Below are 48,574 nucleotides of genomic sequence, written 5' to 3'. Positions count from 1 at the left end.
GACAGTGGAAAATATGGCTCAATCCGCCGCATCTGCGCCGGCGACAACCAAAACAAATCACTCATAGCAACGCCTCCTGACGTCGCCATTGAATCAACTCACCACTCGTCATGCAACCAATTTAATAGGTCCTGAGCCTAGGTACCGCCCCGCTTGTTGTGTCAGCCTCATCGAACTCATGCTGCGCACGCTCAAGGGCGGCGGCAACCTCGTCTTCGTCAGCCGCAACGATATGCTGGGTCCGGGGATCACGCAGCCTAGCCCCATCAAGGAGTCCTAGCCGCTTGAGCACATAGAACAGCATGGCGTAGCGAACTGTCAGCACAGCGCGCCCGTCCGCCATGTTGTAATCCTTTGCGACCACCGCCTGCTGACCGACCGACAGATCAGGATGCGGCACAAGGGTGATATCGAAGGTTTCCTGCCACAGCCGGTCCTGTGCCGCAGCAGCACCTGGCTCGCCGAACTCGCCGAATCCAAGGACACGCGAGAGCAGGAAATCCTTGAAGCGCTCCGTCTCATGGCACCAGGCCCGCACATGCCAGCGCAGGCCATCAAAGCCGAAGGCATGCGGGGTAATCCGCCGCCATGCCGGATCGGGCCGATCGCGGTTCATGGATTGGTAGTGAAGGTCCAGCGACCTTTCCTCCCGCACCGCCGCCAGAACTGAACGCAGAACGTCGGTATCGACCTTACGGCGCAAAGTCAGAGCGATATCCATGTCAGGCGGGGCAGCGAGCCAGTTCGCCCCCGCGTCGGCGAAACCTTCCGCCATCGATCGGAGCCTCATGAGATAGGCGTCCGGGTCCGGGTCTAGAAACACCGGCTGAAATTCCGGGCCGGCTACGTAGCGGCGAGCGCTTTTGTCATAGACCGCATTCTGCGGCGCACGCTCCTGATAATGGGTCAAGTCCTTTGACGCCTGCGGAACGGAGACGCCAAACGTATCGATCAGGTCAGAGCGATTGACACCCCCCTCCCAGAACAGGCGGAATTCGATGAACTCCAGCCGCCTCTCGACACCCCATTTCAACATTGTTCGTCCCGTCGCACTTGAGAGGATAAAAAGTATATGGGACACCTTGCGATGTCCGTATATTTTCTATTCTAACAAACCTCAAGCTGTCAAGCTCGAGGAAGGCCGGATGCGCACCCTGTCACCGTGCACAAACACGGCGGGGCAAAAGCGCTATCGAAGTCGGCAGGGTTGACGTGAGCAAGGCCACGGCATCTTCGATACCAACACGGTCGATGCCGATTGCAGCCAATGCTCAGACGTGATCGTACAGTGCCGTCAAACCCTATTTTCGCCGGGCCAGCCCTGTCAGCGATTTGATCGGTTCGAAATAGGCTTGCGGAGGCGGCACCTGCACATAGTCGAGCGACGGCATATAGAAGGCGCGATTGCCGCCAATACGGAAGTCAATGCCGGTGGCCCGGATCAGCGCCTCGACCCGAGGTTCGATCAGGCCCGGCGGCGGTGGCGGCGCGACTGCCGTGATGTCATCGGGTAGGCCATCGCATTGCGCGGCGTTAAAGACCGTGAACCGCTTCAGGAACGGAATGGCATGCGCATCCTCACCCGTTTCGCGGGCACGGCGCTTTTCGTCCTCGGGGGTGAAACGGTCGGCATAAACGACAGTCGTGCCACGCTCGCCCTTCCTGACATTGCCGCCAAGCGACAGCGCCTGGCGGAACGTCAGCCACGCCTGAGCGGGGAAACCATGCTGGATGACAGCGCCCCAGAGGATAAGAATATTGATGCCGGAATAGGACCGGCCGGTTGAAGCATTTCTCGGCAGGCCCAGCGGGGCGGTATCAGGCGACGCACCCCAGGGCTGGATCCAGGGGAGCCGGCCTTGCTCCAGCTCGGCGATGATCTTGTTGGTGATGTCGTCGTAAAGGTTGCTGCGCGCGCCGCCTTCCGCGAGGTTACGACCCTGTCTGGCCATCGGGATGATCTCCGCGACGGGCGCCGGAAGCCTCTCCTCCAGCTCTTAACCCGTCACGGAAAATCCGTCCGCACTCTCACTCTGAAGGGGGCGTTGCGGGGTCTCCCCGCAGAAGGGGTAGGCAGAGACCAAGGCTCGGCCGCAGGGGAAGGCTTTCCCCATATCTAGCCTCTGTGCGAGCGCGGAGCCCTCACAAAGACGGACTATGGCTGACGTCTTCCTCCAGCTTTCAATCGAAGATCACACGAGGCGTTGGAGTCGTCGCTGACCGTTCGGGTCGCCCTACCCATATTCTCGAAATGGTGGCGACCCTTTGCGCCGCTTGGGAATCATCGGGCGACCACGGCCCATCTGTTAGGGACAATGCGAAAGCTTGCCGTGAGGAAAAGCGGCGGTCCAGCAAGATCCACCGGTGGCTACTGGCCTGGCTTACAGAGGCGTGCAGCCCATAATCGCGAACACGATGGCTGCCGAGACGCTCGCCTGAGATCAAGGCAGAGCAGAATCAGGTCCAAGATATTGTTATAGAAAGATAAATGAGCATCCATGCTTACGTGGATTTGCCGCGTAAGCAACATCTCTCAAAAAGAGGGAATTGATAATGTTTTGATTTTTATGCGAAAAATGGCGCACCCGAGAGGATTCGAACCTCTGGCCTCCGCCTTCGGAGGGCGGCGCTCTATCCAGCTGAGCTACGGGTGCATACCGTTCGCGAGGTGCTTACGTCATGCTTACGCGAGTTTTTTGGCTTCTTGAAGAGCAAACCCGATATTCGCTCAAGCCACTGTTAAATCAGTACCTTTTCCCAACACATTCAGCCTTCGCTGGACTTGACTACCGCCTTCGGAGGGCAGCACTCTATCCAGCTGAGCTACGGGTGCATAGCGCGCTATAACATTCAGCAAACAAGAAAGCTTCTAACCGATGCTTTACGTTGCATCAATGGGGTAAAACAGAATTTGTTGCAGTTTATGTGCATAATCTGCTTCAAACGGTGATAACAAAACATGAGAGCGGTACTTCAGGCGAAAAGCCCCAATAGTTGGATTGTATTTTTATCATGTACCTTCAGGTTGATTTGAAATGATATAATACACGACATCTGAAAAAGGTGAACAGGAAGTACATTTTTGTGATAATGATTATCCGGCAAATACGAGCGCAAAATAGATAATTGTCAGATCATGTAGAAACTGCACATAATGCCCCATATCACCGCATGTGTTGACATATCGGTTGTGTAAACTTATTTTCCCGATAAGCAGATGGAAAACCGCGATCTGCTGATTTTTTCTCCCTTTATGAGTGCCGGGGCGTGCCGGCTCGCAAGTTAGATTTCCTGGAGCGGTTTACGTTCAGGTTGCATCACAATATATGTGCGCGTTTTTGAGGCCTGTATTGCATAAGCACCGGCCTGCATTACAGCGCCAAAAGTGATTCAATATGATCGTGAAAAGCTCCGGCTACGGAGCTGACAATGTTTGTTCTTTCGCCGACCAAACGGCGTATTCTTTATGTTTCTGTTTTTGAAATTATCGCCATTATTGCTTCAACATTCCTGCTGATGCTGCTTAGCGGCGGCAGTGCAGAAAATTCTCTGCCGATTGCGGTGCTGATCTCCCTGATTGCGGTAACATGGAACTACACCTACAATTTTCTGTTTGAAAAATGGGAAGCAAGACGTAAAGCCGCGGAGCGCAGTCTTATTGTACGGATGTGCCATGCATTTGGTTTTGAGTTCGGCCTTTGTGTGATGATTATTCCGCTCTATATGGTCTGGTATGCTGTCGGCTTTTGGAAGGCTTTCGAAATGGAGGCAGTTCTGCTGCTGTTTTTTCTGATTTATACGTTTGTTTTTACGTATATTTTTGACATGATTTTTGCATTGCCCAACAGCGTTGTTGGTAAAGAAAAAGTATTGCAGGCATAAGGCTCTGCAGGCGCTGATGGCTGTGCTGATCCGCATGCCTGTAAAGGCGGTGACAAATATAAGAATATAAATCAAATAAATAAAGAAAGCGGTTCCAGTATTTTATGTTAGCCGGAACCGCTTTTTTGGGCGCGATATCTTAATTTGCCAGATGGGTCACAAATTTTGTAATCATATAGGCATTGATCGCTTCTGAGCCGCCTTCTGTGCCATAGCCTGAATCTTTAATGCCGCCAAAGGGCACTTCCGGCAGTGCAAGACCAAGATGGTTGATGGTTGTCATGCCGGCCTGAATGCGCATGCCCAGTTCATGGGCATTTTCTGCCGAGCGGGTGAAAGCATAGGATGCCAGACCAAATGGCAGGCGGTTTGCCTCATCAATCACTTCATCCAGTGTTTTGAAAGAAGAGAAAACAGCCACAGGGCCGAATGGTTCCTCATTCATGATGCGTGCAGTTTTGGGCACATCGGCAAGCACTGTGGGCTCAAAGAAATTTCCTTTATTGCCGATACGGCGGCCACCGGTTGTAAGCCTTGCACCATGGTCAACCGCGTCCTGAATCAGCGCCTCAAGGGCAGGGATGCGGCGTTCATTGGCAAGCGGCCCCATTTGCACACCTTCTTCTAAGCCATTGCCGACTTTAACCGCTTTGGCTTTTTTAGTGAATGAGGCAACTGCCTGTTCATAAACACTTTCCTGCACCAGAAAACGTGTGGGCGATACACAAACCTGACCGGCATTGCGGAATTTGGACATGGCCAGTGTCTTGACGGCATTTTCCACATCGGCATCTTCAAAAATGATAGCCGGTGCGTGGCCGCCAAGTTCCATGGTGGAGAGTTTCATATGCTGGCTGGCAAGGCTTGCCAGCATTTTGCCGACCGGTGTGGAACCGGTGAAGGAAATTTTGCGGATAACCGGATGCGGAATGAGATATTCAGAAATTTCTGAAGGGATACCATAGACCAGATTGACTACACCGGCCGGGATACCGGCATCAACAAAAGCGCGGATCAATGCCGCAGGGGCTGCGGGTGTTTCTTCCGGTGCTTTGACAATGATTGAACAGCCGGCGGCAATAGCGGCGGAGAGTTTGCGCACCACCTGATTGATCGGGAAATTCCACGGAGTAAAGGCTGCAACAGGGCCGACAGGCAGTTTGAATGCCATTTGCGAAACACCAGCCGCACGCGCCGGAATGATCTGTCCGTAGGTGCGGCGCGCTTCTTCTGCAAACCATTCAATAGTATCGGCGCCGGCCATAATTTCTATTTTTGCTTCCGGCAAGGGCTTGCCTTGCTCCAGCGTCATTATTGGCGCAATCATATCTGCACGCTCACGCAGCAATTCGGCAGCGCGGCGCATCAGCTTGGAGCGGTCATAAGGCGAGGTTGCGCTCCAGATTTTGAAGCCCTTGTCTGCCGCATCAAGCGCTGCATCAAGATCGGCTTTTTCCGCATGGGCAACCGTGCCGATAATTTCATCATTTGCCGGGTTGATAACATTGATGGTACGGCCGCTTAGGCTGTTGCGCCATTCGCCGTTAATCAGCAGCAGAGTATCGGGATAGCGCGGTGCAGTCTGTGACATGGTTCCTCCGGTATGTCCTGTCATGCGGTATGTAACCGCATTCTGTAGACATCACTATAAAAACCATATCAGTGGCTTTGCAAGGTATAAATATTCGTAATTACAGGTTGAGATGCTTTGCCGGAACATCATGCGCAAAATAAAAAGGGCGGGGACAGCCCGCCCTTTCAAAATTTGTGTGTTAATCTTTTACAGATCAGCGCAGACGCCCCGATGCATGTGCCAGCATGGTGTAAACCTTGCCTGTATCAGAGGTCAGATAGGTTTGTGTCACCATATTATCGCGGTCATTGCGCGCCACATCTTCCAGCAGACGCTGGAAATCATCCATGTAACGGTCTACTGCACGGCGGAAATCCCCGTCTGTCTGATATTTGCGCTTGATTTCTTCAAAAGTCTGCTGCCCTTTGAGCGTATAGAGCCGGCGGGTAAACACATTGCGCTCACCACGGCGATACCGGTCCCACAGCTCGATTGAAGCTTCATGATCAATGGCACGCGCAATATCAACAGACAGCGAGTTCAGACTATCAACCACATGGGCGGCTGAACGCTGCGGGGTAACATTATTTTGACTGCGCGGGGCGGGTGCTGATATTTCTTCATCGGCTGAGGCGCGCGCCAGAAGATTGGAAACCCAGCCGCCGCCGCGTTGTGTCTGTTGTGGTTGTATTTGCTGCGGCTGTACTTGCTGAGGTTGCGGGGCTGCAGCCGGTGCCGGTGTATTATAGGCAGGGGCAAAGCTCTGCATCGGCTGCGGAGCCTGTGGCTGCGGTGCTGCAGCCTGTGTTGCATAGGCCTGCGCCTGAGCCTGTTGCGGCCGGGCAGTGGTGCGGTCTGGACGACTGTCCCCCACATCCACCAAACGGCCGGATTTATTGACGATTGAGGCCAGTTCCTTAAGAGCATTGATCTGCTCGGAAACAGCCTTGCGCATGGCCGTGGTTGATTCTTTGGCTTCTGCAGGCATATCCAGCACGCCACGTTTCAGCTCGCCGCGGGTTGCATCCAGCTCACCGCGAATTTCTGCTGCAGAGCGGCGGATTTCATCTGTCGCACTGGCAAATTTCTGTGCAGCCTGTTCCACAGCCTCGGAAATGGCAGCACGCAGCTGCTCGGTGGAATTGCGGGTGCGGCCTTCCGTGCGCTCCAATGCGGAGGCAACAAGATGTTCAAAGCCCTGCATCACCTTTTCAATATTTTCAGACTTGGCAACCAGACCTGCAGAGAGGCGCTCCAGAGCCTCATGGCGATCAGCCAGCGTATCGGTCAGGCCGTTCTGCGCCGAATTGATGAGATCAGAAGCGCGGGAGAGCACCAGGCTGTGATCTTCAAACCGTTTGGCAATATCAGCAATCTGTGCCAGCGTATTGCCGGAAAGGCTGTTTAATGTATTGATATTATTATCAATCACCGCGCTTGAACTGGAGAATATCTGTGCGGCTTTATTGGTGCTTTCAGCAAAGTTTGAGGTGGTTTCAACAAGGCGGCTGTCAATATTATTAAGGTTGAGTGTTGCCTTATCAATCAGCTGGCCAAGCTCTGCATTGGAATTGGCAAGACGCTCAATCAGGCTGCTTACACCATCAGAGAGACTGGATTTTGCTTCCTGCACAGCCGTAATAGTTTCAGCCGTGCGGCTGGCAAGGGCGTTGACCAGAGCCGCATTTTCAGAGCGCAGACGATCCGTTGCCGCAAGGGTAGCCTGTTCAAGCTGGCTGGCAAGCCCCTGGCCGCTATCGGCAAGACGCTGCACCAATGGCTCGGCTGTATCTGCCAGAATACGGGTAATTTCCTGCGAGCGGGCGGCAAGCACCGCATTCAGTTCACGGGTGCGCTCTTCCAGTGTTGAGGATGTATTATGGGTGGCATCGGCAATGCGGGCTTCAATAACGCCAAGCTCGCCGGTAATGCGCGAGCCGATTTCACCAAGCCCCATGGCAATTGCATCAGCGCGTTCTGTAAGACGGGCTTCAGTGCCGGAGAGATTTTCCAGAACACGGGCGCTGAAAGCTTCGCTGTGCTCGCCCAATACGTTGCTGGTGCGGGCTGCGGTTTCCGCAATGCGGGTTTCAATGTTACCAAGCTCGCCGGTGAGGCGGGTCTCGATGGCCTCAAGGCCGCTTGCAATCTGGCCTGCACGCTCATTCAGGCGGGCTTCGGTACCGGCAAGATTTTCAATCAAACGATCGTTGAAATTTTCACCAAAGCCATGCAGCGCATCGCCGGCCTTAGCTGCTTCCGCCGTGAGGGAGGCAGCTGCTTCGGTGATTTTCTCACGCAGGGTGCCGGCCACAACCGTGGCGCTTTGCTCAAGCGATCTGCGCACATTATCCACACCGATGCTCAATGCGCGTTCCATTGTGGCGGTGCGTTCTTCAATAATGCCGGTCTGGCTGTCAAATGTGCTTTGCAGGGCGCCGGTTGTATTGGCGATGGCATCTTGCAGGGCAGTGGTGCGCTGCGCGAGCATGTCATTATGCTGGCGCAAATTGGCATCCAGTGCCTGCGATGAGCTGTGCATTGTTGCCTGCAATTCAGCCGTGCGACTGCTGACTGTGCTGACATGCTCGTCAAGCAGGTTGCCGACAACAGAGCTGTTCTTATTCAGGGTTTCAGCAAATTGGCGGTTACGCTCATCCAGAACGCCGGCATATTCGGCATGTTGCTGATCAAGCGTTGTCTTAAGCACGGATGTGCGTTCTTCAAAGCGGCCTTCCTGCTCGGTGAATATATCATTGAGTTTGGCATTATGCGCTGCCATGGCTTCACGCATATCATTGGTGCGCTGTTCCAGAATAGCCGCATGCTGGCTGGCCGTTTGCTCAAGGCTGGAGGCATTGCCGCTGATGGCGCGCTCAATATCTGCACCACGCTCGGCAATGGTCTGGCTGTGCTGCTGCATGGCGGCGGCTATGCGCTCTGCCTCGCCGGTGAGGGCAGAGGACAGCGCCTCACGGCTGTCAGCAATCTGGGAAATAAACTGGCCGGCACGGTCATTGAGCAGGCCGGCTACAGAATCAGTCATGCCTGCCAGCTCGCCGCCAAGTTTTTCCTTGGTTTCATCAACAACAGAGCTGATGGAAGAGCGTACATCTGAGAAAGTTTCGGCAATTTCGCGGGTGCGGGCAATAAGATTTTCGTTAATCTGGCGTGAGCGGACTTCCAGAGCTGCATTGAGTTTTTCAGTGCTGCTGTCAATGGCCTGTGCCCGACCTTCAAACTCGGTGAGCAGGGAATGGCCGCGGGCTGCCAGTGTGGCATTGAGATTGGCAAGACGCTGATCAAACTCTGTCACCATATTCATGGTTGCATCACCAAGCAGGGAAGCAATATTGGATGTGCGTGCATCCAGCGCCTCTGCCAGTGTTTCAGAAAGATTGCGCGAGCGTTCTTCCAGCGTGGCGATACGTGTATCGAGAATATTGACGAAATCACCGCCTGAAGCATTGATGCGTGCAGAAATATCCGTGCTGCGGCTGTCAATCGCTTCAGAAATGGCTGAGCCGCTTTCATTAAGGCGGCTGATCATGGTTTCACCGGCATGGGACAGCGAGGAGGTGAGCTCGCTGGAAACGGTGAGAACATTATCACGGATAATTTCGCTCGCAGAGGACAGTTCTGTCTTAAGATGCTCATGCGCGCCTGAAATTGATGAACGTACACGCTCGGCATGGCTGATAACAGCCTCACGCTCATTGCTCAGCTCTGCAATCAGGGCGCGGATGCGCACTTCATTATCGCTATAGGCGCGCTCAAGCTGGTGCACTTCTGTCTGCACGAGGGTTTCCAGCTCAACAGCGCGGGCGAGCGTGCGTTCAATGCCTTCATTCATGGCTGCAACTTCACGGCGCACAGCCTGACCAAGCATGGAAACACGATCCCCTGCAGCGGCTTCAGGCGCGGCAAGGCGCAGTGCAGCCGCAGTCATCTGACGCGCTGCAGATTGCAGTTCCTGTGCGCGGCGCACCATTTGTGCAAAACCCCAGAACATAACCACCGGAATGGTAATGCCGGCAGCAATGCCCACACCGGTTGGTGTGGTGAAGAAATCTTTTGCAGCTTGCAGCGATGTAAGCCCCTGCGGGCTCAATGCATGGCCAAGCGCAAGCCCGCCCGCAGCCCAGAGGGCGCTGACAGCGGTTGTTGTCCAGAAAATGCCGGCAGAGCGGCTGCCGGTGCGGCGCAATAACAAATTTTCATTGCGCAGATCATCATTGGCAGGTTTGAAAGCGGGTGTGGCTGGTATGGCCGCTGCGGCCTGCGGGGCGGCAGGGCGGGAAATTGCGGCCTGAGAGGCGACAGTGTCTGAAGTGGCGGTGTCTTGTTCTGTTGCTGATGTATCTTCCGGAAGCGCATCAATATTGAGCGCGGCGGAAGCTGCTTCCGGCTGATTGGCGGCTTGCAGAACCGTTACATTGCCCTGTTCGTCAGCTTCAAGGTTGTTTTTGGAGGCAACGGCTGCGGCTGCAGACGGGGTAACTGCAGGCGGCGGGGCAGGGGTAACCGGTGTGGCAGGCAGTTCAATCTTTGCTGGGGATGATTTTTTCTGCATGTTGTTTTTCTCAAGCGGTGCAGCTGTTGCAGCCGCTGCCGTTTGTTCTTGTGCCAGCTCTTCGGCTGCGCGGGAAATCTGGTTTTCCAGATCATCCAGCGAAAATTCAGCCTCCGGTGCATCAAAATTCAAATCCAGCTCAAAATCATCACTGAAATCCAGATCCAGTCCGTCAGACAGGGCCTGTTCCATATCAAGCTCAAGCTTTTGTGCTTTTGTATTTTGTGCCATAGCCGTTTTACCCCGTACTCATACAATAACGCAGATTATCATATTTTGCGGCCGACAGCTTTATTCAGCCGGCAGCCAACTGATATGTTGCGCAGTCTATAAGTTAAAACTTCCGGAGCGATATGGGAACTACGGAAATTGCAGTTGCTGAAATGTTTAAAGATAAGGTTAACGCAAGGCTTTATAAAGTTAACGAAACCAAGCAAATGCGCGGTTTTTTGAGGTTCACCTAGTTGTGGAAATCTTTCCTGATGCAATTTACAGGCGTGTAATATGACAATTTTGTGGCGAAGGAGAGGTGTTTTTGTTCTCCTTTTCAACTGTATTTATGTTCTGTGCCCGCACCAATCTCAGCTTGCGGATTCAAAATAACAATATGAAATATTATGCATAGCCTCTTATTGCCGCACTCTGCCTGTGCAGCATGATTTGGTGCTTGAACTCACAATATTTAGCACGTATCTGCCATGCAGAACATAACATGCAGCATATCACCTTTTCTTGTCGGCGTAATCAGTTTTGCAGTGCGGCAGACAGGGGAATAATGCGGGTTTTACAGGCTGGTTTTATCGGCCGACTCTTATCGGCCATTTTTATCGGCCATTTTTATCGGGATGAATAGATGACTAAAATTACATTTGTTTCGGCAGACGGAGCGATCCGCAATGAAGTGGAGGCCGAAAACGGCTCCACAGTCATGGAAAATGCCATACGTAACGGTATTCCCGGTATTGATGCCGAATGCGGCGGTTCCTGCGCCTGTGCAACCTGTCATGTTTATGTTGATGAGGACTGGGTTGATATTGTGGGCGCGCCGGAGCCGATGGAAGAAGATATGCTTGATTTTGCCTATGATGTGCGCGCCAATTCGCGCCTTTCCTGCCAGATTGTGGTGCGTGATGCGCTGGATGGTCTGGTTGTGCAGGTGCCGGAACGTCAAAGCTGAACCGGAACGTCAAAGCCTGAATTCCTGCCTTGAAGCATATTGGCGGCGATTCCGCATAAGCCGGAAAAGGCGATTCCGCATAAGCCGGAAAAATTGCAATTTTATATCTGCAATTATGCACTGAATTGAACCGCATTGAGTAAGAAGGGCGGATTGTGAAAAGCAAACCGCCTTTTATTTGATCCGGCGCAATATCATTCTCATATATATGGGGTAATCGCAGTTTTGTGTTTGTATTTTTTCATTTATATCGGGCATATAAAATCTGCGGTGCTGTATTTCAGCCTGTGACAGGTGATTATTGGCGCAGTATCTGTAAAAGCTATAGGCATTGATACCAAATTTGACTATAGACACTTATCGAATTTTATCCGGTGCTGTCTGACTGGGCTTCAGGGAGTAACGGGATCAGCCGGTTTCCGGCCATTTACGCTGCCTGATTATCCCGATGGCAGTGCGCAGAGCATGTTCTGTGTGACAGCTGGCAGAGCATAAGATTAATGTGACAGATCGTAATGGCTGGCGCAGCTGTTATGATTCAGCGAGATTGAAGATATGAGCGAAGTTATCCGCACAGATGTTGTCATTGTCGGTGCAGGCCCGGTCGGGCTGTTTGCTGTGTTTGAGCTTGGGCTTTATGACCTCAAATGTCATCTGATTGATATTCTGGATCGTCCGGGCGGTCAGTGTGCCGAGCTTTATCCTGAAAAGCCGATTTATGATATTCCGGCATGGCCGGAAATTTCCGGCCAGATGCTGACTGATAAACTGATGGAGCAGATCAAGCCTTTTTCGCCGCAATTTCATTTTAATCGCATGGTTACCGGCCTCAGGCGTCTTGAGGACGGCTCTTTCCGTGTGGAAACAGATGAGGGCGAAATTTTTGAAACCAAGGTTGTGGTGATTGCCGCCGGTGGCGGTTCTTTCCAGCCGAAGCGCCCGCCAGTGCCCGGCATTGAAAATTATGAAGGCAAAAGCGTCTTTTATGCAGTGCGCCGCGTGGAGGCTTTCCGCGATCAGGATGTGGTGATTGTTGGCGGCGGTGACAGTGCGCTTGACTGGGCGCTGAATCTGCAGCCGATCGTAAAAAGCATGACCGTTGTGCATCGCCGTCCGGAGTTTCGTGCAGCGCCTGATAGTGTGAAGAAGATGTTCGAACTGGTTGATGCCGGCAAGATCCGCTTCGAAGTAGGGCAGGTTGCGGCTCTGGAAGGTGAGAATGGTGATCTTACCGCCGTGAAGATCAAGGGGGCGGAAGGTGAAACTTTGCTGCCCGCCACGCGTATGCTGCCATTTTTCGGACTTACCATGAAGCTGGGGCCGATTGCCGATTGGGGGCTGAACCTGCATGAAAATCTTATCACGGTTGATACTGAAAAATTTGAGACATCTGAACCCGGCATTTTTGCAATCGGTGATATCAACTGGTATCCGGGCAAGCTGAAGCTTATTCTTTCCGGTTTCCATGAGGCTGCATTGATGACACAGGCTGCAAAGCGCATTGTAAGCCCGGGGGAACGTGTTGTGTTTCAATACACAACATCTTCCACCAGCCTGCAGAAAAAGCTGGGCGTTAACGCATAAAACGGCGTTGATTTTACAGGGTGCGGTTTATTCTCTTGCCTGTGCGGCAGTGAGGGTGGCCGCATCATATTTTGCGCTAAAGCTTTTTCAGTTTCAAAAGCCTGTAGCCAGAAGGGATACGAAAACAAAAGACACGATGAAAAGTTTCCTTTTCACCGTGTCTTCCGAACGTGGCGCTGTCTTATTAGTTTTTCGAGGACTGGAGGTCAGAATAACTATTCAACAGCCACGTTTTTAAGGAGATCGGTTTGGGGGATAATCTCCTTAATTTATGAATTAGAAAGAGCGCTGGAAGCGTACCACACCGGCAACGGCATCTTTCTCGCCGCTGATAATGCGTGCCGGATGGTCTTTTTTCCAGGTCGTGTAGTTAAATTCAGGCGTAATTGTAAATCCGGGAACCAGCTCATAAGCCACATTGGCGGCGATTGCGGTTTTGCCCCAATCTTCATAAGCTGCCTGCAGGTTAAATGTGGCGCTATCGGTTGCTTTCAGTTTTGCACCGCCCCAGACAGCCCATCTGCCGCCCCAGCTGCCATACATGCCTTCATTTTCTTCATAGGAAGCATAGCCGCCCTGTACCCACACCGATAAAGCATCGGTCATATTGATATCAAGACGCACTTTGGCTGCCCACTCTCTCAGGTTGGAATCATAGGCTGCGGAACCGGCAATGCCACCCCATCCCTGTTCAAATTTAAGCCCTGCAACAATATGCGGCATATAGCTGTTTATACGATTATCAATATCGCGCCACATCCATCTGCGGGCTGCCTCATTATAATAATTGCTTTGCCCTCTGTCGCCGCCTTGTTCGAGAGACAGGATGGCAGAAAAACCGCTGCTTGCAGCAAAAGTATAGCTGATAAGATTTGTGCGGTAAAAGCCGGCGGAAACCACATCATCATTGATGACATCGCCCAGATAGCCGGTAAAAGTGTGAAATGCAGATTCATCAAGCCCGATGCGCAAGCCGCCAAGCTGCATATAGGCAAAATTCAATGTATGGGCAGCCTGCACGCCATTAGAAAAATTAAAACGGTTTTCAGTAAAGGTTTTGAGTGTGCCGAGTTCCGTTTCTGAAGCGGTATAGGTGCGCAGGGTAAAACGGGCGAGCTTATCCCAGGTTTTTCTGAATTCGCCGTCATCATCTGTAAAGCCCAGTCTTTCACCCGTATAGGGATCATCGCCGATTGCAATTTGATAGCGAACATAACCACCAATGCGCAAACAGGTCTCCGTGCCCGGAATATAATAATAACCGGCTCCATAGGCATCGCAAACACGGACATATTCAACAGCTTCCGGCTCCGGCATAATAACCGTATCAGCCGCATAGGAGCATGTCGTTGCAGCGAGTATTATAGCGCAGCTATGAAAAATGCCTTTAATGGTCATGATTGTTCTTTCGCTTTGGCTACCTTGCAGCAAAATATTGCCAGCAAGACAGATCGCGTTAAAATTGGTTAATAAAAATAATTTTTGATATTTATAATATTGATATTATTATATTTTTATCATCATCTGGCTTATGTTTTATAATATTGCCGGTATTTTAAATTTATACTGTTGAATCTTTCAGGTTCTTTTACTTTTTGTTTATTTTTAATGTACGGTTTTAAAAAATATAAAAAAATCCCCGTATATGATTATACGGGGCTTAAAAATTATCAGGATTTTTTCTGCTGTTGTTGCCAGCGTTTTTCAAGGTTGAGCGTGAGCAGCCGTTCAAAGCGCTTTTCAAAATTAATCGTTTCCACGCGGTCAAAACGTTGTTGTTCTCTGTCATGGCTGGCAAAGATATCGCTGGTTATTTTATCGACATTGGCGCGTAATGCGGTGCAATTGCGCTCATAGCGCATATTGCGGATCTGCCGCTCCAGCTCAGAGGCATGGGCGCGGGCAATAACAATATGGCTTTCCTCATGACGGCGGATATCTTTAACAAGTGTTTCCCAGACAAGAATTGTATCTGCCGATGCGTGGCGGCGGTTTCTCCAGCTTGGAAGGTTGATGGTGGCGCGCACATGTGCGCGCACATCGGAAATACGGCAATATTTGCCATCGGATTTGTATTTAACGCTGGCGCTGAAAGCAATTCTTGCCGAGCCTGGGTGGCTCTCGCCGCTGTTTTCAAGTTTTGGGCCGTTTTGTGCCAGTGACTTATCAAGTTGTTCTGCAGTTTTGCCATAGACAGGAAAATAGCGGTAGCTGCGGGAAACAGAGGCGGCATTCGCCCCGCTGACAGATAACAGAAACAGGCCGGCGAGGGTGAGGCTGAATATTCTACCGGGCATTTGCTGTTCCTTTACTGGCATTTTTGTCAAGCAATTAAATATGATCTGCCATATAGGGTTGTAATGCAAAATACGGCAGAAATGTCCTGGCGGTGCTGATTTGCACAAAATCATTTAATCAGGGGTGTTTCCCGTTTTGAGTGAAATGTGAAAATGCTGTTCATATCAATGTGCAAGTTGTTATCCAAACCGCTTCACAGTTTTCATATTGGGCTATAACAGTCTTTGAAATGTGTAAAGAATAGGTAGCCTTTCTATAAAAGAATATGGTTTTGAAAAGTTACTTATAAATATGATTAAGAGAAACCGCATGACGAGACAATGGCAGCTTGCACATGGAAGAAAGCTGGAAATTGGCGCAAAGGCGCTGATTATGGGGATTTTGAATATTACACCGGATTCTTTTTCTGATGGCGGTGCATATCTGGCATTGGATAAGGCGGTGGCTTCTGCCCGTAATATGCTGGCTGATGGTGCGGTGATTATTGATGTTGGCGGAGAGTCAACCCGCCCCGATGCCGTGCCGGTGAGTGCTGCCGAGGAGCAGGATCGCGTTCTGCCGGTGATTGAGGCACTGGCAAAAGAAACGGGCTGTCTGATCTCGATCGATACTTACCGTGCGCAGACTGCAGCACTGGCGGTTGCGACCGGTGCCCATATTGTCAATGATGTGTGGGGTTTGCAGCGTGAACCTGATATTGCTGATCTGGCGGCTTCAAGCGGTGCCGGATTGGTGATCATGCATACTGGGCGCGAGCGCGATATTTTGCCCGATGTGATTGAGGATCAATATGCGTTTTTGCAGCATTCCCTGAAGATTGCCCGCAATGCCGGTGTAAAACAGGAACAGATTGTGCTTGATCCGGGGTTTGGCTTTGCCAAAAATACTGACGATAATCTGCAATTAATGGCGCGTTTTGGCGAGTTGAAAAAAATGGGGCTGCCATGGTTGGCCGGCACATCACGCAAACGCTTTACCGGTGCGGTGTCAGGACGGGAGAATGCAGCAGAACGTGATGCGGCAACCGCGGCCACCAGTGTTATCCTGCGCTTGAAAGGGGCAGATATATTCAGGGTGCATAATGTTGCGCTTAACCGTGATGCCTTGCTGATGGCAGATGCTGTAATGGCGCAATCAGCATAAAGGATACAGTCACATGCTCTGTTTAGCGGGTGATTGTTGCGCCGCGGATTTTTAACGCGAGGCTGTTGACAGCGGCCTTTGGCTGTTTGCAAATACTATAAAGATGGAAAATATTGTGATTTTCTGTTGAATCTTTTCCGGCTACGGAAGAAATGAGGGCTTTTGTACACGATCCGTATGAAAAACTGCGCATTTTTTGCGCATCACGGTGTTTTTGAAGAGGAAACAAAGCTCGGTCAGCGCTTCTATGTAGATGCGGTGCTGACTGTTGAGCCGGGAAATTCTCTTGAAAATGACGATATTGATGGCACCGTGCATTACGGTATTGTTTTTTCCGTGATTGAAAAAATCATTACCGGCACGCGCCGTTATTTGATTGAGGCGCTGGCACAGGATGTGGCAAGGGCGCTATGCGCTGAATTTCCGCAAATTTACAGGGCGGAAATTACTGTGCGCAAGCCGAATGCGCCGGTGGCCGGTGTTTTGGATTATGTTGAAGTAACAGTTGCGTGGCCTGATCGATGAAGGCGGCAGAGGTTCGTAAAGCCTGGCTGTGCCTTGGCGGCAATGTGGGCAATGTGGTGCAAACCATGGCGCAGTCACTGCAATTGCTGGATGAGCGGCAGGATATACGGGTGATTGCGGTATCGCCGGTTTTCAGAACGCCGCCCTGGGGCAAGACTGATCAGGATTGGTTTTATAATGCCTGTGCGGAAATCTCGACGCTGCTCACCCCGCCAGACTTGCTGGAAGTGACACAGAAAATCGAAAAACGCCTGCAGCGTGTGCGCAGTGAACGCTGGGGGCCGCGCACGATTGATATTGATATGCTGGCTTATGAGAAAGTTTTGGCGCTGGATACGCCCGAGCTGATTTTGCCGCATCCGCGCATTGAGGAGCGCGCCTTTGTGCTGGTGCCGCTGGCAACCATTGCACCGCAACTGAATATTCGCGGACAAACTGTTGCCAATCTGCTGGAAAAGACTGATCATACAGGCATTCAGCAATTGAGCTATGGCCATCGCTGGTGGCAGGCGCGCAGTTTCTAGAGCATTTTCAGCAAAATTTGCAAAGAGCTTTTTGCGGCAGGATAATGCGTTAAGCAGAAATTGAAGCAATCTGAAAATTGCGGATTTCTCCTTGCAGGCACATTATGCGGTTGCCGGCAGCCGGTTGTTGCGGGCAGGCTGCGCAGGACACCATCAGTTGCGGGCAATATTGCTGAGCGCGCCGCCATCCACACGCTTCAGATTCATGCCAACAACCGGCACCATTGTATCTTCCACCTTAACCGATACGGTTACATTCATGGTGTTTTGATCCATAACACGGGCAAGCATGGCGCCATTGAGCTGTTTGCGGCTTAAGGCAAAAACAACACGGTTGCCGCTTACCGAACCGGAGGTAACATTGAGGCCTTTGCCTTCGGCGCCATCATTGAATGTGCCGCTATAGCTTTTGCCGGTGCGAACAACCGTTGCCTTCATCGGTTGTGAAAACACGCCGACACGGCAGGTGCCGTCAAGCGTCATGCCAACGGCTGCATCAGGTGTTGATCCGGACAGGTTGCAGACAAATTTTGTACCTTTATATTTGCCGGCTACCACTTCACCCGGGCCACTCCACTGGCCTTCAACATTACGGAAGAAGAGTTCGTCCTTATCTGCTGCCAATGCAGAAATTGCGCCGGCTACAGGAGCAAGCAGAAATAAGCAAGCGGCGGTGGCAGATTTGATCATGGCGAACCTGAATTTGCAAAAGTGACAGGATAAATTGAATAATGGCACTAATCATCTCACGCCATTTTGCTGAGCAAGAATCCTGTCAACAAAATATGAGGATGAGCCTTTATATTCGGATTGAATGGTTAATAGCAAGTTTCCAAATTGTGTGACATCACGCATTAATTGCAGGAACTGTCAATATATTCAGTTTTATCGAGCATTCTAATAAGCCGGATATTACAACAGCTTCTGCACCTGTTCAGGCGGCATATTTTTTATATGTCATTCTTTACGCTCCGGTTTTGGTATTGTTCAGCCGGATTTTTTCTGTGTTGTCGCCTTGGCGATATCACTGACAAAATCACCGATATTCGGACGCTTTTCAGCATCAAATGGCAAGGGGCGCACTATATCCATGGCAGAAATGCCGATGCGGGCGGTCATCATGCCATTGATCACACCTTCACCAAGTTTGGCAGAAAGGCGCGAGGCCAGCCCCTGACCGAGTATTTGCTGCACCACACTGTCGCCCATGGCCAATGTGCCGGTAACCGCAAGATGGGCAATAACACTGCGGGCAAGCCGTAAAAAGCCAAAAGAACCGGGGCGGCAGCCATAAAGCTCTGACAGGCGGCGGATAAGCCGCGATGATTCAAAAACCACATAGGCAATATCAACCAATGCACGCGGGCTGACAGCTGTAACTATGGAAACCCGCTTGGCGGCATTGAGTATCAACAACCGCGCCTCACGATCCAGCGGGCGGAGAATTTCCCGCTCGGTGATGCGGATGAGATCGCAACCGTCAATCACATCATCATGCAGGGATTGTACTATTGTACGGCCGCGGGCTGTTTGGGGCAGGGCGGCGGTAATTTCCAGCAATTTTCCGGTCACTTTGCGCGCTTTGTTAATATCATTGCGCTCTGCGGCTGCGGCGGCAGCAAGGCGCAGTTCCTGCACTGCGGAAAGGCGGCGCAAGGCAAGCGCCTCACGCAGCAGCAGCGCAATGAGTGAAACAACAGCTATAACGGCCACAATCAGTGTCAGCCAGCCAAGCCAACCGGCGCGGCTGAACATGGCGCGGATGAGAACATCCGTCCAGATGCCGATGGCAAAGCTGACAAGAAGCCCAAAGGCTGCAAAAAATATGCTGCGTAATGTGAGGCGATGCTTGATCAGGCCGGCAGGCGGTGGGTTCAGTTGCGCGGCTGCATCGGCTGACTCCTGTTCAAAAACATCTGCGGTTTCTGCCGTGACCACAGATAAATCACGGATAGCCGCAGGTTTGCGCAAGGGCGCCGGTGCGGTGCTGTGTGCCGGCTGTTTGATGGTAAAACTTGCCGGCTTGCGTGGTTTTTCGCCGTCTGCTTCCGGTTTTTCTGTCATAACCTGCTCCTCAGGCCAGCATGTCGCCAAACAGGAACTGCATGGCGCGATCAAGGCGGATATGCGGCAATGTTAAATGTATCGTATCAAGATCGGCCTTGATTTGCGGCGGCCTGAAACGCACAAAGCGGATTGGCGCCTGATGCGCCCGATCTTGCGGCGCCAGATCTGGCTGGTTGAAAATATCCTGAATATTATGCGGCAAATCGCCGGGGAAAATAGCGGTTTCAGTTTTACCGTCAAATATTTCTCCGTCGATAACTTCACCTTTCAGCGGGGTGCCGACAATGACCGGCAAAATATCGCCGTTTTGTGAAACCGTTGCTTCTTTTGTGGCGCGCACAGCGGCCATGGCCAGCACATCAATTTCGGCGCCTGATATATCAGCATTGCGTGCGGCATCATCAACAAGTTTACGCACAATTGCTTCAAGGCGGTTGTGGCTTTCATGATGAAGATGGTCGGCCTTGGTGGCGGCAATCAATATGCGGCTGATGCGTTTTTGCACAAGCCCTGTGAGGAGGCCGGGGCGTCCGGCGCGAAAACAGGCGAGAATTTCCGTCAGCGCGCGTTCCAGATCGCGCACTGCGGTGCCACCGGCATTGATTGCCTGCATGGCGTCCACCAACACAATCTGCCGGTCAAGACGGGCAATATGCTCACGGAAAAACGGTTTGACGACATGGGTTTTGTACGATTCATAGCGCCGCTCCATCATAGCGGCGAGCGAGCCGTTTCTGAAACTGCCCTGTGGCAGATCAGGCAAGGGGGCAAAGGTGAGGGCGGGAGAGCCTTCCAGATCGCCCGGCATGAGAAAGCGCCCCGGCGGCAGGGTGGATAGGGCCTGCTCATCGGATTTGCCGGCACGCAGATAATCAGTAAAACTGCGCGCCAGCTTTTGTGCGGTCATTTCATCGGCAGGGGCATTGGCATCAACAGATGCTGACTGGCGCAACCACTCGCCGGCAAAGCTGTGATGTGCTGATTCATTGGCTAATATGAAAGAATCGCGGGAGAATTTAGCATAATTTTTGCCAAGCAAAGGCAGATCAAGCAGCCATTCTCCGGGATAATCAACAATATCTATGGATAATTTGCCGGAAGAAAAAATGCGTCCCCATGAGGAGGCGGATTGATATTCAATAGTCAGGCGCAATTCAGAAATCGCACGGGTGGAATCCGGCCAGAGGCGGTCATGAACCAATGCTGCCAGGTGGTCTTCATATTGAAAGCGCGGCACGGCATCATCAGGTTGCGGCTGCAGATAGGCGCGGGCAATGCGGCCGGATGCATAGGCATCAAATAGCGGCAGCCGGCCGCCCTGTGTCAGATTATGCACCAGTGAAGTGATGAACACAGTTTTGCCCGCGCGTGACAGGCCGGTGACACCAAGCCGTAAGGACGGGGAAATAAGATTGCTGCCGCGCTCTGTCAGCGTATCAAAAGCGATTTTGGCTTCATCCGTCAGTGTGGTCAGTCTGGCCAAAAATGCCCCCTGTCATTACGATTACTGTGTATACCGAAAAATGTAATAGTTTTCGGATAAATACGCGCAAAACAAAAGAAAAGAACATTTCCTGTCTTCAGGATTAAGCCGGAAATATCCTGATAGCTGATAATCAGATCATATATATTTTGTTTACGGTTTCAAACAAGACCAGACAATTGGAGCCGGCGGGCAGATTGTGAAGAACTACAGAAATTTCAAACAGGGAGTGGAAAATAAAGAGCGGTAAGTTGCGCTGTTTGCGAGCTGAAGATTGAATAATTATGCATTGTTTCAAGCACAGCAAGCCCCGCGGTAGGAAAGCCGTAACTCATTTGCTCTTCATAGTTTTTATGCCCGCGGGCGAACAGAAATATAAAATTTTCAATGCCCGGATTGTGCCCGACCAGCAATGCACAACGGGCGGTTTCCGGTATTTCCTTGTGGATTTTTTCCAGATATCCTGCCGCATCCGCCCTGTAAAGCGAGGGGCATTCATCTATATCCGGCAGCGTATCTGCGATATTATTAAGAGCTGCCTGAAAAATCTCTGCCGTTTGCATTGCTCTTGCCGCGGGCGAGGAGAGTATGAAATCCGGCTGCAATCCGGCCTGCAGCATATGCTGCGCCTGCCATATAGCCTCTGCCTCACCGCTTTGGCTTAAAATACGGTCGAAATCTTTGCCGTTTCTGTCCGGTAATACGGCATGGGCATGGCGAAGGAGCAAAATTGTGCGCATGGCTTTTGTTTGACAGTTTTTTAAATAAAAAGATAGCCCTGTTGCGGTTTCGGGCGGGATTTTTATTTGATATTCTTGAAGAGAGGTGCAGCTATTATAGCCATTCCGGAATGCTGTATCATTGCTCATATGCAGCATTTGAATATGGCTGTGATAGCCGAAAAATCAGAGAGCGTTCAGGAAATCTAAAACCGGTATTGAGTGCAAATTACCGGCGATTGAATGTAGCTTTTAGGGTGCATGAGTATTTTGCATAAACCTATAGAAAAAGCACATTTTCATAAAGTGTTAAAATTTAAAGGGAGATTTTTATACATAGGTAATTGATGATATTGTTTTAAAGTAATAATTAAATACTTTGTTTTTTATGTTTTGCTGCGATTGGAAAAACACAGAATTGCGTTTTTTATAACTTGCGTTATTGACTGTCATTTTTTTCAGGAATCACAAAAATACTTGATATTGTGTTTTTTATGGTTGTATCGCGCAAATTATAGACCTATAAGGCGCCACGTCTCCTAGGTGTGGGGTGATTCAAGATGAGTGAATTAATCGACCTTAACTACAAACCCACGGAAGACGAGCCGTTTATGAATGAACGGCAGAAGTCATATTTCCGTGCCAAGCTGATTGCTTGGAAGAATGACATTTTGCGGGAAGCACGCGAAACGCTGGAAGCCTTGCAGCGTGAAAATGCTAACCATCCTGATCTGGCTGACAGGGCCTCATCAGAAACAGACCGGTCTATTGAGCTTCGCGCACGCGACCGGCAACGTAAACTGATTGCCAAAATTGATGCTGCTTTATTGCGTATTGATGAGGGAACATATGGTTTTTGTGAAGAGACCGGTGATCCTATCAATTTGAAGCGTCTGGATGCTCGTCCGATCGCGACTTTATCAATTGAGGCGCAGGAGCGTCATGAGCGCCGTGAGAAAGTTTATCGCGACGAGTAAAAGTGATTTCTCTCGAAGAGAAAACTATACAGAGATTAAAAAACGCAGTGTTGGAGGACGCTGCGTTTTTTTATGTGCCATTTATTGTAACGCTGCCGCCTGTGCAAAACAGTATTGTTTTGGGTGGAATATTTACGAAAAAAGATGAAAAAGTTTTGCAGCATCATGGGCTGCAATTGAAAGACGACACAAAATTGTGAGGCAATATGGCCTCATGCGGCACTATGAGCGTGGTATGAATGTCGGTCTTTGATTGACTGTGCGGCGTATTTTTGTCAAATCAGCGGAAATGATTTTCACTGCCCGCAGGCTGATGCCGCGCCGGAGTTGTGTCAGTTACATAATCGTGCAGGGTTTTTTGCATATTTGCAGTTATAAACAATGCAGTTTAAATTCAAGATTAAGACGTGCCTCAGCGCACACAGGAAAGGTTTGGGGCTATGACAGCCGATTTCCGCGAGCTTCGTGTTAATATGGTTGATACGCAGATCCGCACAACGGATGTAACGGATCTTGCGGTTCTGGATGCTTTTCTGGCGGTTCCGCGTGAGGAATTTGTGCCGGCGAGCCGCCGCGAACTGGCTTATATTGATGAAGATCAGTTGTTGACCCAAACGGCCGAAGGCGCGCGTTATATGATGGAGCCATCACCGGCTGCACGCCTTGTGCAACTGGCGCTTGTAAAAAAACAGGATGTGGTTCTGCATGTTGGTTGCGGTACGGGCTATTTGTCGGCGGTTCTGTCACAGCTTGCAAGCTCGGTGATTGCATTGGAAAGCGATGCGGAGCTGAATGCTCAGGCTTCTGAAAAGCTGCAAAATCTTGGCTATGACAATGTTGTCGTTGTCAGCGGTGATTTGGCCGCCGGTTATCCGAAAGAAGCGCCTTATGATGTTATCCTGCTTGAGGGGGCTGTTGATTTTGTTCCGCAGGCCTTGCAGGAACAGCTTAAAGATGGCGGCCGCCTGGTGGCCGTTGAAGGGCAGGGCAATATTGGTGTTGCACATATTTATGTGAAAGAAGACGGCATTATTTCGCGCCGCGGTGTTTTCAATGCTGCGGTTAAGCCGCTGCCCGGGTTCCGCCGTAAGGCTGAATTTGTATTTTGATTGATTTTATTTGATAAAAGGCCTGCAACGGATATGCTGTTGCAGGCTTTTTGTTTATTATTGATATTTGTACTTAAAATATCTGTCTAACCTGATATTGTTGCCAACAGGAATAATGGCATTTTAAAATTGCGGCCGTAAAAGGTTACAAACAAGGTGGATGTAAAACTGCTATTTCCGCAACAATAACAATTTGTTTATTCCTAAAAGTCTCTTGCGGGTGGAAAATTTGGTATTTACCGGTTATTAGCAAAAACCCAAAGCACCTGAGAATTTTCGATTCGAATTATATGGGGTAAACCGTGGTCAATTTTCGCAAACAGATGTTAGCTGTTGCACTTTTAGCGAGCACGGTACTCGCACCGGCACCGGTTCTTGCGGAAACGCTGTTTGGAGCCATGCAGAAAGCGTATCACAACAACGCTTCTCTCAATTCATCACGCGCCGGTTTGCGCGCAACCGATGAAGATGTGGCCATTGCCAAATCCGGATACCGCCCGAATATTAACGGTACCTATAAATATGGCCGCAGCCGTGATGGGCTGAGAGATCTGTATTCAACCAGCGGCGAGGTTGGTATTCAGCTGAACCAGAGCCTGTTTGATGGTTTTCAAACAAAAAACAATGTAGCAGCCGCTGAAAGCAGGGTATTTGCCCAGCGGGAAAATCTGCGTAATGATGAACAAAACCGGCTTTTTGATGCCGTTTCAGCCTATATGGATGTTTATCAGAATCGTGAGATTGCTGCCCTGCGCCGCAAAAACCTTGCCGCACTGAATGAGCAGGTGCGTGCTGCCAAAGCGCGGCTTGATGTGGGTGAGGGCACCCGCACCGATGTGGCGCAGGCCGATGCGCGGCGCTCTGCAGCTATTGCCCAGCTTAATGCAGCCCTTGCCAATGTTAAATCGGCTGAAGCTGTTTATCAGCAGGTTATCGGTTCTGCGCCGGATAAATTGCAGGCAGCCAGGCCTGCGGGCAAATCCTTGCCAAAATCCATTGCTCAGGCTTATGCAATTGCCGAGAATACACATCCCGGAATCAAGGCCACTCAATATGCCATGGATGCGGCCGGACATAATGTGCAGGCCAAGCAGGGGGCTTTGTTGCCTCAGGTAAGCGCAGTCGCTTCTGCATCGCATTCCACAGTTTATTCAGGCCTGCCAATGGCTGGCAATGGTAATTCCGCATCTATCGGCCTTAATGTTACGGTGCCGATTTATTCCGGCGGGCGCAATTCCGCAACCGTGCGCAAATCCAAGGAAGAGCTGGGCAAGGCACGTATTGAGGTGGATGTTATTCGCGATAAGGTGCGGGCTGCTGTTGGTTCATCCTGGTCTCAGCTTGAGGCAGCCAGGGCTTCGGTTGTTGCCTATCGGGATGGCATCTCCGCTGCGCGTTTGGCGCTGGATGGTGTGATTGAAGAGCGCAATGTCGGCCAGCGCACCACGCTGGATGTGCTTAATGCACAAAACGATCTTATCAATGCGCAGATTTTGCTGGTTGAGGCAGAGCGCGATGTGGTTGTGGCAAGCTATGCTGTGCTCAATGCAGTTGGTCGCCTGACTGCCAAGCAAATCGGTCTGCAGGTGGCTGAATATAAACCTGAACAGCATTATGATGCTGTGAAAGATAAATGGATTGGCCTGCGCACACCGGATGGCCGCTGAAATTTATGAAAGCCTGCATTCAGGCAGCATGGTTTTTATTTTGTCCTGATCTTTGTAAAAGCGGCCTCTTTCAGAGGCCGCTTTTTTATTGATTGCGGTTTTAAAGGAAAATTGTGAGCGGCTGCTCTGAACGCTCAGAGCTGTAAATTTTAGTAAAAAATACAGGCTTCACAGCAAGTTGAGGTCTTATCTGTTCAAGAAAAGGATATTGTTATTTCAATAATTTCACAAAACGGGAGAATAAAAATGAGCGCAACAGATGAGGCGGTAAAAGGTGCCTGCCATTGCGGCACTGTGCAATTTCGCGTCAAATTAACAGATGGATTAAAAACAGCGCGGCGTTGCACCTGTTCTTATTGCCGGATGCGCGGTGCCATTGCTGTTTCTGCGCAGATTGGGGGTCTGGAAATTACCAGCGGGGAGGAAGCACTAACGCTTTATCAGTTCAATACCAAAACAGCCAAACATTATTTCTGCTCGGTTTGCGGAATTTATACACATCATCAGCGCCGTTCCAACCCGCAGCAATATGGCATTAATGCTGCTTGCCTTGAGGGTGTCAGCCCGTTTGATTTTGATGAAGTGATTGTAACAGATGGCATCAACCATCCTGCTGATGATAAAGCCGCTAACAGGCCGCCCTATATTGGCGTGTTGAAATATATTCGCTGCGTTTGATTTTGCGGATTAACCGCCACAATAAAAGCCTGAAGGCAAAAAAATTATTCTGTTCAAATGCAATCCGGCTTTTTAAAAATCAGCCTTTGCGCTTGAGCAGGATAAAAATAACGCAACCGGCAAGACCAAAAGCCATAACCGCCTGAATAAGAAATACCCATTGCAGCATATTCATAATGTCACCCTTGTTGCAGCCGGCATATTGATATGGCTTGCGCCGGATTTCTAACGATTGCCTGCGGGCACCGGTTTTGCCACGCTATCAGGCTGATCCGGTCAGCTTTTTAAAAATGCTTTAGCATTGATTGGTATGATTGTCAGTATTCCAAGGCCATATTCTGCTCGTTTGAGCATTATCAGACATTATAAAAAGGCGAATACTTCTTGATGCGGTTTTATACGGGGCGTGTAAAGCACCTAAACAGATGGCATGTTCCGGACGCTTGCGGGCACTGAGTGCATATTCTCAAAGTTGTATCCGGAACTTAATAATATTAAGCCAGATGATCGTTTCTTAAAAGCACAAAAAACAGAATCTGAAAGAAAATCGCGAGATAAATTTGTGGTATTCGACTCGCGATTTTTATTTTTGAAAATCAAATAAAATTTAATATAGATGTTCTTTAAAAATATATTTTTCCATGAAGTTAATATTAAAACAATAATTTAAATATTACTCGTTGTCGTTTCCGCTATTGTTGCCACTATTATTACTACCGGTGTTATTACCATTATTATAGCTATTTCTGACACTTGACGTTATGTTGTTATAACGATTACCCCGCAAACCTATAGCGAGCGGAATGCCGGTACTTACCCCACCGATCAAAGCAGTTGTAGCCGCATTGATAATGCTGCCCTCTGCAGCGGAATATTCAGATATTAGTTTGCTATTTTTTCTGGAATAAAGACGAAAGGTTTTAATATTTGTAATTGTCGGGGAGGTTCCGTTTCCGTTGGAGGCCACAGATATGACATCCTGGTAAACAGATCCGTTATTTAACGTATATGGCGGAAGAACTTTAGTTTCAGAGTGAGCACATCCATATAATAATAAACATGTATATAAGAGTAAATTTTTAATGAGATTAAAACCATTTCTATAAAACGCCTCATATTTAAAATATAAGGCGTTTATATTTGCTGAAAAATAATTATTTGTTATAAAATTATTTAGCTATGTTGATTGTTATTGCCACCGGTATTATTTGTTCCGCTATTATCGCCACTATTATTACTACCGTTATTATTTCCGTTATTACCTGAATTCCCGCCATTGTCGGCCAGAATAAGATTATGTGTGCTCTGTTGAATTGCAGTATTTTTCAATGCGGAATAAGATGTTTGGGCATTTGCGTTGGCAGCATATGGCACTGCTACGAACGCGAGTGAAAAAATAGCCGCTTTAAAATAAGTGTTCATCGTATCACCTCAATTTATTATATAAATGATTACATTGATTAATATATTAGGTAATTCTAAATAATGCTACCCTAATAAATTGGTGCGATAAAACTATTCTGATAAGCGCAATATCTCGCATCCGGTTTTGGAGCAGCCTTAATTAAGATTGATCGTGTTTCAGGTATATAGCATATATATTGAGATTCTAGGCGCAGCGGAACGTCATGGTTAGGTGGAGAGAATTTTGGGTTCTGCATCTCAGCAAAATTGGACAGGCACTGATTGAGAAGAAAGTGATCATCCCGATATTGTTCTTACCTGATATCATTCTTACCCGATATCATTTTTGTAAGCTTTTGCTAAAGCGTTTTGGCTATAGCGGTTTAGCCGTAAGAAACGGCTTGATTGCCGGTTATTTGAGGTCTGTAAATAAAAAATCACTGCCTTCAAATCAATAAAGGCAGTGAATAACATGGAATTCAAACCACAAATTATTTTATGCGTATGCGGTTTCGGCCGTTTGGTTGGAATTAAGACACTCTGATGGTTTGTTTTATCTTTGTTTTATCTTATAGCAAACAGGATAAACCAGCCCGTGTTTCAGATTACTCTAATGGAGCGCTTATTCCGACAGCCATTCTTTGATGCGATCGGGATTATCGGCAATATATTTTTCAACAGCCTTATCATAGGACGTTTCCTGTGCCTCAAACATTGCCTTTTCAAGGTCATCAAGCGGAATATTCATCTTTTCCAGCAGGGAGGCAACTTTTGGATTGTCCTCTTTAAAACCTTTGCGGGCAAGGGCATTAACATGTTCTGCAGCGCCTAATGCGCCTTCAGGATCTTCCAGATAGCGCAGTTTATATTTGCCAAACATCCAGTGCGGGCTCCAGGCCGTTGCAACAAACCAGCCATCAGAACGGGTGGCGCGGTCAACAGTTGTGAGCATTGCCGCCTCACTGGAAATCTGTAATTTATAATTAAGCCCGTATTTCTTGATTGCTTCTTCCGAAAGGCGGGTAAGACCTGCACCCGGATCAATGCCCTGAATTTGTCCTTTCAGCTTGTCATGAATATCGGCTTTTTTCAGATCTTCGATGGATTTAATATCGCTTTCCGGCACATAGGCAGGCACAACCCAGCCAAGTTTTGCGCCTTCATAAAGCGGCCCAAGATCTTCCACCTTGTCTTTGACGCGCTTGTAATAATCAGCATGTGTTTCCGGCAGCCAGGCCATCATCATGGCATCCAGATCACCACGGCTTACACCCTGATAAAGCGGCGCAACATCGGTTTGCACCAGTTCAACTTTTTGATCCAGATTATCCTGAATGAGTTTTGCGGCAAGTTTGGTAACAAATTCAGCGTCAGACCACGGAGCCCAACCCAGTTTAACCACTTTGGCATCTCCGGCAGCGAGTGCCGAAGTTGCTACAGTTCCTGCCAGCAAGGCCACCAGGCTTAGACGTGTCAGTTTCCCGAACATATCTTCTCCTCTCAGGTTAAAAGCATGTTCTCCCCAAACATTTGTTATTTGAGGCAAAATCATGCGTGGTAATAAAGCAGAGTGCATATATATGCGCTGCAAGCGCGTGCGCTCTTTACGGCTCTTTCTTAAACTTCCCGCTTATGCAGCGGTGATGCGCCTTGTGCGGCATCCGTCTGCGGGCGCTTTATCAAGCTGCGCAAACAGCGCAGCAAGCCCGGCCTCGATTTACCGAAACTTTGTGTGATACGATCCAGCACAACAGCCAGAATAACCACAGCCAGGCCGCCCTCAAATCCGGTGCCCACATCAAGGCGCTGAATGCCGGTGAGCACAGTATTGCCTAATCCGCCTGCACCAATCATGGATGCAATGACCACCATGGATAAGGACAGCATGATGGTTTGGTTGATGCCGGCCATAATGGATGGCATGGCATTGGGTAATTGCACCTTGAACAGCAATTGTTTGGCTGTACAACCAAAGGCAAGCCCCGCCTCAACAAATTCTTCATGCACCTGACGGATGCCAAGATTGGTTAAACGTACAACCGGCGGCATGGCAAAAATGACCGTTGCAATTGTGCCGGGCACCGCACCAAGACCAAAAAACATTGCCGCCGGAATGAGATAAACAAATGCAGGCATGGTTTGCATCAGGTCGAGGGCAGGGCGGATCAATGATGCAAGCGTTTCATTACGCGCCATGCCAATGCCAAGCGGAATGCCAATAATAATAGCAATAATAGTCGCTGCCAAAACCAGCGACAGGCTCTCCATCGTGCCTGACCACAGCCCCATATGATTGACAAGCGCAAGGGCAAGAGCAGTAAAGAGCGCAAATTTCCAGCCCACGCGCCACAGCGATAACAGGCTCAGAATAGTGATACCGGCAATTGCGGGTATGGCAAGCAAACCGTCCTGAATGCCATTGGTAATAAAGCCGATTATGGCGGCAATCATATCCAGCGCCGGTGTGAAGTGGTCGAGAATATAATTCACCACGATATCGGCGCCTTTACCGATACTGAAATTCATATCCATATTTATCCGTCCGTTTCAGCTCAACCGGCGCGGTCGAGCGTTTCCAGTAATGCCGACTTTGAAATTGCGCCGACATATCTGTGTTTTTCATCAACAACCGGAACCGGCCAGCGGCTTTCAGCAACGCGGCCAAGCACGTTGGAAAGCGGTTCGCTTGCTTCAATAGGCGTGATATCGCTTAAAAATGCTTCTCTGTAAGGGTGGGGCGATTTGTTCTTGACCTTGTCAACCAGACTGGCCTGACTGATCATGCCATGATAGGTACGGTCACGCCCGACAATAACGGCAATGTCGCGCCCTGTTGTTTCCATCTGCTCCAGTGCTGAAGCTGCAGCGACACCCTGACGGTCTATAATGGTCAGCAGGGTTTTGCGCGCCACATCTCCGGCGGAAAAAACATGTGAAACATCCACATTCTTAAAGAATGAACGCACATAATCATTCGCAGGACTGGAAACAATCTCGTCCGGAGTGCCAACCTGCACAACCTTGCCATGCTGCATAATGCAGATACGGTCACCAATGCGCATAGCCTCGTCAAGATCGTGGCTGACAAAAATAATGGTACGGCTGTTTTCAGCCTGCAGGCGGATAAGCTCATCCTGCATTTCCGTGCGAATAAGCGGATCAAGCGCGGAAAAAGCCTCGTCCATCAGCAGAATTGTCGGCTCATTTGCCAGCGCCCGGGCAAGGCCGACGCGCTGCTTCATGCCGCCAGAAAGCTGATCAGGCATACTATAGGCATATGGCTCAAGACCGACTGCGCCAAGGGCTTTCATTGCACGTTCATGGCGCTCAGATTCAGCCATGCCGGCCACCTCAAGGCCGAAGGCGGCATTCTTGAGAACATTGCGATTGGGCAATAAGGCAAAAGATTGGAAAACCATGCTCATATCACGGCGGCGCAGCTCAATCAGCTCGCGCTTTGACATTTGCGTAATATCGCGCCCATCAACGGCAATCGTGCCGGAAGTAGGCTCAATCAACCGGTTGAGCAGGCGAAGAAGTGTGGATTTACCGGAGCCCGACAACCCCATGATGACGAAAATCTCGCCATCCATAATTTCAAAGCTGGCACCATCAACACCAATTGTGCAGCCTGTATCTTTGTGAATCTCAGTTTTGCTTTTTCCGGAACGCAATTGATTCATTGCCCGATCCGGCTTGTCACCAAAGATCTTATAAACATCTTTTAAGGATAGTTTAGGCTTCTCTGATGTGCTCATACTCTCTTCAACTGTATAAACTGACATATAAAAATATTAACCCTGCCGGATATGGCAGACCTATTCTCCTTTTAATGTTTTAATACATTAAACAACATTATTTTACGTATCACTATACTTTAAGATTACGCAAAAAATTGCTGCTTAATTAAATTTGATTTCCGCTTTATATGATATTTTCGCAAAAAAGTCTACCCGCACAATTTTGCCGCCACACTGTGGCAGCAAAATTGCAGGGAAAACCGGTGGCGAACTTGTTAAAAATACGCGATAAATTTGCAGATATTTTATGCAAAAACAGTTGCGATTTCAGTGCGGTTACGCCCGTTTTGCTTAGCCTTGTAAAGCGCCTGATCCGCAGCCTCAATAAGATGATTATAATCAGGATGTCCGTTAAATACGGATACCCCGATGGATAAGGTAACCGACAGAACGGAGCCATCGGGCAGGGTGAGGGGCTGGCTTTCAATGCGTTTTCTTAAACGCTCTGCATTCTCAACCGCGCAAGGCTGATCTGCCTCAATCAGGATTATCAGAAACTCTTCACCGCCATAGCGAAACACAAAATCGCTTGAGCGGCTGCAGGAGAGAATAATTTCCGCAACCTGCTGCAAGATATGATCACCGCTGCTATGACCGTAACTGTCATTGATAATTTTAAAATTATCAATATCCAGCATCATCACACCCAGATTGATATTATTTTTAGTCGCCATTTTAACTTCTCTGGAAAGTATGGATGGCAAAAAGCGCCGGTTCAGCGTGCGTGTTAACGGGTCACGACCGGTTTCCAGCGCCACAGCACTTTGAAACAGCTCAGAGAGCAAGAACTTCATTTCATTGGTTTTGTTTTTTAATACCTCAATCAGCGTGCTGATATCACGGGCAGCCTGCTGGCACTGTCCGGCCATATCCGGCAATAATTCATTATCAATATATCGGACCGTTTCACGCAGGCTTTGCAGTGCCGGTGCCCCTTGAAAAATAATATCACCCTTATGATGCAGCCAGAGGCCAAAGTCAGAAGCGGCGAGGGTGGGCAGGATTGTATCGGGTTTGTTACTGTACAGGCTAAACAAGACCAACTGGCTCCATTCCATCAGCGCCGCGCGTTGGGTCTCACGCTCCAGAGACATATCCTGACTGAGCGCAAAAACACGATAAGCCTCATCCGTTTTAGCGTCGCTCTTGGTATTGCTGACAAAAGCCTGACTCATAAATTCAATGGCAATATCAATGATATTATTGACATAGGCTGAAAGCTGCTCAAAATCAGCGCGGTTTAAATTCTGGTTTTGTAACTGTTTGATAATTTCATTTTCCAGAATTCTTGCGCCCTGCATGACCAGATGGATGGGCACCTGAATGCGGGCATGCACAGCGCCGATTTTTCGTTGCTCGGCAACAAAATCCTCAACATTTGCCATGCGCTCAACAAATAACCGGTATAACCAGCCACGCATGGAATGACGCAGACGATCATGTACAATTTCCTGTGACAGGAAGGGCGTGGCTTCTGTATTCTGCAACAAACGGTCGTAGAAAATGCCAACCAGCCGCTCCTTGTTCCCATTAATCAGGGCGGCGAGTATCTTTGTCTGGCTTTCGGATAAATTTTGCCCCAGTTGAACCCATTCCAGTTCTGAAGGGCTGATTTCTGCATTAAAATTATGGAGTGTCTGGCCAGTTATAACCGGATTTAAAGTTGATTTTTTCATGCCCCGCACTCCGTTTAATGCATATTACAAAATTAACATATTAAGAAAATATGATTATTTCATAAATGTTTCTGTCGGCGCAATTTTTCAATGAAAATGGCATTGACCGGAGAGATCCTTTTACATAAAAATATGTAGACCGGTCTGTATATTTTGGACAAAGTCATGTCAAGAACCGTCGCCACATCACCAAAACCAAGCGCGCGGGAGCGTCTGCTCAATGCTGCCGGTGTTTTATTTTATAATAATGGTATTCACGCCACCGGCATTGATATGATTATTGCCAGGGCAGGCGTGGCTAAAATGAGCCTGTATAATAATTTTGCTTCCAAGGCTGAGCTTGTTGAGGCTTTTATTGAATACCGGCATCAGGAATGGCTGGGTCTGTATGCGGCGCGGCTGCAACAGGCACACACATCTCAGGAGCGGATTCTTGCGGTGTTTGATGCTTATATTGATCATGCAGATTATGCTTATGAGCGTGGTTTTCGCGGTTGCGGCCTGCTTAATACGGCGGCTGAATTAACCGCGGGGCAACAGGGCAGGGAGCTAATCCGCCAACATAAGCAAGAAATTGAAGATATTTTGCAGAAGCATCTGCATGAGTTTCGCACAGGTACAGGCAGCAAACTTACCGAAACGGTTATTGTTGAGGTAGCTGAGCATCTTGCCTTTCTCCTTGAAGGTGCAATCACCAAGGCAGGGCTTGAAGGCAATAGCCGGCGTGTTAAACGCGCAAAACGCCTTGCAAAAAATATGCTGGCGGCTTTATGAGCAATATTTCCGCCGTGCCAACCAAACATCACGGTTTGGGTATTGTTTGTGTGCTTATTGCTTCTTTTCTATGGGGAACAACCGGCACAGCGGCAACTTTTGCCCCTGAAGTAGGGCCGTTGGCTATTGGTGCGGCGGCAATGGGGCTGGGCGGGTTATTGCAGGCTTTTCTTGCCCTGCGGCAGATGAAATATCATGCCGCAACTTTACGCAAATACTGGCTTGTTACCGGTTTTGGTGCCGTTTGTGTGGCCATTTATCCGCTGGCTTTTTATTCTTCCATGTATCTGGCCGGCGTTACTGTGGGCACGGTTGTCACCATTGGTTCTGCGCCGCTTTTTTCCGCTTTAACAGAGCGGCTGGCAGATGGCAAAGCACTGAGCCGCCAATGGCTTATGGCCTGTATTCCGGGGTTGTGCGGCATTGTTTTGCTGGTTTTTTTTGGCGGCAGGCATCATAGCGAATTTGACAATGCTACATTCTGGGCGACATTCTGGGCATCATTCTGGCAGGAAGCGGCCGGTGTTCTTCTGGGGCTTGCAGGCGGGCTGACCTATGCGCTTTATGCCTGGGCTGCGCATCGCCTGATTACTAAAGGCATTGCTTCCAAGGCTGCTATGGGGGCAATTTTCGGGGCAGGCGGCCTTTTGCTCATGCCGGTTTTGATTATGACCGGCGGCGCATTGCTCAATTCATGGAACAATGCTGCCGTTGGCGCCTATATGGCGCTTGTGCCCATGTTCACCGGTTATCTGCTGTTCGGTTATGCACTGGCGCATATATCAGCCAGTACTGCCACCACAATAACACTGACAGAACCGGTTATCGCAGCCATGCTGGCTGTGTTGATTGTGGGGGAGGCGCTCTCACCACTTGGCTGGCTTGGTGCTGTGCTGGTGGTTTGCTGCCTCATCATTCTGTCAGCACCGCACAAGCCTGCCACAGACGCAAAAGCCAGATAAAAGGCAGATATGCAGCAAATAATGCACTAGCGTGACAAGCCAAACTGGATTTCTATATGATGAAAGGTTGAGCCCGCGCCGTTCCAACCATGGTAAATTTCACGGCTTTCACCGGAAAACTCATGCCGCGACATTTCAATTTCCTCAACAAGTGGTGCATAGCCTTGTGTAAAAAGTGTGCGCAATGAGCCATAATGATCACGCTTTGCCACAATAACTGGCTCCAGATGCAAAAGTTCCAGATCACCTTTATAATTATCCGTTTTTTCTATAGGGCAGCATATTTGCCAGTTAAACAGGCTCTTGCTGTTTTTGGGTAAATGATGTGCAATAAACAACCATGGCCCGGATTTCTGCAAATTATGACGGGCAATGTCACGCTCAATCACCGGCGCATATTCGGCGGCAGCGGCCTTAACCTGCGGTATTGCAAGCCTGCGTCTTATGGTTAAAACCCACATTTCCGGCGTTTCAATAATCTGCATGATTTGCTCCTTATAATTCCAAAGAGCTAAAACCGCTTTAGTTTACAGGCAACAGATTTGTAAGAATATTTTTCTTATTAGATAAATTAAATGGCTAATATGGGAAAAATATTGCTCTGAATTGAATGGCAAGGCCGCAAAATAAGCACCGTAAGCCATTCAGCTACGGAGCCGGCTTTCTTCGTGCGATCTTCGTGCGATTTGAAGAAAGCAGAAAGCAGTTTGAACAGGGCATGAGCTGCCAAATCTGTCGCATCTCTCATTAGCCCAAGTGTCGCATCTGTATATTGCTGTTATAAAATCAAATCACATAAGATAGATTATGGAACTAATTGATATAAAATACCAGCCGCAGAGCTTATATAACAAATCTTATTCGTGTTAAGCTCTGCGGTCTTGCATAATTTAACAGCTTTGCGGCTTATCAGAGCCGTGCGTTCTGGTTGCGGGATTTATGCCTTGCGCGCAATATAAAGATGACCGGCAACCGGTTTGCCTTGTTCGTTACGAACTGTGATATCCGTCACGCGCAACATTGTCATACCATGGCTTGCCAGCAAATTTTCAACATAGCTGCGCTGATGGGCAAAACGCTGATGTGGCCCCACAGTAAAATCACAGCCGGCAAAATCCTCATCATTCAGTGTTTCGCTGGAAAAAGCGAAAATGCCGTTGCGGTTGAGGTTAAGCGGAATTTTTGAAAAAAACGGTTCCAGATCACCCATATAAGGCAACACATCGGTGGCGATGATTATATCCCATGCCGGAGCATCGGTTTTATCCAGAAAATTCACTGCTTCAGCAACATAGAGCAGATGATAATCACCTTTCTCATCGGCAATGGCGATCATATTTTCAGCAAGATCAACACCGGTGCGGTGCTCGGTCATTTCAAACAGCGCATCCGCGCCAAGGCCGGTTCCGCATCCCAGATCAAGCATGCGGGCATAATGCGCATCAGGGTCAATTTCCTCCAGCTGATCAGCCAGTTGCAACGGCACATCATAGCCAAGCTGATCAACAAGGATCGTGTCAAACATTTCTGCATGCTGGTCAAACAGCGTTACCACATAGGCCACAGGCGCACCATGAACAGGCACCGCACCGCGCCCCATACTTGCCAAACGCACTGCCACGCCGCCGTGATCATCCGGATCAATTTCCAGCACTTTTTTATATGCCGAGGCAGCAGCATCAAAATCGCCGGATTTTTCAAGCCTCAATGCTTCATTATAGGCCTGTTCCAGTGCATCTTCATCAAATGGCGGCGTTGCGGGCATATTTTATGGTCTTTCGTTTTAAAATTACAGGCATAAATCAGGTTTTATGCCGTTTATAAGGCGCTTATAGAGGGATTTTCAGCAAAGTGATACAAAGATTTTGGCACATAAATGCCCCTGACAGGAGAGGGCAAGCCCCCTCACCTTGCCAGCTAAAGCCCCTGCTTTGTCACCTGTGCCTCTTTGCTCTGTGCCGCATAGCGGCGCGCCATAAATGCGCAGGCCATCAGCTGTATCTGATGAAAAATCATCAATGGCAGCACGATTGTTCCCACCATTGCAGCGGGAAAAATAACCGCCGCCATAGGTGCACCGCTGGCAAGGCTTTTTTTGGAGCCGCAAAAGATAATGGTGATCTGATCTTCCCTGCTAAAGCCAAGAACCTTGCTGATAAAACCTGTAAACCACAAAATAAAAGCCAAAAGCCCCACATTAATGGCAATCATCATTGTCAGATCATGGCCGGAAACTTTTGTCCAAAGCCCCTGTACCATAGCCTCACTGAAAGCGAGATAGACCACCATCACAATCGAACCGCGATCAACAAGCCCCAGCATTTTATTATTGCGGCGGATAAATCCACCAATCCATGGCTGCAAGATCTGACCAAGCACAAAAGGTGCAAGCAATTGCAACAGGATAGATTGCAAAGCATCCAGAGAAATTCCTGATCCGCCAGTTGTTGTAAACAACAGGCCGACCAAAAGCGGCGTTAAAAACATGCCAATAATATTGGAAGCAGAGGCAGATACGATTGCAGCAGGTACATTGCCTTTGGCAATTGAGGTAAAAGCAATGGAAGACTGCACAGTGGAAGGCAGCACACAAATAAACAGGATACCGGCATAAAAGGCAGAAGCTGACAGGCCGGGTATAACCCAGCCAAGCGTCAGACCAATCAGCGGAAACACTGCAAAAGTAATCATAATCACCACAAGATGCAGCTTCCAATGCACAATACCCTGCATAACGGCCTGCCGTGAAAGCCTTGCACCATGCAGAAAAAAGAGCAGGCCGATAGCAATTTTTGTTGCCAGACCAAACCAGTAGGCCGCCTGCCCCTGAACAGGCAAAACCGATGCAACAAGAATTGCCAGTATAAGTGTGGAGATAAATTTATCAGGCAGAAAACGCATAAACCCAATCGCTTCTCATTGCCGGATCTTTAAATTCCCGGTGCCTTAAGCAGCAAGAACCATGGTGAAATCCGCAAGACAGAGCAGAGTGCGGCTTGTCATTTATTTTCCCATCAAACCGCGTTTTCAATGTCTTTGCCAGCCCTGCCAGGCATCACACATATTCACGCATTATAGCCATCGGGGTTTTTGGACTGCCAGTTCCACATATCGGCACACATTTCCCGCAGGGTTTTCTGCGCACTCCAATCAAGCAGCTCTTTGGCATGGCTCGGATCGGCATAGCAGGCTGCCACATCGCCCGGACGGCGCGGCGCAATCTCATAAGTGATTTTGCGGTTGGAAACATGCTCAAAGGCTTTGATCACATCAAACACGCTATAGCCCTCGCCGGTACCGAGATTAACCGCCATACATTGCGGTTCTTCGAGTCTTGCCAAGGCTTTCAGGTGTCCTTCTGCAAGATCTGTCACATGAATATAATCGCGCACACCTGTGCCATCCGGTGTAGGGTAATCATTGCCCCAGATGCTCAGTTTTTCACGGCGGCCTGTGGCAACCTGCGCAATAATCGGCATCAGATTGTTGGGTATGCCTTTCGGATCTTCTCCGATCAGCCCGCTTTCATGTGCGCCGACAGGGTTGAAATAACGCAGAATGGCGATTTTCCATGTCGGGTCGCTCTGATAGAGATCGCGCAGCATTTCCTCAATCATCAGCTTGGTGCGGCCATAGGGATTTGTTGCTGAAAGCGGATGTTTTTCATCAATCGGCAAATGCAAAGGATCGCCATAAACAGTAGCAGAAGAGGAAAAAACCAGCTTTTTAACGCCAACCGTACGCATAGCCTGCAACAGGCGCAATGTGCCAAGCATATTGCAATCATAATAATAAAGCGGCTTTTGCGTGGATTCCCCCACGGCTTTTAAACCGGCAAAATGAATGACGGAATCGCAATTATAGGCCTGCAAAACCTTTTCTATAAATTCACGATCGCGGATATCACCGGTTTCCCGCTTTGGCATGCAACCGGTAATTTTCTCAATCCGTTGAAAAACCTCCGGATGGCTGTTATCAAAATTATCCACCACAACAACATCGTGGCCGGTTTCCAGCAGACGCACACAAGTGTGGGATCCGATATAGCCGGCACCGCCGGTTACTAAAATCGCCATTTACTTTTCTCACTTTTGCAACAAACCATTCCTGTCGGTTTTAGCGCATTCCGGTTTTTCAAATTTTAGGCTTTTAAAATGCCCTTGAAATGCCTTGGCACAGGAGATTTGTTTTATGGCACCTGTTATGACAAATATCCATAGACATTTTAATAAGCGCAGACAGGAATCGAATATGCAACCTTCCCGCGATATTCAAACACTTTTAAATATTATGATTGCGCTGCGTGATCCTGAGACCGGTTGCCCATGGGACGTGGAACAGGATTTCAGCACAATCGCTCCCTATACGCTGGAAGAAGCCTATGAGGTGATAGACGCGATTGAGCGCAATGATATGGATGATTTGCGTGAGGAACTGGGCGATCTTTTGCTGCAGGTGGTGTTTCATGCACGCATTGCACAGGAAAAAGGCAGTTTTGATTTTGGCCATGTGGTTGAAGCTGTTACCACAAAAATGATCCGCCGCCACCCGCATGTTTTTGGTGATGAGGAGGCGCGCGCGGCAGGCATGGCCAAAGGCGCATGGAACCGTATCAAGCAAATTGAGAAAGATGAGCGCGCGGCACGTCGCGCGGCACTTGGCCTTGAAACCACAGATAAAAAAGGCTTTCTCGATGATGTGCCAACTTATGTGCCTGCACTTGTCAGTGCTTTGAAATTTCAGCAAAAAGCCGCCCGTGTTGGCTTTGACTGGGCAGAGGCAGCCCCTATTGCGGATAAGATTGCCGAAGAAATGCAGGAATTGCGCGAAGCAATGAAAAAACAGGATCGCGCCAATATTGAGGAGGAATATGGCGATTTGTTATTTGCCATGGTCAATCTTGGCCGGCACCTTGAGCTGGAGCCGGAAATGGCGCTGCGTGCCGCCAATGAGAAATTCCGCCGCCGCTTTCACCATATTGAGGATGCATTGGCAGAAAACGGCAAAACACTGGATGGCGCAACACTGGATGAGATGGAAAATTTGTGGAACAAGGCGAAACAAGCCGGAAAATAAGGATTATTCCGGCCTGTTTCGCTGTGCAGCCTTACTTATTCCATTTGGGGCGAAACATCTCATAAACCTGATCAGTGGTGGCGAAATCCATATATCCAAGGCGTGACACCGGTTTTGAACGGGTAATATCAATGCGCCCGTCAACCAGAATATGCTCATCAATATGCACGCCAATAATCTCGCCAATCACCATATAAGTATCAGCCGGTTTGCCGTTGATGCCCGCCAGTTCACGTATATCAACGGCCACACATTCCAGCGAAGCATAGGCTTCCCTGACGCGGGGCGCCTTGATCAGGTTTGAAGGGGCAGGTGTCAGGCCTGCATAGTCAAATTCACTCACGCCACGCGGGGCATCCACAGCGGTTGCATTCATCTGCACCCTGAGATGATCGCCCACCATATTGGCGGTAAATTCCCGCGTCTCCTCCGCAAAGGCCACGCTGTCCTTATAGCCTGTGGAGCAAAACATCACCAAAGGCGGCACATCACATATCACATTGAAAAATGAGTAGGGAGCCAGATTGAGCGCCCCCTCTCCTGAACAGGTGCCGATCCAGCCGATCGGGCGCGGGGTAACAATGGCTTTTAGCGGATTATGCGGCAGATTATGCCCGTTTTTCGATTCATAAAACATGAGAAACTATGCCTCTTTCGCGGTGATCAGCCCTCAAAAGGCCCCTGATATTCAGACACCAGAGCCTGCAATTGCGGACGCGGGCGATCTGGTGCGGCGGCTTTAGCCGTGCCGATATGCACAAAACCCGCCACACGCTCATGTGGCGCAAGGCCAAGCAGCCGCCTGCCCTCCTCATCACCGGAATACCAGTTGGTAATCCAGTTGCTGCCATAGCCAAGCGCATTGGCAGCATTGCAGAGCTGCATGGCCGCACAGCCGGCAGAAAGTAATTGCTCCCATTCCGGAATCCGGTCTGTATCACGCGGGCTGCAAATAACACCAATAACCAGCGGCGCACGGGAAAATCGGCTCAGTTCCTGTTCGCGGCGGCTATCAGAAAACTCCTCATTATTCTCTTCTGCGCGTTGTTGTGCGCGTTTTGCAAGATATTCCCCTGCCCTTATTCGCGCATCCCCGCGATAGAGAATAAAGCGCCACGGATTAAGCTTGCCGTGATCCGGCACGCGCGCGGCAATGGTCAGAATCTGGTGCAATTCGCTTTCTGAAGGTGCGGGCTCTGTAAGGCCAACAATCGGGGTTGAACTGCGGCGGTTAAAGAAATCAATCAGATCTGACACTTTGTATCCTGTCTTTTTCTGTGCTGCATTTGCATTTTGCCGGGCTGGGTAAAAAATTGCACCAGATGCTGATAACACCGGATGCCAATAGCGCAAAGTGCTGTTTTTCACCTCTAGCCCTGCATTTTAGGCAAGTTATATGTGCTTTTAATCACAGGTGATGATATTTTAATGAATCAAAGCCTTGAAAATGCCTTTACCTGCGGCCAAACCATAGGACAGAAAATTTAAATTTCAAATGAGCACCGGTTTATGAAATTCAGATCAGTTTTGCCAGTCATTACCGCAGCCGGAAATATCAGAACAGGCCGTTTGACATGCCGGTATCTGCCGCTGGCTGCAGGCATAGTCTTTGCAGCTTTTCTGAATGGTGCCTATGCGCAGGATAATGCAGCACAGCAATTATTGGAGCCAAATGGCAAATTCTCCATGCGCGTTGTGCCGGGCGCGCAATTTGATAAACTCCAATTGCCGAAAATTTCTGTGCCTGGTGGCGCAGAACAAAAGGATGGCGCTTTTCCCGAAGCCTCTCCCTTATCGGCCACACCAAGCATTACGCCTTATGCCGACCCGCGCGCCCCGCAAAATGCGCCATTGGCCAATGAGCATGAGCTGACACTGGATGCACAACTGACAGCAGAAAGCAGCGCCCTGCAAAAAGGGCTGGTATGGCGGGTTTTCTCTCCCGAGCCAAATGAAGACGGCAAATTGCCCTTAATTGCAACAGCAAGCGGGGGCTCGGCAAATTTTGCCCTGCCGCAAGGCAGCTATCTGGTACATGTCAGTTTTGGCCGTGCAGGCGCTACCAAGCGCATTAATATGCGCAATGCCAACCGCCATGAAAAAATGATCCTTGATGCCGGTGGTTTGAAGCTGAGCGCCAAATTGCCCAATGGCCATGAGATTTCTGACAAGTTTTTGCGCTTTTCCATCTATGAAAATGAAGATGAGGGTTCGGAACGCTCGCTGATTGTGCCGGATATAAAACCCGATACGATTGTGCGCCTTAACAGCGGCACCTATCATGTGGTTTCCAAATATGGCAATGCCAATGCAATAATCCGGGCTGAAATTGTTGTAACACCCGGCAAATTGACAGAAGCAACCGTTGAACATAATGCGGCGGAAATTACGCTTAAACTTTTGCGCGACCGTGGCGGCGAGGCGCTGGCCGATACATCATGGTCGGTTGTCAACACCAATGGTGATATTGTCTATGAAAGCGTGAGCGCCTATGCATCATTGGTGCTGGCTGCCGGTGATTATATCGCCGTGGCCAAAAATAAAGACCGCCTTTATCAGCATGAGTTCACGGTTGAATCCGGCAAAAATGAAGATGTTGATGTTTTTGCCAAGGCGGAGAATGAAGTGGACAGTGATCAGGTTGATTGAGCGCTGCTTTTTTGAAGCACTTCAGCCATTCAGAAATTTGCCGCAATGCCCCCGCCTTTTGCAAACAGGCGGTTATTGCCGCTAAATCCCTGCCCCTTGAATAAAGCCCTGTCCTTCCTGTGTCAGCGTGTTGACAAAACGTCTTGTGCGCTCTTCCTGCGGTGAGCGGAAAATATCCTGTGCCGTGCCGCGTTCAATAATCACACCATCATCAATAAACAGCACATCCTGGGCAATGCGCGAGGCAAGCCGCAAATCATGCGTAACCATCACCATGGTTGTACCCTCTCTGGCCAGTTGTGCCAGCACATCCACCACCTCACCGGAAAGCTCCGGATCAAGCGCCGAGGTTGGTTCATCACACAGTAATATTTGCGGTGACGGCGCCAGCGCCCGGGCAATGGCCACGCGCTGCTGCTGCCCGCCGGAAAGTGTGGCCGGCCAGGCATCGGCCTTTTGCGCCAGCCCCACTTTTTCAAGCAATTGCATGGCACGGGCACGTGCCTTTTCTTTTGGCCATTTTTGCACTGTAATCAGGCCTTCCGTCACATTTTCAATCACGGTGCGGTGCGGAAACAGCTGAAAATTCTGAAACACCATGCCCGAATGGCGGCGGATTGTGTGAATTTCTTTTTGGCTGATTTTGCGATGCGGCGCAAAATCCAATGCATCGCCGTTGATTTCAATACGGCCGGAAGTCGGTATTTCCAGAAGATTGAGACAGCGCAAAAGCGTGCTTTTGCCTGCTCCCGACGGACCGATAAAGGCTGTGACACTGCGCTGCGCAATCGTAAAGGAAATATCCTTGAGCACCTTATGGTCGCCAAATGTTTTGACAATATTTTTCAGAGCGATCATGCGCGTGTCTCCAGAAAACCACCATAGCGTTTAAGGCGTGTTTCAAGGCGGGTTTGCAAATAGGATAATACCGAGCTTAGCGCCAGATAGAGCAATGCAGCCTCAACATAAAGCACAAGCGGCTCATAGGTAACAGCAACAATGCGCTGCGCCACCTGAAACATTTCCGGCACGGTAATGGCTGCGGCAAGGGATGTATCCTTAACCAATGAAATAAAACTGTTGGATAAGGGCGGCACGGCATTGGGTGCAGCCTGTGGCAGAATGGTGCGCCGCATTGCCTGCCCCCAGCTCATGCCTGTGGCATAGGCAGCCTCCCACTGGCCTTTTGGCACCGCAACAATAACACCCCGGAAAATTTCAGACGAATAGGCGCCGATGCTCAGCGTAAAACCGATCAGGGCAGCGGGAAAAGCATCCAGCGTAACACCAAGGCTTGGCAAGCCGTAAAAGATAAGAAACAACTGCACCAGCAAGGGCGTGCCACGGATAATCCAGACATAAAAATTAACAATGGCCGCAACAGGACGCGGTGCAAACAAACGCAGCAGAGCCACAACCAAACCAAGAGAGATGCCAAACGCAAAGGATAATAATGTCAGGGGAATTGTAAAAAGCAGAGCCGCCCATAATAAAGGTGCAAGCGATTGCAGCATAAGCGATAAAATGTCAGACATTGACAGATCCCCGACAAATATTCAGCATTAAGGCTCAATGTGCCCGATGCAGTATGAAAAATAAAATTACAATTTGCAGCCGCTTATTTTTACAGCCCATATTGGGAAAAAGGCAGGAAAAAAACCGGCGATTACAGATCGCCGGTTGTGCCTTTATCCGATAACAGGCCAAACAGCTTATTTGGAAACATCCGCACCGAAATATTTTTCGGAAAGTTTGGCATAGGTGCCATCAGACTTGATCTCTTCCAGCGCCTTATTCACTGCCGCAAGAAGATCATCTTCCCCTTTGCGCAACAAAACACCTGATTTATCAGCGTCTTCCAGTTCAGCGACAATCACAAGCGGCACGTCCGGCTTTTGTTTTTTAAAATCAAGAAAAGAAAGACTGGCATTAACAGTTGCCTCAGCCCTGCCGCTTAACACCAGCTGCACCGATTGATCAAAACCGTCATTGGCAACAATTTCCGCACCATATTCACGGGCGATTTTGCCGTAATTGCTGCTAAGCGATTGTGCCGATTTGCGCCCTTTCAGATCTTTAAAGGATTTGATGTCATTATTGCCGGTTTTAACAATCAACACGGCCTTGGAGGCAATATAGGGCTCGGAAAAATTATATTTTTTCTGACGTTCCGGTGTGATCCCCACCTGATTGATCACCGCATCATAACGGTTGGCATCAAGTCCGGCAATGAGACCATCCCATTTGCCTTCCAGAAATTTGGCTTCAACACCAAGACGTTTGGCAATCTCCTGCCCGATTTCCACGTCAAAGCCAACCAGCTTACCGTCTTTATCATGATAGGTAAAAGGGGCATAAGTGCCCTCAGTACCGATTTTCAGCACCCCTTCTGCCTTGATGCGATCCAGCGCCGCATCAGCAAAAGCATGACCGGAGATGAGTACCGCGGACTGTAAAACACCCGCAGCAATGATCGATTTTAACCAGCTCATTTATCGTATCCTTTTGTGTCATAGCTGTTGCCAGCAAACAATCAAGGCAGGTTCTTAAAACTGCCGTTCCAGCCTCTCCGGATGATATTCACTGCCGGATCTGATATTTTCAAGATGTCATAACCTGCGGTGCCGTCACAGATATATTTCCGCGTCTCACAGTTTATTGTGAGAAAATAAATTTCCAATTTTATTGAAATGCACAAAAACATGCTTCACAGCACAGTGATAAACTGGTTGTGAAAAAATCTATTTTATAAAAGCAGCATGATTGAATATGCATTTGCAACAAAATCACAATTTGCGGATTTTTCCGGCAGGGAGTGCAGATTTTTGTTCAAATCACGTTATAGTGCAAAAATCATTCACCTCCCCTTCATCTTGCCCCCGCTACAAAGAGCGGGTGTGTTCTTATGATGAGCCCCGTCAGCTTCAGGAATTTTTATAATAATGTCTGTATCTGTACAGTCTCAGTCGTCAAAAACCATTCATATTGCCGCGGCAATCTTGATGGCACCCGATGAACGTATTTTATTGGTAAGAAAGGCCGGCACATCGGCTTTTATGCAGGCTGGTGGCAAAATCGAAGCAGGAGAAACACCTGTTGCCGCTCTGCAGCGCGAATTGCAGGAAGAACTGGGATTAACCATTACGAATAATGAACCACATTATATCGGCCATTTTTCTGCACCTGCCGCCAATGAACCGGGCTTTACGGTGCAGGCAGAAATTTTTCGTATTATGCTGCAACAACCGGTGCAGAAAGCTGCGGAAATTGAAGAAATTATCTGGGTCGATCCGCTAAAGCCTGCAAAAGTAAGACTTGCACCTTTGACAGAAAATTATTTAATTCCGCTATGTAAAGAGTTTCTTCTCAATGGCAAACAATAAATAAATTGTCTGTTTTTTGCCGCAAAACATCCGCAATCCGTTGGAATAAAGAGTTTATTCTGTTTATTTATCAGGAGATATCATGACCAACCGTAAAACCGCCGCCCTTTTTGCTTCCGCATTTCTTGCATTTTCCATGGCTGCAACTGTTGCACAGCCTGTGTTTGCTCAGGAGAATAAAGTGTCAGAAAAACAGCAGGCTTTTATTGTGGTCAATGGTGAAGGACAGGCTCATATTGCTCCCGATATGGCTATTCTTGATCTGACAGTGCTGCGTGAGGCCAAAACCGCCCGTGAAGCACTGACAGATAATAATAAAGCGATGACGCAGGTTCTCGCCGCTATGAAGGAAGCCGGCATTGAAGACCGTGATTTGCAGACATCCGGTATTAATATTCAGCCGGTTTATACCTATCCGAATGATAAGAACGGTTTGAAAGCACCTAAAATTACCGGCTATAATGTAACAAATGGCCTGACCGTACGCGTGCGCAATCTTGAAAAGGTTGGGGATCTTCTGGATAAATCTATTGATCTTGGGGTTAACCAGAGTGGCGGCCTGCGTTTTGTCAATGACGATCCTTCTGCGGCATTGACTGAAGCCCGCAAGAAAGCAATGGAAAACGCTCTGGATAAGGCAAAAACCCTGTCAGAGGCAGGCGGCGCCAAACTTGGCCGTATTTTGGAAATAAATGAATATTCCAGCATGCCGCGGCCGGTTCCTATGGCAAGGGGCGATATGATGGCTGTTAAAGCACAGGCTGAATCCGTGCCTGTTGCTTCCGGCGAGAATAGCTATAATGTAAGTGTGACGGTTAAATTTGAGCTTACGCAATAAAAATTACCAATCAAGCTGACAGATAAAACCCTGCCGCCGGCAGGGTTTTTATTTTATACTTGGCATCCTGCATAAAGGCACACATCACAAAAAACTGTCATGTGTGAGATTTTTTCATCAGATATGTCAAATTTAAATATTGCTATCCTGTAAAAACATTCACATTAGTAAGAACTAATTAGAATTTAAACCCGATATTTCATATCTGCAGAAACCCTCGTATTCTTTGCTGGAAAATCTTGCATAGTTTGTAAAAAGCGCATCAAAAACAAAGAAAGTTATGCATGTCAAATTTAAAGACCGGCCTGACTGATTTGCTCAACAGTTTGGCTCATTTTCGTTTGTGGCTCATGTTAGGATGGTTGGAAATACGCCAGCGTTATGTACGTTCTCGCATAGGCCCATTCTGGATGACAATCAGTATGGGCGTAATGATCACATCGCTGGGGGTCGTATACGGTAATTTATTTGGCGCAGAATTACGCGACTATCTTCCGGCGCTTGCAGTTGGTTTTGTCTTCTGGGGCTTTATTTCCGGCACTATCAGCGAGGGTTGTAATTCTTATGTTGCTGCCGGCGCCTATCTCAAACAAGTTCCACTTAATCGTGCTGTTTTTTGCTTGCAAACTTTATGGCGCAATCTGATTATCTTTGCCCATAATGCAGTTATTATTTTGATTGTCCTGATCTACTTTGGATACGATTTTTACAGTGAGATCTATCTGTTTATTCCGGGCTTTCTGTTATTATTATGGAACCTGCTCTGGATTTCCACATTATTGGCAACGATTTGCGCCAGATACCGCGATCTCCATCAGATTGTCGCAAGCATATTGCAGGTTTTCTTTTATATCACGCCAATCCTGTTCAAGCGTAATATGCTTGAACAATATCCTTTGCTTATTGAGTTAAATCCGTTTGCGCATTTTCTTGAAATTGTTCGCAGCCCGCTTTTAGGCCAGCCTGTTCCGGCTCTAAGCTGGATTTTCAGTCTCAGTGCAGCAATTATAGGCACATTGATCTGTCTGTGGTTTCATGGGCGTTACCGTGCACGCATTCCTTATTGGGTATGAATGCGCTCTTTAACCTGAGAAAATATATGCAAAAATTATGAGGCAGTCATCCATGTCATTTGCGCAAGCAGTAAATCTCTCTGTAGATATGCCAATTTATGAACTGTCCGGCAGATCAATGAAAATGCAGCTTCTCAATAAGGTAAGCAGCGGGCGTATTAATGCCGATGCAACCGGTGTGACTATTGTAAAAGCCTTACGCAATATCAGCTTTGAGGCACGCGACGGTGACAGAATTGGCCTTATTGGCCGCAATGGCTCCGGAAAATCCACACTTTTGCGAGTGATAGCCGGTATTTACGAACCTTCGGCAGGACAAATGAAGGTGGACGGAAAAGCTGTTGCGTTACTAGAACTTGGTCTTGGCATGGATGAAACCCTGACAGGATACCAGAATATTCGCTTGCGAGGCATGCTTTTAGGTATGACGCCGGCTGAAATTGAGAAAAAAACACCAGAAATTGCCGAATTTACAGATCTTGGTGATTATTTACATTTGCCTTTACGCACATATTCTTCCGGTATGCGCGTGCGTCTCGCCTTCGCTATTTCAACAGCAATTGAAACTGAGTTATTATTATTGGATGAAGTGATCGGCGTTGGCGATGCTGCTTTCATTGAAAAGGCTGATGCCCGGCTAAAATCCTTTCAGGAAAAGGCGAATATCGTATTTCTTGCGTCACATTCTGATCATCTGATTGCTGATATGTGCAACAAGGTGATGTGGCTCGATGGTGGTGAGTTGCGGTTTTTCGGCGATGTGGATGAGGGGCTGAAATTATACAGCGACTCTTATCATAACCATTAAAGCCGGTTCAGGCTAAGCTCAGGACTCATTGATTTAGCCAGAAGATGACGGTTGCAGCGATGCAGATGGCGGAGAAGAAGGTGTGCGCGCATCGGTCGTAGCGAGTATGGATGCGTCGCCAGTCTTTGAGTTTTCCGAACATATTCTCAATT

43 protein-coding genes, 1 tRNA gene and 1 pseudogene are annotated in these 48,574 nt (G+C 48.9%); 19 read left to right on the top strand and 26 right to left on the bottom strand.

Features of this window, described 5'->3' with window-relative positions:
- Positions 1–121: 121 nt before the first annotated feature.
- The 3 genes and pseudogenes from ACSTTO_RS01045 to ACSTTO_RS01035 form a co-directional block, all read right to left on the bottom strand.
- Positions 122–1,036, bottom strand: coding sequence for a BrxR family helix-turn-helix transcriptional regulator (locus ACSTTO_RS01045; protein ID WP_439271246.1), 915 nt, complete (start codon positions 1,034–1,036; stop codon positions 122–124).
- A 298-nt stretch (positions 1,037–1,334) separates the two neighbouring features.
- A pseudogene (locus ACSTTO_RS01040) lies at positions 1,335–1,952 on the bottom strand (ArdC family protein); the annotation flags it as partial.
- Positions 1,953–2,577: 625 nt separating this feature from the next.
- A tRNA-Arg gene (locus ACSTTO_RS01035) sits at positions 2,578–2,654 on the bottom strand.
- A gap of 775 nt (positions 2,655–3,429) precedes the next feature.
- Here ACSTTO_RS01035 and ACSTTO_RS01030 point away from each other — a divergent pair.
- Complete coding sequence (locus ACSTTO_RS01030) at positions 3,430–3,882, top strand: PACE efflux transporter (RefSeq protein ID WP_439271245.1); 453 nt, start codon at positions 3,430–3,432, stop codon at positions 3,880–3,882.
- 139 nt (positions 3,883–4,021) lie between these two features.
- Here ACSTTO_RS01030 and ACSTTO_RS01025 read toward each other — a convergent pair whose 3' ends face one another.
- Both ACSTTO_RS01025 and ACSTTO_RS01020 read right to left on the bottom strand, forming a co-directional pair.
- The gene (locus tag ACSTTO_RS01025; RefSeq protein ID WP_439271244.1) at positions 4,022–5,473 is read right to left on the bottom strand and encodes an NAD-dependent succinate-semialdehyde dehydrogenase; all 1,452 of its coding nucleotides are present in this window, start codon (positions 5,471–5,473) and stop codon (positions 4,022–4,024) included.
- A gap of 196 nt (positions 5,474–5,669) precedes the next feature.
- The gene (locus ACSTTO_RS01020; RefSeq protein WP_439271243.1) at positions 5,670–10,259 is read right to left on the bottom strand and encodes an apolipoprotein A-IV repeat region-like domain-containing protein; all 4,590 of its coding nucleotides are present in this window, start codon (positions 10,257–10,259) and stop codon (positions 5,670–5,672) included.
- A gap of 622 nt (positions 10,260–10,881) precedes the next feature.
- On the opposite strand from ACSTTO_RS01020, the gene ACSTTO_RS01015 reads away from it, so the two are divergent.
- Both ACSTTO_RS01015 and ACSTTO_RS01010 read left to right on the top strand, forming a co-directional pair.
- Positions 10,882–11,205: a 2Fe-2S iron-sulfur cluster-binding protein gene (locus ACSTTO_RS01015; RefSeq protein WP_439271242.1), complete on the top strand. Its 324-nt coding sequence runs from the start codon at positions 10,882–10,884 to the stop codon at positions 11,203–11,205.
- Between the two features lie 555 nt (positions 11,206–11,760).
- Positions 11,761–12,789 (top strand): NAD(P)/FAD-dependent oxidoreductase, encoded by a 1,029-nt coding sequence (locus tag ACSTTO_RS01010; RefSeq protein ID WP_439271241.1) that lies wholly within the window; start codon positions 11,761–11,763, stop codon positions 12,787–12,789.
- Between the two features lie 276 nt (positions 12,790–13,065).
- On the opposite strand, the gene ACSTTO_RS01005 is transcribed toward ACSTTO_RS01010, so the two are convergent.
- Together ACSTTO_RS01005 and ACSTTO_RS01000 are read right to left on the bottom strand one after the other, a co-directional pair.
- Positions 13,066–14,187: a porin gene (locus ACSTTO_RS01005; protein WP_439271240.1), complete on the bottom strand. Its 1,122-nt coding sequence runs from the start codon at positions 14,185–14,187 to the stop codon at positions 13,066–13,068.
- Positions 14,188–14,459: 272 nt separating this feature from the next.
- Positions 14,460–15,086, bottom strand: a complete 627-nt coding sequence (locus ACSTTO_RS01000) for a DUF922 domain-containing Zn-dependent protease (protein ID WP_439271239.1) — start codon at positions 15,084–15,086, stop codon at positions 14,460–14,462.
- A gap of 310 nt (positions 15,087–15,396) precedes the next feature.
- Between ACSTTO_RS01000 and folP the strand changes: the two genes are divergently transcribed.
- The 3 genes from folP (at position 15,397) to folK (ending at position 17,279) form a co-directional block, all read left to right on the top strand.
- Positions 15,397–16,230 (top strand): dihydropteroate synthase, encoded by an 834-nt coding sequence (gene folP, locus ACSTTO_RS00995; protein WP_439271238.1) that lies wholly within the window; start codon positions 15,397–15,399, stop codon positions 16,228–16,230.
- Between the two features lie 162 nt (positions 16,231–16,392).
- Positions 16,393–16,755: a dihydroneopterin aldolase gene (gene folB / locus ACSTTO_RS00990; protein WP_439271237.1), complete on the top strand. Its 363-nt coding sequence runs from the start codon at positions 16,393–16,395 to the stop codon at positions 16,753–16,755.
- Positions 16,752–17,279 carry a 2-amino-4-hydroxy-6-hydroxymethyldihydropteridine diphosphokinase gene (gene folK, locus ACSTTO_RS00985; RefSeq protein WP_439271236.1) on the top strand — a complete coding sequence of 176 codons (528 nt, stop codon included), beginning with the start codon at positions 16,752–16,754 and terminating at the stop codon, positions 17,277–17,279. Before folB ends, folK begins: the two co-directional genes overlap by 4 nt.
- Positions 17,280–17,432: 153 nt before the next feature.
- On the opposite strand, the gene ACSTTO_RS00980 is transcribed toward folK, so the two are convergent.
- The 4 genes from ACSTTO_RS00980 to ACSTTO_RS00965 all read right to left on the bottom strand — a co-directional run bounded on the left by ACSTTO_RS00980 (position 17,433) and on the right by ACSTTO_RS00965 (position 21,569).
- Positions 17,433–17,966 carry a hypothetical protein gene (locus tag ACSTTO_RS00980; protein ID WP_439271250.1) on the bottom strand — a complete coding sequence of 178 codons (534 nt, stop codon included), beginning with the start codon at positions 17,964–17,966 and terminating at the stop codon, positions 17,433–17,435.
- Positions 17,967–18,266: 300 nt separating this feature from the next.
- Positions 18,267–19,343: a YcjF family protein gene (locus tag ACSTTO_RS00975; RefSeq protein WP_439271235.1), complete on the bottom strand. Its 1,077-nt coding sequence runs from the start codon at positions 19,341–19,343 to the stop codon at positions 18,267–18,269.
- A gap of 10 nt (positions 19,344–19,353) precedes the next feature.
- A complete protein-coding gene (locus ACSTTO_RS00970; protein ID WP_439271234.1) occupies positions 19,354–20,829 on the bottom strand; it encodes a YcjX family GTP-binding protein in 1,476 nt (491 codons plus the stop codon).
- 218 nt (positions 20,830–21,047) lie between these two features.
- A complete protein-coding gene (locus tag ACSTTO_RS00965) occupies positions 21,048–21,569 on the bottom strand; it encodes a SixA phosphatase family protein (protein WP_439271233.1) in 522 nt (173 codons plus the stop codon).
- Between the two features lie 539 nt (positions 21,570–22,108).
- Between ACSTTO_RS00965 and dksA the strand changes: the two genes are divergently transcribed.
- The 5 genes from dksA to ACSTTO_RS00940 all read left to right on the top strand — a co-directional run bounded on the left by dksA (position 22,109) and on the right by ACSTTO_RS00940 (position 25,979).
- The gene (gene dksA / locus ACSTTO_RS00960) at positions 22,109–22,525 is read left to right on the top strand and encodes an RNA polymerase-binding protein DksA (protein WP_439271232.1); all 417 of its coding nucleotides are present in this window, start codon (positions 22,109–22,111) and stop codon (positions 22,523–22,525) included.
- A gap of 2 nt (positions 22,526–22,527) precedes the next feature.
- Entirely contained in the window at positions 22,528–22,725 is a 198-nt protein-coding gene (locus ACSTTO_RS00955; RefSeq protein ID WP_439271231.1) for a hypothetical protein, read from the top strand.
- 240 nt (positions 22,726–22,965) lie between these two features.
- Positions 22,966–23,634 (top strand): protein-L-isoaspartate O-methyltransferase family protein, encoded by a 669-nt coding sequence (locus ACSTTO_RS00950; RefSeq protein WP_439271230.1) that lies wholly within the window; start codon positions 22,966–22,968, stop codon positions 23,632–23,634.
- A gap of 323 nt (positions 23,635–23,957) precedes the next feature.
- Positions 23,958–25,301 carry a TolC family outer membrane protein gene (locus ACSTTO_RS00945; protein ID WP_439271249.1) on the top strand — a complete coding sequence of 448 codons (1,344 nt, stop codon included), beginning with the start codon at positions 23,958–23,960 and terminating at the stop codon, positions 25,299–25,301.
- Between the two features lie 246 nt (positions 25,302–25,547).
- Complete coding sequence (locus ACSTTO_RS00940) at positions 25,548–25,979, top strand: GFA family protein (RefSeq protein ID WP_439271229.1); 432 nt, start codon at positions 25,548–25,550, stop codon at positions 25,977–25,979.
- Between the two features lie 1,173 nt (positions 25,980–27,152).
- Here ACSTTO_RS00940 and ACSTTO_RS00935 read toward each other — a convergent pair.
- From ACSTTO_RS00935 to ACSTTO_RS00915, 5 genes are all read right to left on the bottom strand, one after another.
- Positions 27,153–27,401: a hypothetical protein gene (locus tag ACSTTO_RS00935; RefSeq protein ID WP_439271228.1), complete on the bottom strand. Its 249-nt coding sequence runs from the start codon at positions 27,399–27,401 to the stop codon at positions 27,153–27,155.
- A gap of 604 nt (positions 27,402–28,005) precedes the next feature.
- On the bottom strand, positions 28,006–28,872 hold the full coding sequence (locus ACSTTO_RS00930; RefSeq protein WP_439271227.1) for a glycine betaine ABC transporter substrate-binding protein: 867 nt from the start codon (positions 28,870–28,872) through the stop codon (positions 28,006–28,008).
- 128 nt (positions 28,873–29,000) lie between these two features.
- Positions 29,001–29,915: an ABC transporter permease gene (locus ACSTTO_RS00925; protein ID WP_439271226.1), complete on the bottom strand. Its 915-nt coding sequence runs from the start codon at positions 29,913–29,915 to the stop codon at positions 29,001–29,003.
- 20 nt (positions 29,916–29,935) lie between these two features.
- On the bottom strand, positions 29,936–31,141 hold the full coding sequence (gene proV, locus ACSTTO_RS00920; RefSeq protein WP_439271225.1) for a glycine betaine/L-proline ABC transporter ATP-binding protein ProV: 1,206 nt from the start codon (positions 31,139–31,141) through the stop codon (positions 29,936–29,938).
- Between the two features lie 287 nt (positions 31,142–31,428).
- Positions 31,429–32,859, bottom strand: coding sequence for a GGDEF domain-containing protein (locus ACSTTO_RS00915; protein ID WP_439271224.1), 1,431 nt, complete (start codon positions 32,857–32,859; stop codon positions 31,429–31,431).
- Positions 32,860–33,024: 165 nt separating this feature from the next.
- Here ACSTTO_RS00915 and ACSTTO_RS00910 point away from each other — a divergent pair, with 165 nt between their 5' ends.
- Both ACSTTO_RS00910 and ACSTTO_RS00905 read left to right on the top strand, forming a co-directional pair.
- Positions 33,025–33,633, top strand: a complete 609-nt coding sequence (locus ACSTTO_RS00910) for a TetR/AcrR family transcriptional regulator (RefSeq protein WP_439271223.1) — start codon at positions 33,025–33,027, stop codon at positions 33,631–33,633.
- Complete coding sequence (locus ACSTTO_RS00905; protein ID WP_439271222.1) at positions 33,630–34,595, top strand: DMT family transporter; 966 nt, start codon at positions 33,630–33,632, stop codon at positions 34,593–34,595. Before ACSTTO_RS00910 ends, ACSTTO_RS00905 begins: the two co-directional genes overlap by 4 nt.
- Before the next feature lie 26 nt (positions 34,596–34,621).
- Here ACSTTO_RS00905 and ACSTTO_RS00900 read toward each other — a convergent pair whose 3' ends face one another.
- The 4 genes from ACSTTO_RS00900 to galE form a co-directional block, all read right to left on the bottom strand.
- The gene (locus ACSTTO_RS00900; RefSeq protein ID WP_439271221.1) at positions 34,622–35,080 is read right to left on the bottom strand and encodes a GyrI-like domain-containing protein; all 459 of its coding nucleotides are present in this window, start codon (positions 35,078–35,080) and stop codon (positions 34,622–34,624) included.
- Positions 35,081–35,532: 452 nt separating this feature from the next.
- Positions 35,533–36,360 (bottom strand): methyltransferase, encoded by an 828-nt coding sequence (locus tag ACSTTO_RS00895; protein ID WP_439271220.1) that lies wholly within the window; start codon positions 36,358–36,360, stop codon positions 35,533–35,535.
- Positions 36,361–36,512: 152 nt separating this feature from the next.
- Positions 36,513–37,496 carry a bile acid:sodium symporter family protein gene (locus ACSTTO_RS00890; RefSeq protein WP_439271219.1) on the bottom strand — a complete coding sequence of 328 codons (984 nt, stop codon included), beginning with the start codon at positions 37,494–37,496 and terminating at the stop codon, positions 36,513–36,515.
- Between the two features lie 164 nt (positions 37,497–37,660).
- A complete protein-coding gene (gene galE, locus ACSTTO_RS00885) occupies positions 37,661–38,671 on the bottom strand; it encodes a UDP-glucose 4-epimerase GalE (protein ID WP_439271218.1) in 1,011 nt (336 codons plus the stop codon).
- 175 nt (positions 38,672–38,846) lie between these two features.
- Between galE and mazG the strand changes: the two genes are divergently transcribed.
- Entirely contained in the window at positions 38,847–39,671 is an 825-nt protein-coding gene (gene mazG, locus ACSTTO_RS00880; protein ID WP_439271217.1) for a nucleoside triphosphate pyrophosphohydrolase, read from the top strand.
- 31 nt (positions 39,672–39,702) lie between these two features.
- On the opposite strand, the gene ACSTTO_RS00875 is transcribed toward mazG, so the two are convergent.
- Both ACSTTO_RS00875 and ACSTTO_RS00870 read right to left on the bottom strand, forming a co-directional pair.
- Positions 39,703–40,308, bottom strand: a complete 606-nt coding sequence (locus tag ACSTTO_RS00875) for a flavin reductase family protein (protein ID WP_439271216.1) — start codon at positions 40,306–40,308, stop codon at positions 39,703–39,705.
- 26 nt (positions 40,309–40,334) lie between these two features.
- Entirely contained in the window at positions 40,335–40,928 is a 594-nt protein-coding gene (locus ACSTTO_RS00870) for a nitroreductase family protein (RefSeq protein ID WP_439271215.1), read from the bottom strand.
- Between the two features lie 429 nt (positions 40,929–41,357).
- On the opposite strand from ACSTTO_RS00870, the gene ACSTTO_RS00865 reads away from it, so the two are divergent.
- On the top strand, positions 41,358–42,320 hold the full coding sequence (locus tag ACSTTO_RS00865; RefSeq protein ID WP_439271248.1) for an RgsD C-terminal domain-containing protein: 963 nt from the start codon (positions 41,358–41,360) through the stop codon (positions 42,318–42,320).
- A gap of 81 nt (positions 42,321–42,401) precedes the next feature.
- Here ACSTTO_RS00865 and ACSTTO_RS00860 read toward each other — a convergent pair whose 3' ends face one another.
- The 3 genes from ACSTTO_RS00860 to ACSTTO_RS00850 all read right to left on the bottom strand — a co-directional run bounded on the left by ACSTTO_RS00860 (position 42,402) and on the right by ACSTTO_RS00850 (position 44,812).
- Positions 42,402–43,178 carry an amino acid ABC transporter ATP-binding protein gene (locus ACSTTO_RS00860; protein ID WP_439271214.1) on the bottom strand — a complete coding sequence of 259 codons (777 nt, stop codon included), beginning with the start codon at positions 43,176–43,178 and terminating at the stop codon, positions 42,402–42,404.
- Complete coding sequence (locus tag ACSTTO_RS00855; protein ID WP_439271213.1) at positions 43,175–43,855, bottom strand: amino acid ABC transporter permease; 681 nt, start codon at positions 43,853–43,855, stop codon at positions 43,175–43,177. Before ACSTTO_RS00855 ends, ACSTTO_RS00860 begins: the two co-directional genes overlap by 4 nt.
- A gap of 177 nt (positions 43,856–44,032) precedes the next feature.
- Positions 44,033–44,812: an amino acid ABC transporter substrate-binding protein gene (locus tag ACSTTO_RS00850; RefSeq protein ID WP_439271212.1), complete on the bottom strand. Its 780-nt coding sequence runs from the start codon at positions 44,810–44,812 to the stop codon at positions 44,033–44,035.
- Positions 44,813–45,262: 450 nt separating this feature from the next.
- Between ACSTTO_RS00850 and ACSTTO_RS00845 the strand changes: the two genes are divergently transcribed.
- From ACSTTO_RS00845 to ACSTTO_RS00830, 4 genes are all read left to right on the top strand, one after another.
- Positions 45,263–45,703 (top strand): NUDIX hydrolase, encoded by a 441-nt coding sequence (locus ACSTTO_RS00845; RefSeq protein WP_439271211.1) that lies wholly within the window; start codon positions 45,263–45,265, stop codon positions 45,701–45,703.
- 136 nt (positions 45,704–45,839) lie between these two features.
- Positions 45,840–46,541: an SIMPL domain-containing protein gene (locus ACSTTO_RS00840; RefSeq protein WP_439271247.1), complete on the top strand. Its 702-nt coding sequence runs from the start codon at positions 45,840–45,842 to the stop codon at positions 46,539–46,541.
- 284 nt (positions 46,542–46,825) lie between these two features.
- On the top strand, positions 46,826–47,614 hold the full coding sequence (locus ACSTTO_RS00835) for an ABC transporter permease (protein ID WP_439271210.1): 789 nt from the start codon (positions 46,826–46,828) through the stop codon (positions 47,612–47,614).
- Between the two features lie 118 nt (positions 47,615–47,732).
- Positions 47,733–48,422, top strand: a complete 690-nt coding sequence (locus ACSTTO_RS00830) for an ABC transporter ATP-binding protein (protein ID WP_439271209.1) — start codon at positions 47,733–47,735, stop codon at positions 48,420–48,422.
- 25 nt (positions 48,423–48,447) lie between these two features.
- Here the strand turns inward: ACSTTO_RS00830 and ACSTTO_RS00825 are convergent.
- A partial coding sequence (locus ACSTTO_RS00825; RefSeq protein ID WP_439271086.1) for a transposase occupies positions 48,448–48,574 on the bottom strand: 127 nt, incomplete at its 5' end.

It is taken from the genome of Pseudochrobactrum albidum, from assembly GCF_051851455.1.
In the GTDB taxonomy this organism is placed as follows: Bacteria; Pseudomonadota; Alphaproteobacteria; order Rhizobiales; family Rhizobiaceae; genus Pseudochrobactrum.
This window is presented reverse-complemented; position numbering and strand designations above follow the sequence as displayed.

Bases quoted from the DNA above. Each gene is read 5' to 3' on its own strand.
- ACSTTO_RS01045 (WP_439271246.1), bottom strand. From the start codon at position 1,036: ATGTTGAAATGGGGTGTCGAGAGGCGGCTGGAGTTCATCGAATTCCGC.
- ACSTTO_RS01030 (WP_439271245.1), top strand. From the start codon at position 3,430: ATGTTTGTTCTTTCGCCGACCAAACGGCGTATTCTTTATGTTTCTGTT.
- ACSTTO_RS01025 (WP_439271244.1), bottom strand. From the start codon at position 5,473: ATGTCACAGACTGCACCGCGCTATCCCGATACTCTGCTGCTGATTAAC.
- ACSTTO_RS01020 (WP_439271243.1), bottom strand. From the start codon at position 10,259: ATGGCACAAAATACAAAAGCACAAAAGCTTGAGCTTGATATGGAACAG.
- ACSTTO_RS01015 (WP_439271242.1), top strand. From the start codon at position 10,882: ATGACTAAAATTACATTTGTTTCGGCAGACGGAGCGATCCGCAATGAA.
- ACSTTO_RS01010 (WP_439271241.1), top strand. From the start codon at position 11,761: ATGAGCGAAGTTATCCGCACAGATGTTGTCATTGTCGGTGCAGGCCCG.
- ACSTTO_RS01005 (WP_439271240.1), bottom strand. From the start codon at position 14,187: ATGACCATTAAAGGCATTTTTCATAGCTGCGCTATAATACTCGCTGCA.
- ACSTTO_RS01000 (WP_439271239.1), bottom strand. From the start codon at position 15,086: ATGCCCGGTAGAATATTCAGCCTCACCCTCGCCGGCCTGTTTCTGTTA.
- folP (WP_439271238.1), top strand. From the start codon at position 15,397: ATGACGAGACAATGGCAGCTTGCACATGGAAGAAAGCTGGAAATTGGC.
- folK (WP_439271236.1), top strand. From the start codon at position 16,752: ATGAAGGCGGCAGAGGTTCGTAAAGCCTGGCTGTGCCTTGGCGGCAAT.
- ACSTTO_RS00975 (WP_439271235.1), bottom strand. From the start codon at position 19,343: ATGACAGAAAAACCGGAAGCAGACGGCGAAAAACCACGCAAGCCGGCA.
- ACSTTO_RS00965 (WP_439271233.1), bottom strand. From the start codon at position 21,569: ATGCGCACAATTTTGCTCCTTCGCCATGCCCATGCCGTATTACCGGAC.
- dksA (WP_439271232.1), top strand. From the start codon at position 22,109: ATGAGTGAATTAATCGACCTTAACTACAAACCCACGGAAGACGAGCCG.
- ACSTTO_RS00950 (WP_439271230.1), top strand. From the start codon at position 22,966: ATGACAGCCGATTTCCGCGAGCTTCGTGTTAATATGGTTGATACGCAG.
- ACSTTO_RS00945 (WP_439271249.1), top strand. From the start codon at position 23,958: ATGTTAGCTGTTGCACTTTTAGCGAGCACGGTACTCGCACCGGCACCG.
- ACSTTO_RS00940 (WP_439271229.1), top strand. From the start codon at position 25,548: ATGAGCGCAACAGATGAGGCGGTAAAAGGTGCCTGCCATTGCGGCACT.
- ACSTTO_RS00935 (WP_439271228.1), bottom strand. From the start codon at position 27,401: ATGAACACTTATTTTAAAGCGGCTATTTTTTCACTCGCGTTCGTAGCA.
- ACSTTO_RS00930 (WP_439271227.1), bottom strand. From the start codon at position 28,872: ATGTTCGGGAAACTGACACGTCTAAGCCTGGTGGCCTTGCTGGCAGGA.
- ACSTTO_RS00925 (WP_439271226.1), bottom strand. From the start codon at position 29,915: ATGGATATGAATTTCAGTATCGGTAAAGGCGCCGATATCGTGGTGAAT.
- proV (WP_439271225.1), bottom strand. From the start codon at position 31,141: ATGAGCACATCAGAGAAGCCTAAACTATCCTTAAAAGATGTTTATAAG.
- ACSTTO_RS00915 (WP_439271224.1), bottom strand. From the start codon at position 32,859: ATGAAAAAATCAACTTTAAATCCGGTTATAACTGGCCAGACACTCCAT.
- ACSTTO_RS00910 (WP_439271223.1), top strand. From the start codon at position 33,025: ATGTCAAGAACCGTCGCCACATCACCAAAACCAAGCGCGCGGGAGCGT.
- ACSTTO_RS00905 (WP_439271222.1), top strand. From the start codon at position 33,630: ATGAGCAATATTTCCGCCGTGCCAACCAAACATCACGGTTTGGGTATT.
- ACSTTO_RS00900 (WP_439271221.1), bottom strand. From the start codon at position 35,080: ATGCAGATTATTGAAACGCCGGAAATGTGGGTTTTAACCATAAGACGC.
- ACSTTO_RS00895 (WP_439271220.1), bottom strand. From the start codon at position 36,360: ATGCCCGCAACGCCGCCATTTGATGAAGATGCACTGGAACAGGCCTAT.
- ACSTTO_RS00890 (WP_439271219.1), bottom strand. From the start codon at position 37,496: ATGCGTTTTCTGCCTGATAAATTTATCTCCACACTTATACTGGCAATT.
- galE (WP_439271218.1), bottom strand. From the start codon at position 38,671: ATGGCGATTTTAGTAACCGGCGGTGCCGGCTATATCGGATCCCACACT.
- mazG (WP_439271217.1), top strand. From the start codon at position 38,847: ATGCAACCTTCCCGCGATATTCAAACACTTTTAAATATTATGATTGCG.
- ACSTTO_RS00875 (WP_439271216.1), bottom strand. From the start codon at position 40,308: ATGTTTTATGAATCGAAAAACGGGCATAATCTGCCGCATAATCCGCTA.
- ACSTTO_RS00865 (WP_439271248.1), top strand. From the start codon at position 41,358: ATGCGCGTTGTGCCGGGCGCGCAATTTGATAAACTCCAATTGCCGAAA.
- ACSTTO_RS00860 (WP_439271214.1), bottom strand. From the start codon at position 43,178: ATGATCGCTCTGAAAAATATTGTCAAAACATTTGGCGACCATAAGGTG.
- ACSTTO_RS00855 (WP_439271213.1), bottom strand. From the start codon at position 43,855: ATGTCTGACATTTTATCGCTTATGCTGCAATCGCTTGCACCTTTATTA.
- ACSTTO_RS00850 (WP_439271212.1), bottom strand. From the start codon at position 44,812: ATGAGCTGGTTAAAATCGATCATTGCTGCGGGTGTTTTACAGTCCGCG.
- ACSTTO_RS00845 (WP_439271211.1), top strand. From the start codon at position 45,263: ATGTCTGTATCTGTACAGTCTCAGTCGTCAAAAACCATTCATATTGCC.
- ACSTTO_RS00840 (WP_439271247.1), top strand. From the start codon at position 45,840: ATGGCTGCAACTGTTGCACAGCCTGTGTTTGCTCAGGAGAATAAAGTG.
- ACSTTO_RS00835 (WP_439271210.1), top strand. From the start codon at position 46,826: ATGTCAAATTTAAAGACCGGCCTGACTGATTTGCTCAACAGTTTGGCT.
- ACSTTO_RS00830 (WP_439271209.1), top strand. From the start codon at position 47,733: ATGAAAATGCAGCTTCTCAATAAGGTAAGCAGCGGGCGTATTAATGCC.